Origin of the sequence: Leucothrix pacifica (assembly GCF_003172875.1) — a bacterium.
Taxonomy (GTDB): Bacteria; Pseudomonadota; Gammaproteobacteria; order Thiotrichales; family Thiotrichaceae; genus Leucothrix; species Leucothrix pacifica.
In genome coordinates this window covers 236,758-280,292 of the sequence record NZ_QGKM01000005.1, presented here as the reverse complement: position 1 = coordinate 280,292, position 43,535 = coordinate 236,758, and the positions used below count along the sequence as shown (strand labels likewise).

Genomic DNA, 43,535 nt, shown 5'->3' with positions numbered 1-43,535 from the left:
CCCACCTGACTGGTTGGAACCTACTAAATCAACGAATGGCTATGGTTTTTCAATCGTGGATTTCTAAATTGTCGTGTACAGAGCATTAATAGACATTGCAACTACTCTTACTGCAGGGCCAGGAAGATTAAGCTTGATGAATTTTTCAACGTGTGGCTGCATGCTAATAAGCTGTTGTTGATAGGAAATAAATTTATCTGGATTGGAGTTGAGCGATACTGCTTTACCTACAAGATCTACTATTTTAGACAGCACAGTCCTTTGAACCATACTTATGCTTTCTCCTGCATCTATTTGTCGACTCACTTTACCAATGACGTTAAATTGACCATCATTCAATTTAGCTTTTATTTCTTGAGGAGAGGTGTCTGTCAAATCAATATCTACTATTCCGATAACTTCATTTGTATCTGGGTTTAGCATCAACATTTCTAGTTGTTTTGAATTCAAGTAATCATCTTCTAGAGATTTAATTAAGGCTTCAATCAGCTTGTCATACTTCGGAATTTCTTTCGTAGTGTTTTTATTGAACACGTTCGAGTTTATTCTAGGACCGAAATCTTCCATGAACTGAATAATTAGTGGTTTTAATAGCTTGATGACTTCTAGTATTTGGTAAAAATCTACAGGTTTTAATACAACATCTAAATTGACGAATGTATCTTTAGGAACATTAAGTGGAGTGAGAGTTACTTCATTTAGTTGGTCGTGGGCTTTTAATTCGTCAATTACAGACATATGTAATCCGCCAAGGGTATAGATTCTGGCAGATTTTATGGACTCTTTGTTTGAGTTATTTATTTCACCTTCAACCGACAGTGGTGATATGAGCTCTTGCAAAAACTTAAAGCCTAAAGAGCCTTTGCCTTTTTTGGAGGATGAACCTTCTGTGGTTAGTTCTTCCTCTAGCGTAATGCCTTTGAATAAATATGCCGCAGTGTTTAGCATCATTTTTTCATTTAAAAAGATAGGCTCTAAAAATTTGTCCATAATTTCCTCTTAGTTTACCTTGTATCAAGGTGATCAAACTATCCTGATTGACAATGGGGTTAATGCGCCTCATCCCAATTAATCCCAACCCCAGTATCCACCACCAACGGCACATCCAGCTTAGCTGCCTGAGTCATACGATCCGTAATAATCTCACGCACCATATCAAGTTCATCATCCGCCACCTCAAACACCAATTCATCATGCACCTGCATAATCATTTTCGTGCTGGTTGTGCCTTCACGTAGCCAATCCGCCACAGAAATCATTGCCAGTTTAATGATATCCGCAGCCGTTCCCTGCATCGGTGCATTTATCGCGGTACGCTCGGCATAATTACGCAGCATGGCATTTTTGGCATTGATATTCGGCAGGTATAAGCGACGACCAAATAAAGTCTCAACATAGCCAATTTCTTTAGCCTTTTCGCGGGTGTCTTCCATATACGCCTTCACGCCAGGGTAGCGGGCAAAATACAGGTTCACGTATTCTTGGGCTTCACCACGTGCCACATTCAGTTGTTTAGCCAAACCAAAGGCTGACATGCCGTAGATCAAACCGAAGTTAACCGCTTTTGCTGCACGACGCTGATCAGTCACAACGTCTTCCAATGGCACACCAAAAATCTCTGCAGCCGTGGCTTTGTGAATGTCTTTACCCGCTGAGAAGGCGCTGAGCAGCCCTTCATCACCGGATAAATGCGCCATAATGCGCAGTTCGATTTGCGAGTAATCGGCAGCCAGAATGCTGCGACCTTTTGGCGCGACAAAAGCCTGACGAATACGACGACCTTCACCACTGCGTACCGGAATATTTTGTAAGTTAGGATCAGTCGAAGACAAACGCCCTGTCGCTGCAACAGCCTGCTGATATGAGGTATGAACGCGTCCAGTGGTATCATTAATCATCAACGGCAGTTTGTCGGTGTAAGTCGATTTCAACTTGCTTAAGCCACGATGTTCCAGCAGCAGGCGAGGGACTTCATGCTCCTCAGCCAGTTCCTGTAGCACATCTTCTGCGGTGGATGGTTGGCCTTTGGGTGTTTTACGAATCACTGGCAAGCCAAGTTTTTCCTCATCAAAGAATATCGCCTGAATTTGCTTGGGAGACCCAAGATTGAATTCTTCACCTGCTTGCGTGTAGATCTCGTTTTCCAGTTCAGCCATGCGCGCGGTGATTTCTTTACTTTGCTCGGCCAGCATTTCCGCATCAATCATAACGCCGGTACGCTCGATGTCAGAGAGCACTTTTAGCAATGGCATTTCAATTTCGCGATACAGCTTTTCCTGATTCGGTGCATCGTTGTTTTTCAGCGCTTTGATTTGAGGCGCAAAGAAGCGGTGTAAACGCAACGTCACATCAGCATCTTCAGCCGCATAAGGCGTGGCTTCTTCTATGGTGATTTGGTTAAAAGTCAGCTGTTTTTTGCCTTTGCCCGCGATGTCTTCAAACTTAATGGTTTGATGATTCAGGTGCTTGGAGCACAGCGTATCCATGTCGTGACGATTGGCGACGGAGTCCAGTACATAGGATTCCAGCATGGTGTCGTGAATAATGCCTTTTAGCTCGATATCGTGATTTAGCAGCACAGAGCGGTCATATTTTAGATTTTGACCGACTTTAAGGACGGTTGGATCTTCCAGTAACGGTTTCAGGCGCGCTAGTGTTGCATCAAAATCCAATTGCTGCGGCACATCGATATAGTCATGACCCAAAGGTAAGTAAGCTGCTTCACCGGGTTTTACTGAGAAACACAGACCCACCACGCGTGCATCCATGTAATTCAGGCTGGTAGTTTCACTGTCGAATGACACCAGTTTTGCGGTGCTGATTTTTTCAATCCACTCATCCAGCTGTTCCTCAGTGAGAATACATTGGTAATCGACCTCATCAATCTCTTCCACAACAGGGACGCCACCCTCTGAGGGAGCAGGCTCATCCAATGTAGTGATAATATCGGGATTGCCTTCTTGCAGGCGTGCCAGTCGCGTGCGTAGACCTAATTCGGTATATAGCTCAGCGAGGCGTTCGGTGTTTTCTTTGCTAAAACTTAAAGATTCGCCGGAGCAATTTAAATCAAGATCGCACTTGATGGTGACCAGCTCATAAGACAGGGGCAGGCGAGGGACGGCTTCACGCAAATATTCACCAACTTTGCCTTTGAATTTATCGGCATTAGCGATGATATTGTCGAGGCTGCCGTACTCGTTTAACCACTTTACTGCTGTCTTCGGGCCAACTTTATCCACACCGGGAATATTATCGACTTTATCACCCATCAGCGTCAGGTAATCTTTGATCTGATCGGGGCGCACGCCATATTTGTCGATAACGCCTTGCACGTCGTGAAAGCTGTTCGACATCGTGTTAATCAGGCTAACACGCTCATTCACCAGTTGCGCCATGTCTTTGTCGCCGGTGGAAATGATAACGTCTCCATCATAACCGACAGATAGTGTGCCGATGACGTCATCCGCCTCGACATCCGGAATCACCAACATGGGGTAGCCTTGCGCCAGAATAATCTCGTGCAGTGGCTCTATTTGGTAGCGCAGCTCTTCCGGCATCGGCGGGCGAGTGGCTTTGTAGTCAGGATACAGGTCATTTCTAAAGGTCTTGCCCTTGGCATCGAACACAACGGCCATATGTTCTGGATCATAGGTTTTGCGCAAACTGTCCAACATATTGAGTACGCCGTGAATCGCGTTGGTTTGTCGGCCATCCGGACTGGTGAGTGTATTCGGTAATCCGAAGAATGCACGGAACAGATAGGATGAACCATCAACGAGAACGAGCGGCTTGCGTGAATTTTTATCTGACATGGTTTGTTGGTATGATGTTCGGAAATAATTAAGTGAGTATAAGCGATGTCCACCCAAGTAACAGCCCCTGTTCTACCTGAGATTATTTATCCGGCAACAGCGAAGATTGAATCGCTGCGTCCGGTGTATTCGCCGGAGCAGAAAGCGGATGTGAAAGCGAAGATCAAAAAACTGTTGAAAGAGCAGGATGCCGTGCTGGTTGCTCATTATTATGTGGGTGCAGACTTGCAGGAGTTAGCCGAAGAAACCGGTGGCTATGTATCTGATTCATTGGATATGGCTCGGTTTGGTAATGAACATCCTGCTAAGACATTGGTGGTTGCCGGTGTACGCTTCATGGGTGAAACCGCAAAGATTCTGACGCCAGAAAAGCGCGTGCTGATGCCAACGCTGGAAGCCGAATGCTCATTGGATCTGAGTTGTCCGATTGATGACTTCAATGCTTTTTGCGATGAGCACCCTGATCACACCGTGGTGGTGTATGCCAACACCAGCGCGGCGGTTAAAGCGCGTGCTGATTATGTGGTGACCTCTGGTATAGCTCTGGATCTGGTCTCTTGGTTAGGCGATAAGGGCAAAAAGATTCTGTGGGCACCGGATCGTCACTTAGGCACGTACATTCAACGGGCAACGCAGGTAGAAATGGTGCGTTGGCAGGGGGCGTGTATTGTTCATGATGAATTTAAATCCCGCGCATTGGGTGAGTTAATTGAACAATATCCGGATGCGGCGGTACTAGTACATCCAGAGTCACCGACAGAAGTGATCGAATTGGCCGATGCGGTGGGCTCTACGACACAAATTATTCAGGCTGCAAAAGATTTACCCAATAAGCAATTTATCGTGGCGACGGACAAAGGCATCTTCTACAAGATGAAAAAAGCAGCGCCGGATAAGGAGTTTATTGAAGCGCCGACCCAAGGTGCAGGCGCAACGTGTAAAAGCTGTGCGCACTGTCCGTGGATGGCGATGAACGGGCTGGATAACTTACTGTCTGTACTAGAAAATGGTAATAATGAAATTCATGTCGATGAGGAAGTTCGTGTCAAAGCATTGCGCTCCACACAACGCATGCTGGACTTTGCTCGCGACAGAGCTGCCGGAAAGCTGAGTTAATTCACAAACTCTTTTCGGCGGTCAAAAATAAACAGTGCGATAGCAGTCTGATGGATTCAGGCTGCTTGCAAAATTAATGGAATAATTCGTCATGCGTTTGTTCAAAGAACTTCTTTTGTATTTCTCCTTGTTTGGGATGGTCGGCTTTGCCGCACTTTCTTATTATTTGTTTACGAATAACGGAGCAGCCCTGAACGTTGAGCAAGCACACTCTGGCAATATGACGTCTGTCCAGATCACGCGATCTTCCGCCCAGGATGTTCCCACCGGTCAAGGTAATACTGAGCAGGTGCAGTCCACTCTGATCAGCTCTGCGGCGAGTCAGGAAGGGGCAAATGTGGGCGACACAACAGGCTTTAGACGCGCCAGCAGTATCATGGGTATTAATACTGCCGACATTAAGGAAGACACTTCTGCGGTTCAGTTTATCAATCTGTTCAAATCATCCATTCCCTTTTCTGAGACCTCACCGTGGGGTAGTGGTAAGGATGTGGTTTACGATAAAAATGGCTGGCCGACTGACCTCAAAGGTGGTCAGGCACTAACAAAATTCCTCAATCGTCTTCCGGCTAATACGGTACCTGATGGTTTCTATACCGTGCTGTATGATGGCAAAGGTACAATTCACTACGGTAATGATGCCTCGCTGGTGGCGCACCGTGAAGGTATGGACATCATCGAAATCAAAGCGGGTGACGATGGTATTTTGAATGCGTCATTGGCGATCAAAGAGACAGACCCTGAAGATTACATCAGCAATATCCGTGTGTTGTTGCCGGGTGGGATTTGTGAGGGTAATCCTTATCTCCGGGTTGATGATGAGACGGAGTGTGAACCCGGTCGTTATCAGTCATTTGCAGTTCACCACGAGACGCTTCGCTACAATCCTGACTATCTGAACTTTATCAAAGACTTTCAGGTGATCCGCTTTATGAATATGAGCGGAATGACGCGTAACCCTGTGCAGAAGTGGGAAGATCGTCACAACATGGAAGAGGCAACATGGGGTGGCCGTGAGGGTACTTATTCACGTGGTGCTCCCGCTGAGATCATGGTGGATATCGCTAATCGGGTGAATGCTGATGCGTGGTTCTCCATGCCGTATCAGGCAAATGATGACTATGTGCGTAAGTTTGCAGAGCTGGTTAGTAAGCAATTAAAGCCGGGTCTGAAGGCTTATATTGAATATTCTAATGAAATATGGAATCCAATCTTTGTACATCATGATTATGCGATTAATCAGGGTCTTAAGCTAAAGCTGGATAAAAACAAAAATCGCGCCCGTGAGAAATTCCATTCTTACCGCAGTGTGCAGGTGTTTGATATCTGGGAAGAAGTCTTTGGTGGCACTGACCGTTTAGTGCGGGTGATGGGCGCATGGACCAGTAATCCGAGAATGTCGAATGCGATTCTGAACTACCGTGATGCTTACAAAAAAACCGATGCATTGGCGATTGCACCGTATTTTGGTGCGACGATAAAAGAGATTCAGCGCGCCAAGAACGTTGACGATATTTTTAAAGCAATCAATAACAAGCGTTCCAAGAAAGGTTTTGCAGCGAGTGTGCGTCAAATGAAGCAGCAAGCAAAAGTTGCTGAGGTATTTGGCCTTGATTTGATTGCCTACGAAGGTGGTCAGCATTTGGTTGATTGGAATACCCGCAAAGCGGATGATGGTAACAACGAGCTTCTATACGCGGCTAATCGTGATCGCCGTATGGGTGAGTTATACAAAAAGTACCTCAAAGAGTGGGAAAGAGCGGGCGGTAAGATGTTTGTGCAGTTTAGTGCACCACGTATTTACAGCTGGTACGGCAGCTGGGGAATCAAAGAATATATTTCTCAGTCACGTTCTGAAGCACCAAAATACGATGCAATCTTGAGTTATATGGAAGAAAAGGCCGGGATTAAATCGCCTGATTCTGAAGTTGATGAGATGAATACCGCAACAGCACGTAAAGGGGTGTCACTTAAGAAGCTGACATCACCGGATGAAATTTGGACGCTAAGTGATTTTTGGCCGGTTTATCTGCCAAATAGTGACCCTTCCAAGCCTTCCGAAGTGGGCGCGAAGTGGCAAGCAAACTGGGATGATAAGAACCTGTATCTCAGCATTGCGGTCAACGACCGAAAAGTTGAAAAGGGCGACGGTGTTGAGTTACTGGTGCAGGTTGGGAATTTACGCAATCGTTTGAAGATTATGTACGGCGAGGGTAGCCGAAGTAACACGTTGTTTACTGAGACTGAGCATGGCTACCGCATTACCTCGGTATTGCCTTGGAAAAAACTGGCGGAGTCCCCACCAGAAGCTGGCGAGTCCATCGGTTTTGATATTGCCATTTATGATGTGGATGACGATGACTCTAAGCAGGAGCTTTTCTGGGCTGAGCGTGTGAAAGAAAAAGCCGGTGACCGCAAATTGGTGACTGCCGCGCTAAGTAAGGCGAGTAAGGTTGGACACAAGGAACAGAAAATTGTCAATAAAGTGCCTCAGGTAATGCTCGTTGAGGAGTAAGTAGAGAATCCGGTGAGTGGTTGGGGGCACTCATCGGGTAACTATTGCCAAGTGCAGTGTGCCGCTGTTTTAATCATAGTGTTTCCAATTATAAAAATAAGGTTTCACTATGGAGATGCTCACATTTCCGATTCTGATCGTAACGTTTCTGTTAACGCTTTGGCTGACTAGTCATATTGCCAGACAGTTACATGCGCGCCAGTGGAAAATGCCTTTCATATTAGGTGCTTGGGTGACTGGTCTGATCTTTACATTTGCTTCTTTAGTGTTAGTAGATGTGCTTAATGTAGACCAGCCGATTAAATTAGCACTTCAAATATTGCTACCGGTTTTCTTTACAACACTGGCCTTCGTGCTGTTCACGCAATCCACGCCAGGGAGCGCTTTCACCACGAATGTTGCAGGTGTTTTCATTGGCTTGATTCTGGCTGTCGTCTCGATTGTCATTATTGGTCTGCCAATTGATAAGACGGTGCAGGCTGGTCAGGCAGTATTTAATAATGCGAAATCTTCTGTTACTTCAATGATCACCGGCAAGGAGGCTAAGCCAGCGATGTCTGTTGCAATTAATGAGCCAGAAGTGCAAGAAGAAATCGAACCTGAGCCAGAGCCTGTTTATACAACTAAAGATTTTTTACCCGATTCTGCGCGAATTGCATTGGAAAAAGCGGAGACTAAAGTTTACACTGAACCACACTTTAGGAATATGAGTATATTTAATGCACGCCGTGCCGTTGGTATGCGGATTCGAGCCTCATGGAAAGACGGTAAGGTTTCTCTCGGAAAGCTAGAAGCGGTTCAGGGCGGTGATCTTATTGTCAGCCTAAGAAGAAAAGAAGGTGTAGCGCAAGTTCCCATTGCTATGTCTGGCCTAAAGAAACTGGAAGTTTACAGGTGATAATGACGGTAGCTGATTGATGTTAGTCAGTGATCAGGTCATTACTTAAGCGGTAAGTATGAATAATCGTCAACTCTTACAGGTAGACAATCAGTTTTTCAGTAAACGATTCAGCCATATCGTTTGGGCAACCCAGATTGCTTTTTTGGTAGGTGTGTTCAATGCAATCTTCCTTAGAGGAGGACCAGTATTTGCTGACAATGCATTGGGTGTGCGCTTAGACATCGCCATGTTGTCATCGGCAACAGTACTCACATTTGGTGTGCTGGTTTTGTTGAGGCTCGGCAAAACCGTATTAGCCAGTAGCGCTTATCTCTGGATGCTATTGATCATGATGATAATCGTCAGCTGGGTTGAAGGCGGACTGTATAGCCTGGCTATTCTTTCCTTTCCTTTGATGTTTGTCTTTAGCGCACTCTTTGCCGAATTAAAGCAATTTCTCCTACTGTTTATTACCGCGTCGATTGCACTTGTGTTGTTTGGCTTGAATCACATGTATGACTGGTATCCAGCACCTGCAGACATGATGGTTCACGGAGTTGCGCGAATAGTAGGTGGCCTAGTGATTACAGTGGTCTCGGGCTACGTTGCGTGGTTGCTGGGTCGTGATATCAAACAATCACTCTCCAAATTACAACAAGAAAACCAGCGGGTTGTTGAGTCACAAAAAGTGATTAAACAGTTGGCAGAGACAGATAGCCTTACCGGGTTGTTAAATCGTAATGCCGCCGAAAATACTTATCAGAAACTGTTGTCTGGCTTACAGTACAAAGGCGAAAAAATTGTTTTCTATTTCATTGATTTAGATAACTTTAAAGATATCAATGACTTGTTTGACCACCATGCGGGTGATCGCCTGCTGATTACCATTGCTGATCGTCTTAAAGCACTTATTGGCCCAGAGGATGTCGCGTGTCGTTTAGGTGGCGATGAGTTTGTCGTGATTGTGAAAACGACGGAAGGATGTGATTTTGATGGTTTTGCTAAACAGCTGATTGATGCAATTGCAAAACCGTTTTCATTAGTTGGTACTCAGGTTGGCGTCACTGCTTCAATTGGTATTACAGTCACTAATAACAGGTCGAGCACCTTTGATGACGTCCGTAAGAAAGCGGATATGGCGATGTATAAGGCTAAGCAGTCAGGTAAAAATAAGTATCACTATTACAGTAGTGAGCTTGATGAAGAGTACATGCGAAACCTGAACATCCTGACCGGCCTTAAAGACGCGGTCAGTAATGATTTACTGGATCTGCACTTCCAGCCGAAGGTGAGTTTGAGTTCAGATAAAATCGCGGGTGCGGAAGCACTACTGCGTTGGAGTAGAGGTAACCCTCATTCGATCAGGCCTGATGAGTTTATTCCGATTATCGAGTCTACGGAGTTGATCCACAATATTGGTGCGTGGGTTATTCAAGAGTCATGCAGAGCATGTAAGCAATGGCATGATGCGGGTCATCACATTACGGTTGCAGCGAATGTTTCGGCGCTTCAGCTTACCCGGGCGAACTTTTATGACATTGTGGTTAATGCGCTTGAGGAGTCGGGGCTAGAACCGCATTACCTAGAGATTGAGCTAACAGAGCACTTATTGATTCAGGAGAATAAGTTAGTCAAGCATCAACTCGCCGCGCTGACGTCTCTGGGTGTGAGTCTTTTTATCGATGATTTTGGTACGGGTTATTCCAATATGAATTACTTAACCAGAATCAATGTTGATGCGTTAAAGCTGGATAAGAGTTTTATTTCTCAGATCGCTGATTCAGATGACTATCGGGTGATTGTCACCGCAATTATCAGAATGGCACAAGTACTTGGTATGCAAGTGGTGGCTGAGGGGATTGAGACCGAGGCAGTCAGGAAGCTATTGTGTGGACTTGATTGTGATTATGCTCAGGGGTATTTGTGGTCAAAGCCGGTTGAAAATAAACAGTTTATGGATTTATTGGAAAGTAATCTTGCCCATGATATTTGCCTAACTGCCTAACTGCCTAACTGCCTAACTGCCTAACTGCCTAACTGCCTAACTGCCTAACTGCCTAACTGCCTGCGGCTATTTCAAGGTTTCTCAATGGTCTCTGTGGTTTCTGTGGTTTCTTTTTTAGTTTGCCTGGGATCAGTTGGGACCGGATCATATCCCCAGGTTCCCCAAGGGTGACATTTACCAACGCGTTTCAGTGTCAGCCACAATCCTTTAATCGCACCGAATCGTTCAATTGCTTGAAATGAATAACGAGAGCAAGTGGGTTCATGTCGGCAATTGGCGCCAATCACAGGACTGAGGATTAACTGGTAGCCCCGAATCAACCAAAGCAAGATACGCTTCATTTCCCGTAAAGCGTCTCAGGGTCGATAAGAGGCTCCGAATCCGTCTTGAGTATGTCACCCTCGACAACTCGATAAAAACAAGTACGGCGGCCTGTGTGACATGCTGGGCCGGTTTGATCGACCTCTAGTAACAAGGTATCTGCATCGCAGTCGACACGAAAGTTTTTGAGCAATTGCACTTGTCCAGAGCTTTCACCTTTGCGCCACAACTTGCCACGCGAACGTGACCAGTAACAAACCCGATTATTACGTAACGTCTCGCCAATCGATTCTGCGTTCATCCAAGCCATCATTAGCACTTCACCACTATCATGCTGTTGAGCGATAGCCGGAATTAGTCCGTCTTCATTAAAGGTCAGTGTGTCAATAAATTCACTGATAAATGTGTCGCTGGGGATGGCGTGTTGATTTGATTCGCTGATTGTCATGATGGCCAATTATTCGCTTGGATTAGTGTCGTGTTTGTGGGAAGTCTTTAGAAGAGCAAGATACCACGCTGCTGCCTGTATTTCAGTAGCAACATGGTTTGTCTACAGGCTAGAGCCTGATGGCAGAGTCACTAACCGCGGTATTTAGATAACCTGACCATCCGCCTTACGAGTGTAGTTAGCTTCTTCACAGCGCTTTAGGTAGTCAGCCCAGTACTCTTCGTATTTATCGCCTAAATCACGCAGCAGATTCCAGTCATACAAACCACTGTCATGATTGTCGTCAAATACGATTTTAACCGCGTAATGACCCACTGGCTCCAGGGCTGTGATATTCACATTCTCTTTACCCAGCTGGAGCTTTTCCTGACCCGGGCCATGACCACGTACCTCTGCGGATGGCGAATACACCCGCAGATACTCACAGGGAAGGCTATGCACAACGTCATCCGGCCATGTTAGTTCAAGCAGGCGGGACTTTTGGTGGAGTGCGATATTTGTTGGTGTCATAACAATCTTCCGTAGTAAGTGGGTACGCTATTGTAACTTTAAGCAGGTTGAACTGTGGATATACCTTACAAGATATAGCGGGACAGATCTTCGTCCTTAACAAGTTCGCCGAGTGTCTCATCAACTTTCTGTGCATTGATGACCACAGAAGACTCACAGTCCGGCGCGCGGAACAGTTCATCTTCCAACAGACGCTCTACGATGGTGTGTAAGCGACGTGCACCGATGTTTTCAGTACTCTCGTTCACATCAAACGCGTGCTGGGCTAATCGCTGAATACCATCTTTTGTGAATTCAAGATCCACGCCTTCAGTTTTCAACAAGCCAACATATTGCTCGGTCAACGAAGCATTTGGCTCAACAAGAATTCGCTCAAAGTCTTCAGCCGTTAATGCTTCTAACTCAACACGAATCGGTAGACGACCCTGCAATTCAGGAATCAAGTCAGATGGCTTCGCTAGATGGAATGCACCTGAGGCGACAAACAGAATGTGATCTGTTTTAATAATGCCGTGCTTAGTAGTGACAGCACAGCCTTCAATCAAAGGCAGTAAGTCGCGCTGAACACCTTCACGTGAGACATCGGCACCACCAGATTGACCCTTACGAACCACTTTATCGATTTCATCAAGGAACACGATACCGTTTTGCTCAACATTCTGAATCGCTTTGAGTTTGATTTCCTCATTGTTCAGCATCTTGTGCGCTTCTTCTTCAGCAAGCAACTTCAGCGCATCTTTGATCTTAATCTTGCGCTTCTGTGTTTTACCACTGCCAATGTTAGCGAACATACCTTGCAACTGGCTGGCCATGTCTTCCATGCCCGGAGGAGCCATGATATCTACCTGTGGCGAGGCCTGTGCAACATCAATTTCGATTTCTTTATCATCCAATTTACCTTCGCGCAGTTTCTTGCGGAATTTCTGGCGCGTTGAATTATCTTCGGTGACGGCAGGCTTTTCATCGCCGTCCGTATCAAACCAAGTGTTGTTAGTTTGCTCTGACTTTGGTGCAGGTAGCAAAATATCTAACACACGATCTTCTGCAGCATCTTCAGCACGATATTTGTGCTTCTCGACTTCCTGTTCTCGCGTGAGTTTGACCGCGATGTCTGCGAGGTCACGGATAATCGTATCGACTTCCTTACCCACATAACCCACTTCAGTGAATTTAGTGGCTTCTACCTTGATGAATGGCGCATTGGCTAATTTTGCCAAACGGCGGGCAATTTCTGTTTTACCCACACCGGTAGGGCCGATCATCAGAATATTTTTTGGCGTGACTTCGTGACGTAAATTATCGTCCAGTTGCTGCCTGCGCCAGCGATTTCGTAGCGCAATGGCGACGGCTCGTTTGGCTTGTTGCTGCCCGACAACGTGATTATCGAGTTCTTGCACGATTTCCCGAGGTGTCATTGACATGATGATGTGTCCCTTAAAGTTCTTCGATGGTGCGGTTGTGATTGGTGTAAATGCAGATGTCGGCCGCTATGCCCAGACCTTTTTCTACAATTTCCCGTGCTGATAATTCGGTATTATCTAAAAGAGCGCGTGCTGCTGACTGGGCAAATGGACCGCCGGAACCGATTGCGATTAAGTTATCTTCCGGCTCAATCACATCGCCGTTTCCGGTAATGATGAGTGAGGTTTCACTATCTGCAACGGCCAGTAATGCTTCTAATGTACGCATCGCACGGTCACTTCGCCAATCTTTGGCCAGTTCGATTGCCGCACGAGTCAGATTCCCGTTGTACTCCTGAAGCTTGGCTTCAAAACGCTCAAAGAGAGTAAATGCATCAGCCGTACCACCGGCAAAGCCAGCAATAACCTGATTATTATGCAAACGACGAACCTTACGTGCATTCCCTTTCATGACGGTATTGCCCATTGAGACCTGTCCGTCACCACCGATAACGACCTTGCCATCACGTCTTACTGACAGGATCGTTGTTCCCCGATATTGCTCCACTTGCTTACTCCGCTATAAAAAATGGTTGTAAGCGAATTATGTTGGGGTGATTAGAACGTATTTCAAGCATGTTACAAAATTGGGTATACTGCGCACTTTGCGGAGCGACGGGAGTTTCCATGTTTAAGCGTATTTGCTGGGGAAACTGGATTTTTTTATTCATCGTAGTGGGACTGTTTAGTGTCACGATGCTAAGCGGTTGTGGCCATAAAGGCGACTTATACCTGCCTGACACGACTGAAACTACCAACGACAAGAAGAAAACTAACTAATGGATTATTTTAACTATAAGCAGGGTCAGCTGTACGCTGAGGATGTCTCTGTTAAAGGTATTGCCAATACTTATGACACACCGTGTTATATCTACTCACGTGCCACGTTGGAGCGTCACTGGCATGCGTTTAATAATGCCTTTGGCGATCACGATCATCTGATTTGCTACTCAGTAAAAGCCTGTTCCAATATCGCGATACTGAATTTGTTTGCCAAATTAGGCTCAGGTTTTGACATTGTGTCAGTTGGTGAATTAGAGCGCGTACTGGCTGCGGGCGGTGATCCGGGTAAGGTTGTCTTCTCAGGCGTTGGTAAGCGTGATGATGAAATGCGTCGTGCACTGGAAGTGGGTATTCGCTGTTTTAATATAGAGTCTGAAGCAGAATTAGACCGCCTGAACAGTGTGGCACGTGAAATGGGTAAAGCTGCGGCTATCTCCATTCGTGTGAATCCGGACGTTGATGCTCAAACCCATCCTTACATCTCTACCGGCTTAAAAGAAAATAAATTTGGTATTGATATCAACACAGTGGAAGCGGTTTATCTGCGTGCTGAGAAAATGCCGAACATCAAAGTAGACGGTATTGATTGCCATATTGGTTCGCAGCTGACTGAAGTGGCTCCTTTCATGGACGCGCTGGATCGGGTACTAGACCTTGCGGAGCGATTGAAAGCGCAGGGCGTTGATATTCACCATCTGGATTTAGGTGGTGGTTTAGGTGTGCGCTATCAGGAAGAAACGCCACCATTGCCCGCTGAATACATGCAGGCGATGATGCAAAATGAGCGCCTCAAAGACTATCAAATCATTATCGAACCAGGTCGTGCGATTGCAGCGAATGCAGCGATTTTGGTGTCTCGTGTTGAATACCTAAAACATGGTGAAGACAAGAGTTTTGCGATTGTGGATGCAGCGATGAATGACTTATTGCGTCCGTCTTTGTATCAGGCATGGCAGCGCATTATTCCGGTGACTGAAACGCCGGAAGATGCTGAAACGAAAAACTACGATGTGGTTGGCCCGATTTGTGAGACCGGTGACTTCTTAGGAAAAGACCGCCAATTGAGTCTGGAAGAGGGTGACTTAGTCGCAGTTCGCTCCTCTGGGGCTTACGGCTTTAGCATGGCGTCTAACTACAATACACGTCCACGCGCTTGTGAATTACTGGTCGATGGTGATCAGGTGCATCAGATTCGCCGTCGTGAAACCATTGAGGAATTATTCGCTGGCGAGAGTTTGCTGCCTTAATTCCATCCAGACAGCACCACATGCCCCGTGGTGCTGTCGATATTGCTATTCTGCATTCGTTCACCCCAACAATCTGTTTACATATAACCGGAAGAAACTACGATGAAACTCGAACGCGAAACACTCGAATTAGGCGCGGACATTCGTCATGCTGTGATTTGGCTACATGGTCTGGGTGCGGATGGGCATGATTTTGTACCGATTGTGCCGGAGCTGGGTTTATCGAAAGAGGCTGGAGTGCGATTTATTTTTCCTCATGCGCCATCGCGTCCGGTTACGCTGAACAATGGCTATGTCATGCCAGCGTGGTTTGACATTATTTCTCTGGATCGTACTAAGAATTCAAACTTGGATGATATTTTAATCACGGTAGGTTGGATCAATACACTGATCGATGAGCAGATTGAGCTGGGGATCGAGCCTGAAAATATTATTCTCGCGGGCTTCTCGCAGGGTGGGGTAATTGCACTGCATACTGCGCTGCGCTATCCCAAGCGGTTGGGTGGCCTTATGGTTTTATCGACTTATTTCCCGTTTGCTGAGCAGACGTTGGATGAAATGCCGAAGGGCTATGAGCAGATTCCGGTATTTGCTGCACATGGCACGCATGACCCAGTGATCCCTGCGGTTTGGTGGGAAGAGTATGTGCCTAAGCTGCAGAAGCAAGGTTTTGAGGTTGAAAGCAAAAGCTATGCGATGGAGCACTCGGTGCATCCGCAGGAAATTGCTGATATGGGTCTTTGGTTCAAGGCTTTGTTTGACGCTTGATCAAATACACACGAGCGAACTAATCGTTCATACAAATTGGTGAGTGGAGTCGGAGTCTAACAATGAATAATAATTTTTATTACAGTAGCTTATGAGTGTTTGTCATGATCAATTCAACGAAACTCATAGAACCAAACCACTAAATACAGAAATTTGCCAGCCTCAAGCAGAATCAAGACGTCAACTCGTCCAGCATTTTCTCCAAACTCTCCACCCGTGCTTCAAGTGCTTCGATGCGCTTCATAGCCTCATCCCCTAAGTTTGGGGTAGTTTGACGTGGTGCACTTGCTGCACTCTCAAAGCTAAACGACTCAATATCTACCTCACCACACAGCGTATGTGAATAACGATCTTCACGTCGTCCGGCTCCTTTTGGAATCATCACCAGCAGAGGGTATGTTCGCTCAATCATCCCTTGGACAGTTGCTTCCACTTTGTCGATGCTGTCAAAAGCAATCATTCTCTCTGTGCGTGCTTTAATCTCACTGAGTGTTAATGGCTCACGCAACATCAAAATGCTCAACACAGCGATCTCATCGCGGTTCAAGTTGAGTGCCTTCATTGCGATGTGACTGACTTTATTGGCACGACTACCGTATTCAATCTTGGCTAAGTCCAGTGTGACCAGCTCATTGCAGGTTCGTCCTACTTCACCTTCGGTTAATGCCATCACAGGCTGGCGGTTGGTCTTTTGGTTACAGGCCGTGACCAGTGAATGTATGGTCAATGGATAGCTATTGGGGGTGGCCAGGTGCTTTTCGATTAAGCTGGCAAATACACGGGCTTGTGAAGCTGATAGCTCTGGTGGGCGTGCTTCAGGTGCATCGATTTGAAATTCATTCGTTTCATCAGACATGATTTTCTCCCATTTTTATGCATTTAGATCGTCGCTAAATTAGCCATCTGGTTTAGATTCTAACAGCGATGCGATAGCGGTACTGCTTTTAATGACGACATTTTTATACACCACGGATGTCAGCTCGCTTAATGACTCGGTGCGTTAGAGGACGTTGGCTTTCAAATCAGTTATCTTTAACTATATCTTTGATGGAGGTGGAAGCATGGAAGTGCAAGTAAGAAATATGACGAACCAATTTGTGGTATTGAGCCCTGAAAAAGACGCAACCATAGAGACAGCCGATGCAACGCTCTACCAAAGATTAGGTGAACACTATCAGGACTTTAAAGGCCACGAGCTGATCGCGTCTCATGTGTTTGAGTCGGATTGGGGAATGTGGGAAATGCACCCGCATGGTGATGAGATTGTCACTTTAATTTCCGGAGAGATTACCTTTGTACTGAGGTTGCCTGAGGGCGAGGAGTCCGTAACGCTAATTGAGCCGGCTGACTATGTGGTCGTCCCCAAAGGTGTTTGGCATACAGCCAAAACCTCTGTTAAGAGTAATGTACTTTTCATTACGCCGGGACAAGCCACGCAACACAGCGATGCACCAGAATAAGAGTTTATAAGGCGCTTTCCAGTCCTTTTTTAACCGCAGCTCGCGCTTGAATCGCCCCTGCCCAACGCAGTACGTGGGTATACGAAGCGGTATCTAAAAACTCGGCAGCATCATATAGCTCACCCATCGCTAAACGCCCATACCAAGGCCAGATAGCGATATCTGCAATACTGTAATCACCAGCACACATGTATTCGCGGTTGGCTAAGTGTCGATCCAATACGTCTAGCTGGCGTTTAGTTTCCATGGTGTAGCGATTGATCGGGTACTCCATCGGGTGCGGTGCATATTTGTAGAAGTGACCGAAGCCTCCACCCAGAAATGAGGCGCTACTTTCTTGCCAGAATAACCACGACATACATTCTGTGCGATCTTTAGCGTCTTCCGGTAGCAGGGCATCATATTTCTCAGCCAGATAAAATAAAATGACGCAGGATTCAAAGATAGACTGGGCGGGTGTTTTGGATTGATCCAGCAACACAGGAATCTTCGAGTTAGGGTTGAGCTTGACAAAATCCGAACCAAATTGCTCACCTTCACCAATATCGATGGTGTGCAGATCATAGGCGGCACCGGTTTTACCGAGTGCTAATAACTCTTCCAGCATCACGGTAATTTTGACGCCATTAGGCGTCCCTAGTGAGTAGAGTTGTAAGGGTTGATCACCGATAGGCAGGACTTTTTCATGAGTGGCTCCGGCGATGGGGCGGTTGATATTAGCCCATTTCCCGCCGCTTTCACTATCCCATGTCCAGACAGGGGGGTGGGGTGTAAGTCGTATCGCTCATTGTTCGATCCTCGCGTTTAGATTGGCTGCCAACCATAAAAAAGGGCGGAAAAAATCCGCCCTCGCAAAAATCAACTTTTACAGTCGCAGATTAGATATATAAACAAATATCGGATTCGCCTGCAAATTCAAAGAATGACGCTGCGCCAACATAATCAAGGCCATCCATAAAGTCTTCTTGTTTCATATCAAACAGGTCAACCGTCATCTGACAGGCTAAGAATTTTACGTCAGCTTCTACACACAACTCACGAAGATCAGGCAACGCGACCACGTTCTTTTTCTTCATCGTGTTGCGCATCATATTGCTCATCATTGACTGCATGCCCGGAAGTGCTTGCATCATGACTGGTACAGGGAAGGGCATCGGCATGCCTGGATTACCCAGCGGGCTGACCTGAAGGTTTGAGATGTCTTTTTTCAGAATCTGAAGACCATAGAAAGTGCAGAAAACTTCGACTTCGTAACCTAAAGCCGCAGCCGTTGAAGCCAGAATGAGTGGAGGATATGCCCAGTCCAGGGTTCCTTTTGTAGCGATGATTGCAAGTTTCTTTGACATGACTTCCCCTTGATATCAGGCGCAAGGCGCGCGAAGGTGCAAATAGTGAATATTAGTGGCTGATAATAATAGCAGTCGATACTATAATAGTAGATATCCAGAAGGGAATATTATTTACTCACAGGCTCTGGTTGTGGTCGCTCAAACACCCATTTGTCCTTCGTCGACAGGGCTGAAGAATATTGATAGCCTGCTGTATCGAAGTCCTGAATACCTTCGGGTGACTCAATACGATTTCTGATAATAAAGTCAGCCATCATGCCGCGTGCTTTTTTAGCGTAAAAAGCGATGATGCGGGTATTGCCGTCTTTAGTTTCTTTAAAATCGATATTCAGAATACGACCATTCACCTGTTTTGGTTTCACAGATTTGTAGTATTCATTGGACGCCAGATTAACCAGAACCGCTTCTTGCTGCTTCTCTAGTTCGGCATTCAGGCTATCAGTGATTTGATTGCCCCAAAATTCGTACAGATTAGCACCGCGTGGGTTTTTCAGTTTGGTCTTCATTTCCAGGCGATAAGGCTGGATGAGGTCCATCGGGCGCAATGCGCCATATAGACCAGACAGTATCCGCAGGTGGTCCTGTGCGTAAACCAAGTCATCCTTAGAGAACGTTGCACTATCAATACCGCTGTAAACGTCGCCTTTGAATGCAAATAGTGCAGGGCGGGCGTTGTCGGTATTAAAAGGTGTGTGGAACTGCTGAAAACGCTCGAAATTTAAATTCGCGAGGTTTTCACTGATGCTCATCATGGTTTCGATTTGTGGTGGTGCGTAATCACGCAGCTCATCGATCAAAATCTGTGATTGATCAAGTTGAGCAGGCACCGAGTATTCCGCATCTGGCATCGGAATGTCGAAGTCCTGACCTTTTGAAGGCGAGAGAGTAACAAGCATCAGTGTGTCCTTTTATGAATTATTCAGCCATCAGGGCTTCGTATTTCAGCATCAGCTCGTCCTTGCTTTCAACGCGATCCGGATCGTTTGGAATGCAATCTACCGGGCAAACTTCCACACACTGTGGCTCGTCAAAGTGACCAACACACTCGGTACAACGGTCCGGGTCGATTTCATAGATCTCATCGCCCATAGAGATTGCATCGTTCGGGCATTCCGGCTCACAAACATCGCAGTTAATACATTCGTCAGTAATAATTAATGACATGGCTTTTTCCTGTAACAAATCAATTTGGTGGCAATTCTAACAGCGCTGCGCTGCAAAAAACATTATTCCCTACAAGCTACTGACCAAATACATCCATCTGCCGCTGGGTAAGGCGCTCAAAGGAGGTATCGAGAAAGTAGAGAATACTGTCGGCAACCGGTTGCAACTGCTTGTCTTGATAGTGTTGATAATCAGGTTGAGCGGTAATGTTTTCAAGGGGTTCGGGGCCATTCAATGTGATGATATATTGAATACGCCTGCCGGGGTTTTTCATTTTACGCGCGGCTTTGACTTGTGGGGGTTGGCTGCTGGTATAACTTTCCAATGGTCGGCGTAAGCGTTTTGTATAGATCAGCTGATCATCGTAGTCACCGGCGGTGAGCTTTTCGCTGACTTCTCGTACATAATCTGCGTAAGGTTCGTCATGAAAAATCCGACGATACAGCTCTTGCTGGAAGACTTTAGCCAGTTGTGTCCAGTCGCTGCGAACAGTTTCAAGGCCTTTGAAGACCATTGCTAATTGGTCTTTTTTCCGAACAACACCGGCATAACGTTTTTTGCTGCCAGCTTCGCTGCCTCTGATGGTGGGCATTAAAAACCGTAGATAGTGAGTTTCAAACTCTATTTCCAGATTTGATTCTATATCAAAGCGCTTGCTCAGTTCGTTTTGCCAATACGTATTTAGCTTCTTTGCTAATTGGTGGCCGATGTCATTCGCTTGGTTTTCACTTACTTCCTGATCAAGGTGCACAAAGACCGAGTCAGTATCTCCATAGATAACGCTCAGGCCTTGTTGCTCTATAAACGAAGCACTTTGTTGAATGATCTCATGACCACGTCGGGTAATACTGCTGGCAAGTTGTGGATTAAAGAAGCGACACCCGGAGGAACCGAGTACACCATAAAAAGAGTTCATAATGATTTTGATGGCGTAAGAGAGTGGTGCATTATTGGCTTTTTTAGCCGCGTCTCTGTCTTTCCATAGCTGTGTCACAAGATCAGGCAGTATGTGATGTTCTTTGGAAAAGGCTGCATCCAGAAAGCCGGGGATAGTTTTATCGCTACTTTCTTCATCTAACCCAATTGTCAGTCCGAATGGATCAATTTTAAAGGTGCGAATAATGCTGGGGTACAGGCTCTTGAAGTCGAGAACCAATACATTTTTGTACAGTCCTGGCATTGAATTCATGACATAGCCGCCCGGACTACTGGTAGCATTTTGCATACTACCAATATCAGGGGCGACATAACCTTTGCGGTGTAATTGTGGTAAGTAGAGGTGATCAAAAGCCGCAGTCGAGCCTCCCTGACGATCCATCGCTAAACCGGTCATTCTGGCTCTTTCGATTGAGAAGTTGATCAAATCAGCTTTTTCAAATATGCGTGCGACCAGTTCGCAATCCTGTAAATTGTATCGGGCAAGGGCGAGCGGGTCTTCGAGGTATTGGCGGCGAATTTCTTGTAATTTGTTGCCTTCTGCTGAGATTAGCTTTTCATCGCCTAGCATTTGTTGAGCGACAAAGCCTAACTCAAAGTGCTCAAAATTCCAGAAAGCACCCTTCAGACATGCAATACCGTCCAGCACAATGCGGCCGGGAACGCGTGCGACTGCAATCTGGCCAGAGGTTTGTGGTTCTAACACGGTAGCGGTTTCTTTGCCTCGCCCCAAAGCGAATGGCATTTTAATCTGCTGACACTTCCATTTGATGAAGGCTAAATCAAAACCCGTAACATTCCAGCCGAGAATGAGGTCCGGGTCATAGTCTTTCACCCAGTTAAAAAATTGTTGTAAGGCGACTTCTTCGTTATGACACCATTGTACGTTAAGCGCCGGGTCTTGCCGTGGTGCAACCTGTCTGGGGTGTTTCACCATAAATATTTGGTGTGAGTTGGCAGTGCTTACTGCAATCGAGTAGAGTCGGCCACGCAAGTCATGTGTTTCAATATCTAGTGAGATCCAGCGTAGCTTTGGGGAGTAGTCGCCTTGCTTGATTTGAGGCTGGCGAATTTCCAGATAACCATTCTTTTTTGTAATATTACCGCGTGCCGTGAGTGATGCGGTAATAAAACGCTCCATTAGATAACGCTCTGTGGGCTTTATTTCGGACTCAAATAACTGGGATTTATCGTAGTTAAGATGATCGCGTAAACTGTTTAAGTCGCGCTGCTGGCGGAAATACAGTCCGTCCATCTCATCACTGTCTAAGCTCTTCAGGTTGAGAGGCTTACGTTGGATGTGAGCCGGTAATGACATTTGATTACTGCGGCGAATAAAGCAGACTGCTTGTTCGCTTTCTACAACAAGGCGTAACGGCCCTTGGTCTGTACTGAGCCAAAAACTCAGTTCCAGTCCTTTATTTGTGTCCCGCCATTGTCGGGTCAGGAGAAAACCATCAAGTTGCGTTATCATCTGATAAGTTTATCAGGAATGCGCATTCAGGAGCAGGTATGACCCCGGCAATAAAGCAGGTGGAAAAAGCAGGTATTAGTTTCAAGGTTCATCAATATGAGCATGATCCGGCAGTGCAGGCCTACGGGGGTGAGGCCGCGCAAGCAATGGGGGTAGAGGCCCATCGTGTGTTTAAAACATTGTTATGTGCATTAAATGGTGAACCAAAAAATCTGGCGGTCGCTGTCGTTCCCGTCTCAGGGCAGTTGAATTTAAAAGTCGCGGCGTCGGTGTTAGGCTGCAAGAAAGCATCCATGGCCGATACAAAAATTGCTCAAAATACAACAGGTTATATTTTAGGTGGCATCAGTCCGCTTGGGCAAAAAAAGCGATTACCCACTATCATTGATGAATCAGCTTATGCATTCGATACTATTTTTGTTAGTGCCGGACGTCGTGGGTTAGAAATTGAGTTATCCGCGTATGATTTGATGACGTTATGCAATGCGAAGAGAGTTGTTTGTGCAACAAATACTTAAAAGAGTCTACATAATGTCTTTAATATAAGCATATAGCGAGTGTTTTGATCAGTTAACGAACTTTAGTGAGTCCCCGACTCGATATAGTCATAAGCTAAGCTGTCACTGTCGTTTAAGTGTATAAATAAATAGAGATTATGCCTATTTACTAGACATTTGATGAGCGGTTATGTTTAATGCTCCTTACACTTAAGACTTTAATGTCTGACCCCGATAGTGTAACTCCCTGTTTTATTCGGTAGAAGTGAGTGTCAGTCCCTTCTAAAGTATTGAATATTCAGGATTTTAAAAAATAAGGCCTCCGCTTAATAAGCGAATTAGAGAGTCAGATATGTGTTTACTCCCTCGGGGAGCAATCACAATTACATCGATTCAGGAGATGATACGATGAAAAAATACTATACCCCCAAGAAAGGTTCATGGATGGTTTCTTGCGCGTCTGCAGCACTTGCTATGGTTGTTAGCATTCCTGCCTTTGCAGCATTTCAGCCGTCAAATAGTGCTCACAGAAGCATGCCCTCTGCGACAAGTACTCACCACAATGTGGAGCGTCGCTCAATGGTTACTGGTGCGAATGCCATTGCCAACCGCCCACCTGCTAAGCCTAAAACAAAGCCTAATCCCCAAGCATTACATGCTGCTGCGTTACGAGGTGACCTTGCGACAGTCCAGAAGTTGGTCAAGGAGCGCGTCAATATTCATTATATGAATAGTGATAAAGAAACAGCGTTACACATGGCTGCATCACGTGGACATTTATCAGTCGTTATTTATTTGTTGAATAATGGCGCGAATCTGAATGCGCGTACCACCGGTAATTGGATTCCGTTACATCATGCGGTACGCTTTAATCGTCAAAAAGTCGCGAACTACTTGTTGGCGAAGGGTGCACCAGCGTATTACAAGACATCTGATGGTGTGAACAGTCTGGACATTGCGCTTGCCATGGGTAACCAGCGCATGATCAACCTGGTCAGTCATTACATGTAAGAAGTTCTGCTCTGAACGTTAGCTTCAGGTTATCATCAGCTGTTTTGCTGAGGATAATATGGAGCTGACTCAGGAGCTCAGCCATTTCTGGCTATTGCTATTAGTGATCGTAGCGTTTGTTGCAGGTTATGTTGATGCAATTGCCGGAGGTGGCGGTATGATACTCATCCCCGCATTGCTATTTGCGGGTATCCCGGCGGTCAGCGCTATGGCTGTCAACAAAGTCGTGGCTATTGCTGGTACCTCTCTGGCAGTCATCAAATATGCCTTAGCCAAACAAGTCAGCTGGCATCTTGTGTTTTGGGCTTTACTTCCTTGTTTAATAGCTTCTTTTATTGGTGGAAAAGCCGCGTTATCTCTCAGCGATTCACTGCTGTCGTGGATGATTCTATTGTGTATTCCCGTGGCGTTGTATTTTGTCTTAACCACCCGTAAAACCTCTGCTTCAGGTGCAGCTGTTAAAACGGCGAAGGCAGGTATTATTCTGTCACCTATCGGATTTTATGACGGTTTATTAGGCCCGGGAACAGGCACTTATATGACGATTGCTATGAGGCGTTTTTTGTCAATGGAATACCTCAAAGCCACGGCAACCACTAAACCATTGAATCTTGCTACTAATATTGGTGCAGCGGTGGCTTTTTTGTTAGCGGGCAAAGTTCTCTGGAGCTTAGCGATTCCGATGCTGTTGGCTAATGCAATGGGAGCATGGATAGGCAGTCACTTTGCCGTTAAGAACGGCGATGACTTTATACGTAAAATGCTCGTGGTTGTGCTGGTAGTGATGTTACTCGCGAATGTCATGAAGCAAATCGCGAGTTAAAAATTACACCCGGTGACCGGGGCACTAACTGTCCTTATTGATACAGTGGAATGGGGTTAATCGAGCCCTTCCGTTTAATTTGCACACTACCATCAGCAGATGGATTACCGCCTGCAGCTGATCGTAGTAGGTTGTTTAGCAACGGTGGTACACCTGATTTAGTTTTAGCTACCACATCTGTCTCATATTGCCAGTCGCCATTAATGCTTGCGGTACCACTTAGTTCCAGTGGTGCATCAACAGACTCAACTTGAGCCAGAATGGTGTCATCTTGTGAGCTGATATCTGCGCGGTAGTTGCCGGGTGTCAAACGTACCGGAAAAGTGATGCTGCCCTGAACCCAGTTAAGCACACCATTGATTGAAGGGAACAGTTTTGGTCGAATCTCTGCATTATCAATCAAGCCTTGGAAGGTGCCGGCAAGTCTGGCCATGGGTTGAAAGCGTCCGATTAAACTAGACTCTGCCTCAAATTGCATATCAGTCAGACGGATCGCGCGATCGTAAGCATAAGCAGCCTGGCCTGCAGCAGTCACTTCTGGTCCATCAACAGTTACATCAGAGACTAATGAAAAGCTGGTTAAGCTCTTTAGGGGCAGTACTTTCCAAGTAGTTTTGCCTAGGTCAAAACTATTAACTCTGACATTTGTAGCGGAGCCGTTCCAGATCGTGCCGCTCCCGCCCGAGATCACAATATTTGGTGCGACACGCTGCAAGTGAGGCGCTACAAATGCCGTAGGTGTCAGCCAGATCGCAGTGATTATAAAAGTCAGCAGGCCCAGTAATATTAGCTTGAAGGTTTTCATTGTACCTCCAGCGTCAGGTTGGCATTGGCTTTGCCAACGTCCTTGGTGGGTTTCATGGAGAAGTCTTTCACTGTCAGTCCATACTTTGTTTCTAGGTCAAACAGAAAGCGCATGATGTTATCAGCTTCAGCATCCCGTAAATTTAATCGGACGGTTGTGCTGTTAGGTGCACTCATCTCACCTAGCGTTGAGCGAAGTCTCCAGGTGCGTAGCGCACTATCAACTTTCTGTTGCGGATTGCCCGTGCTGACGGTTTTGCGGTTGCCACCACTGCGCTCGAGTATTTTTATTTCAGCGCTTTGCTGGCGCATGTTTTGTAAAATAGCGCTACGGTCTTCAATTTGTTCCGCCAGCGCTGTGTGCTTGTTCAACATAGGCTGCAGCAGTAATAACCAAATTAACAAAATAGGCACTAGTACCGCTGCGATACTGACCAGTGTTTTCTCTCGCGAGCTGAGCATCATGAACCACTGCTTCATTTTGCCTCCTGAATAAATAGTGTAGACGCTACGCTATCTGTTGTTGTTTTCGAGGAGCCAATTTCAACGCGTAACTGCAGCTTTTCTGCAGTTTGTTTAAACTGGTCAATCATTCCAAGGTTGGGTGTTTCTACCTTTATTTCTAATCTGTTGCGCTTAAATATCAATTCTTTCACGATCATTTTAGGGAATCGTTTGAGTATAGGCGCAATACTGGCAATGGTAGGTAATGGCGAAACACTGGTGTCAATTAAACCACCTTGCAGTAAGGAGAGTCTGCTAGTCATTGAGGCGAGTTGCTGATCCGGATTAGTGAGATTTCCACTCGGAATAGTACCGCGGTAAACTTTACTGATTTCAGCTTCAATTGCGTCCAGTTTGAGTTGTGACTGATGGTTCTGCCAAAAACCCATCCCCAGCCACGTTAATAACAAAAGGCTACCAATTACCGCGACAGGCTTCCATGGCGACCAGTCGATATTCTTTAATGCACTCTCGCCACGGTTGTAGTTTGTTAATAAATTGAGTACTAAGGTAGGTTGAATATCAGCGTATTTGATTGAATGAGGTGGTCGTCCGGCTCGAATCTCAATGTCCTGATCTTGCAACAAGCGAGTAACACGAAGACTGTCACCACTGACATAAAGTGCTTCAGGTGGATGCTCTTCCAGCTCATTAGGCAGAATATAATCCATCACATCAAGATCACATACAAAGCCATCAAAAGTGGATTGACGAATCTGTGCTTCTTCCTCTCCAATATTGACTGACCAGCCATCTTCTTCGATGGGTAGCGCAAATACAGATGGCAGAATATAGTGAACGTTGATGTCGTGAGATTTGAGGAAATCAACCCAGAAGCCCAATCGCTCATGTTTGATTATTGCGGCTTTGACCGTTGAGTCATCTGATTCCCGATAGGCACTAAAGTGAAGGTTGTCGACGTCTTCGGCCAGTGACTCTTCCAGAGCAAAAGGCAATGCCTGCATCATTTGCTTTTTGTTTTTACTGGGAATAGTTGTTTGTGCAAGCGAAACATCAGTATCAGGAACCAATAATACAATCTTATTGCCGCGTTGGTGCTTGCGAATCGTCTCCCAGTCGGTCTCGGTAAAGCTGGCTTCCGTTTTCTTGGGGCTGATGACAGCACCTAAGGGTGTGGCATCCGGCGATGTAATTTTGATGATGAGCAGTTGCATTATTCTTCTGTATCTTCTTCTACGATTTGTTGGTTGCTGAAGTCCCTTGAAACGACGGTAACCTTACCATCGTTTCGATGCATAACACTATTAATATACAGTCGAGCGGTGCCTATGTTGACCTCGCCCTGTAACAGGAAATAGTTAGTCGTTGCCGAGAGGTGTTGCGGATACACCTCTGGCGGAGTGTCTTCAGTTTCTTCCGTTGCGACCTGAACCACCGCGAGATCCATGAAATCATCCATCCCTTGAAACGGATCTTCATCACGAACGGAAATAATGTTTTCTGCAGCCTCTGCGGTAAAGCCGAGAGCCTGAAAAACTTCAAGACTAGCCGTATTCACATTGACCGGTGTGTACTCCGGTAACATGGTGACGTGTGGGCGTAGTAGCTCATAAGCGTCTTTGTCGATATCTTTAAGTAGTCTCAGCTCAGTCTCATTCACCAAAAAACTGTCGGCAGTATTGTAAGGCGGGTCTAATGTTTGGTAGTAATCTGACTCAGCACCAGCTTCCGTGGTATTTGAATCACTATCGATCCAGTCCGTCACGACATCTGCAAAATTAATAGCAGGCCCTAATGTCTCATCGGGATCAATCGTTTTTAATAACGTCTCTGTGCGCAGTTTAGCGATGATATAGCGGTTCTGATCATCTATTATGCGTTTTTCTTCTGCAGATACGGGTGATTGTTCATCCATGCCATTTTGAGTAGGAGAGTTACCTGTTTCTGTATTGGTGTCTATTTCTTCTTCGATAGGCCGCTCTGGTGGATACAGGTTGTTTAGATTTAACTTTGCCTGAAGGTCAAACAGGCGGCCTGTCATGGTGCCTCCGGGAATCGGAATTGGTGGAATCTCGGTTGCCCAAGGCTCCGTTAAATCATCCGTATCCGGCGAGTCCTCAGCATCACGATTCAGAATCGTCCGTGCCCAGTCCTCAAGACCCGTTGCGTAAGGGTATATCTGCTCAAGATTGCCAATGTTCACTGCAAGTCGGGTATGTAATTGCTGGCGAAACATAATGTTTACCGCAATTCCCATTGCAATGCTCATAATGACTAAAGCAATCAGAAGCGCAGCCCCGCGCTGTTTTACCGGGGGCTTTTTCATATATCGCGAGTGGTGAACGCGAGCTTGTTTCATTAGGGCTTAATCGGACTAAGACGTTGGCTGAGGCGCTTCACTTTTTGTTCAGAACCGTTGAGCTTGTACTCATATATCGTCATATAGGCCATAACCGCCTGAACGTAGTTACGCGTTTCCCGGTAAGGAATACTCTCAATCCAGCGTGCAGCCTCTAATGGGTAGTCAGGTCTCCAACGAGGCATACGATGTGGCCCTGCGTTATAAGATGCAGTGGCTAGCGCATAGTTTCCATCGAACTTGTCGAGCAGCGTTTTAAGATACCTGGCACCCAGACGTATGTTTGTTTCAGGGTCAAACGTAGCTGCTTTACTAAGCTTTTTGATACCTAGGCTGCGAGATACCTGTTTGGCCGTTGATGGGATCAACTGCATTAAACCTTGTGCTTTGGCACTCGACACAATATTAGGGTCAAAGGCACTTTCCCGGCGTGCGACGCCATAAATCAGGGCGGGGTGGACTGCTTGCGCCTCTGCTTCCTGACGGATCATCTTTTCATACGCCATCGGGAAGCGTAGTTCGACTTGATTCCAGTCTTTTGTACGAGAGATGGTCAGAATGGCAGTGAAATGGTGATTCCTTTGTTGCGCTAATTTAGCCGCTGCCAGCATCTGAAGTTTATTGCGTTTTTCCAGTGCAAAGAACCACTCGGCACGTGCCTGAGTCTTCATGTCTAACTCGAATAGCTCCAGAGCACGTTGAATTGCTGGCTCCTCAAGTAATCCTGGTATCAAATGATCAAGCTCAGGGCTGCGTTGTTCTAAGATGGTATAAGGTTGTCCCAGATGGTCAGCGGCCAGAAAACCGTAGAATGAGGCATTCTCGCTGAGTTCCTTATAGAGCACTATCGCCTCTTGTGATCGTTTCGCTGCTTCCAGAGCACGTGCTTTCCAATACTTCCAGTTGCTATCTTCTTGTTTATCAGCGGGCATGGCGGCAACAGCGTCCAGTACTGTTTTCCAGTCACCTTCCCGTAGTGCAATACGGACTAACCACTCATTAGCTTCATCGTCGCGATATTCTTCCGGAATGGATGAAAGTGTTACCAGTGAATGAGCTTCATGGTCCAATGCGTCGCGCACAGCAATATAGCGGTTGATTTCAGCCTGCTGAGGAATACTGAATTGATAATTCTTAAGTGCCGATTGAAACTGCGTTTTTGCCTTCGACGTGTCTTTTCGGGCAATACGCTTTATAGCATAAGCAATCACATCACGGCTATGGGCAGTATCATCTCCCAAGACTGCTTTTTTTAGCGCGGTTTCCGGGCGGCTGCGAGCCTGAATCCATATTTTAACTAATGCTTGATCGCGCTTATTGAGTCGTCGGGACAGACTTTTTGCCAAGCTAGTCGCGCCACGGCCCATGGCTAGAGAAATACGTTCCCAGTAGTCTTCAGTGCTCAGTTGCTTGTTGTCTGCTAATAGCTTGAAGAGTGCATCACACTGTTTGGGGCGGTCACGACCGGATAACCAGATACTCTTGCCTTCGACCAAGGCATTTTTTGTGTCGCCTAGTTCGATACGCGCCTGAGTATGAAGGCAGCGTGCTTTGATGCTGTCATTGTCTTCATTGTAGAGCGTGAAGGTTTGTCCCCATTGTCGTTCGTTATTGTATCGCTCCATCAGGCTCTCGCTGAGCTTTTCACTCAGTGGAGAGTCCGCATGCTTCATAAGAAACGCTTCAATGCTTTGAGTCGATGTCCCTTTCAGATTATTAACAATCTGCTGGTACTCAAGATAAGGATAAAGGCTGTAATCTTTCAGTCCGGTGATATCAACCGACTTACCAGCCTTTAATTTTGAATAAACGGATTTAAACTGATCCCGATTCTCTTGCTCCCCAGCGAAAGAATATTGCCCCGCAAACAATATTAAACAGATCAAGCTATAGCGTAATACAGGCATTTAACACCCTAGTTATTATAATAAAGTACGTCACTATCATCTCACTTTGCGCCACAGTGACGCAATCTTTCAAGATTACAAATTGTTCAGAGCATCCAGATAGCGTTCATAGCGGCTTGTCGAGATTTCCCCTTCCTCGACGGCCTGTCGCACACTGCACTGAGGTTCGTGATTATGTGTGCAATTACTAAACCGACAGCTGTTCAGATAAGGTTGAAACTCGATATAGCCATTAGCCAGTTTAATTGGGTCTAGATTATCCGGCATGTAATCACGTACGCCCGGAGAGTCGATTAAATAACCATCATCTGCAAGGTCATAGAGATCAGCTGTAGTGGTGGTGTGCCTGCCTTCGCCTGATTCTGAGATTTCAGCCGTCAAGATAGCGGCTTCCGGCATAATTTTGTTAGCGATCGATGATTTTCCAACACCGGAACGCCCTAATAAAATATTGGTTTTACCGCTCATGGTTTCTTTTAATGCGTCAATACCCGTGCTGTCTTTGGTATTGACATGCAGTACTTTATAACCAATTTTTTCGTAGTCAGCGAGCGCCCGCCAACCCTCTTGTTTAGCATATTGTTCGGCGAGATCTTGCTTATTGATGACAATAGTAGCCTCTGCACCTAACTGCTCTGCTGCGATAATATAGCGATCTACCAAGTCCCAAAAAGGCTCAGGTAGCCAAGCGCTGACGATCAGCAGTTGATCGACATTGGCGGCAATGGTTCTGGGTTTACCACGATAGGTGAGACGGGTGATGGCATTTTTGCGTTTATGGATTTTATCAACCCGCGCGATGCCGGTCGGGTTGCTCTGCCAGTCGACCCAGTCGCCGCAAGCAATATTCTCGAGTTTACGTTTTGGCGCACAGCGAATGGTAGATTTATCATCGCAACGCACCAATAATTCGGCACCAAATCGAGTGATAACCCGACCGGTGCCTTTTGTAACGTCATGAGTTTCGGTACTCATGTGACTTTAATTTTAAGCATGAACTGTTAACAACATCATTGAGCCTCGGCTGGTTCCGGAAACTTATAGTACTGCTCATTTAAATAAGCAACGACGTCATGAATTTCCTCATCGAACCAGTTATTGTTTAAATTTGAATCGCACAGTCTAACTTGAACCTCTAGTGCCTTCAAATTTTTGATTTTTCGGTCTTCGCTCGTAAATGCCTCAGTGCCGTGACATGATAAACAGTCGCGCTTTTCGAAAAGAACTTTACCATTTGTCGCATCTCCGGCAGCAAATACACTGCCCGCAAAGCTTAGTGTGATAGCCGCTAATAATATACGGAACATTTTTTCTCCCAATAAGTTTAATCCAACCGCACTAAGACGCTATCGTTTAGCCAAAGTTTCTGACCTACTGCCTTCTTAAATGGGCGATACGAATAGATGCAGGTGGATGTGAGTCGTAAAACGCGGAATACAAAGGGTCTGGAGTCAATGTTCCCGCATTCTTTTTATATAGACCGACAAGTGCACTGATGAGTTCCTCAGCACTGGACTCTTTTGCTGCGAAAGCATCGGCCTCAAATTCGTGTTTGCGAGACCACCATGACATGATGGGGCCTATAAAAAAAGTAAATACAGGACTAACGAGAAGAAACAGGACGAGCGCCATATAAGTTGACTGGTTTTGAACACCTAGTTGCTGGAAAAACCAATCCTGTTTCATGAGATAGGCAAGGATTGCAAAACCGACCAGCGTCATCGTCATGGAAACCATCATGCCTTTTAATACATGTTTATGTTTGAAGTGGCCGAGTTCATGTGCTAGCACCGCCTCGATTTGAGTCGGTGACAATTGTTTGAGCAGCGTATCAAAAAACACGATGCGCTTAGTCTTGCCAAAGCCTGTGAAGTAAGCATTACCATGACTTGAGCGACGCGAACCATCCATCATGAATACGCCGTTTGAATTGAAGCCGTTTCTTTCAAGTAGCGTTGTAATACGGTCTAGCACTTCGCCTTCTTCAAGTGGTGTAAATTTATTAAAAATAGGCGCGATAAATTTTGGGTAAGCCCACATCATTACAATGGAAAAGGCTGTGATTACGATCCATGCGTAAAGCCACCACAGGGAGCCAGCCGTGTTCATTAGCCAAAGTACTAACATGATTAACGGTATGCCAATCACCATCGAAACCAGAGTATTCTTCACCATATCAACAGCGAAGGTCTTGAAGGTTGATTTGTTGAATCCAAATTTTTCTTCAATTACAAAGGTGCGATACAGTGACGCAGGCAAGTCGATCAGGCTTGAAATGATCAAAAAGCTAATGATTACTGCAGTACCACGACCTAATTCACCTAAGCTGCTGTTAGCCCAGAGATTATCCAGCCATTGCAGGCCGCCACCGAGCGTCCAAATCAGCAAGAGCAGAGTACTTATGATTAACTCTTTGCGTCCAAAACTGCTTTTGGTGGTGGTGTAATCCGCTGCCTTTTGGTGTTCTTCCAGTGTGATGGATTCTGAGAATTCGGCAGGTACAGCAGGACGGTTGTCCATCACATGTTTAGTCTGACGAATAGATAACCAAAGCTGAGTGCCGATGGTCGCGATAATTGCTAATATAAATATCAACGTAAAGATGGGCATTTGTTAAGATACATCCTAAATTCAAATCGAGAAGAAAGTATAAACCATGCATGTAGACAACAATAATTTAATCTGGATCGATCTGGAAATGACTGGTTTAGATACCGTCAATGATCAAATCATCGAAATCGCGACGGTCGTTACTGATAAAGACCTGAACATTCTGGCAGAGGGGCCTGTGATGGCGATTCATCAATCCGATGAAATCATGGCAGGGATGGATGACTGGAACCAAAAGCAACACGGAGGCTCGGGGTTGATTGAGCGCGTTCGTAATAGTGAAATCAGTGAAGCAATAGCTGAAGCAGAGACGGTCGCGTTTCTGAGTCAATATGTTGAAGCTGGCAAGTCGCCAATGTGTGGAAACAGTATCTGTCAGGACCGTCGTTTTATGGCGCGATGCATGCCAAAGCTTGAAGCGTTTTTCCATTACCGCAATTTAGATGTGAGTACTTTAAAAGAGCTGGCAGCTCGTTGGAAGCCTGAAGTGGCTAAGGGCTTTAAAAAGAAAGGGTCTCATTTAGCGATGGATGACATCATCGACTCGATTGAAGAGCTTCGTTACTACCGCAAAGAGATTATGTCGATCTAATGCTGGTATTTTCTGATATTTCACTGCGACGCGGTGGTCGTGAGCTGATTGGTGACAGTAGTTTTAGCATTCATCCCGGACAAAAAGCTGGTCTGACTGGGGCTAACGGCACGGGTAAATCCACGCTGTTTGCCTTAATTATGCAAGAGTTGTCGCTAGAGTCTGGTCAATTTAGCATGCCGCCGAATTGGGTATTGGCACATGTTGCCCAGCACACGCCTGCCAGTGAGCAGACGGCACTGGAGTATGCGTTGGAAGGGGATGCTGAGTTTGCTTCCTTACAAGTGCAGATGAAAACGGCTGAAGGTGAGCACCTTGCTCAGTTACTAGGGCAGCTGGAAGCCATTGACGGTTACACAACCGAAAGTCGCGCAGCTGCTTTATTGCAAGGCTTAGGTTTTAAAAATGAGCAGTTAAGTCATCCGGTCAGTAGTTTTTCTGGTGGTTGGCGAATGCGGCTTAATTTGGCACAGGCATTAATGTGCCGCTCTGATTTGTTGCTGCTGGATGAGCCGACGAACCATTTAGATCTGGATGCAGTGATTTGGTTGCAACAATGGCTGATTCAATATCCCGGTACATTGATCCTAATCTCGCATGACCGTGAGTTTCTGGATGCAGTCACTACCCACATTATTCATGTGGAACACCAAAGGGCGACGCTATATACCGGTAATTATTCCTCATTTGAAAAGCTTAGGGCAGAACGATTGGCTCAGCAGCAAAGCACTTATGAGAAGCAGCAGCGTGAAGTGGCGCACATCCGTAAATATGTGGATCGGTTCCGTGCGCAGGCAACAAAAGCCAGACAAGCGCAAAGTCGTTTAAAAGCACTGGAGCGTATGGAGCTCGTAGCACAAGCCCACATCCATTCTCCCTTTAAATTTAGCTTTTTAGAACCGCGTAAATTACCGGATCGACTGCTAAATATTACCGAGGCATCGATTGGTTATGACGAGACACCAATCATCAGTAATGTCGACTTTCAGCTGATGCCCGGACAGCGTATCGGTTTGATTGGCCCAAATGGTGCTGGTAAATCGACACTGATCAAATGTCTGGCGGGCGAGTTACCCGTGATGGCAGGTGAGTTATGGGAGGCGCAAGACCTGCATATCGGCTATTTTGCACAGCATCAGGTTGAGCAGTTACATGTCGACCAAACGCCCCTACAACACATGCGTCACTTAGATAAAGAAGCCAGAGAGCAGGATCTGCGTAATTATTTGGGAGGCTTTGGTTTTCAGGGTGAGCGAGTGGACGAAGCCGTTGCACCGTTCTCAGGTGGGGAAAAAGCGCGTTTGGTCCTAGCTTTAACGGTTTACCAACGACCTAATCTATTGCTGCTTGATGAGCCGACCAATCATCTTGATTTGGATATGCGGCATGCGTTGAGCATGGCATTGCAGGCATTTGAAGGTGCCATGGTGATTGTTTCGCATGACCGTCATTTGTTGAAGTCGGTCACGGATGAATACGTGATTGTTGATAGTGGAGTGGCTAAGCCTTTTGAGGGTGATCTGGATGATTATTCACAATGGCTAAAAACTCGCGAACAAGCCCGGGCTAATGCAGCGCCAGCTAGTGATGATAAGCCCGTAAATCGTAAGGATATACGCAAGCAGGAAGCCGAGCAGCGCAAGCAGTTACAGCCCTTAAAAAAGGTGATGGATAAGCATGAAAAAGCACTGGATAAATTGGTGGCAAAAGCCGCTGAGCTTGAAAAACAGCTGGCTGACCCCGATATTTACTCGGAAGAGAATAAAGATAAGCTAAAAGCATTGTTGTTAAGCAAACGAGATGTCGATGCAGAGGTTGAACAAACCGAGCTCGCATGGATGGATGCATCAGAGGCATATGAGCAAGCAATGTGTTAAGGTTTTGTCATAGAGTTGCGCGATTATGAGGTTATAATAGCGTGACTATAATAATAGTTTGATATTTATTTAGGAGTTTGAATATGAGTTTTTTGGATGCTGGTACTGGCCAAATCGTTGCCAACGCAGCTGAGAGCGAGCGCGCGGCGTTTATTAAGCGCACGTATCTTCACTTAGGTGGTGCGATCGCGGTTTATGCTGTTGTTGTGACACTATTTTTGCAAACAGGAATTGCACAAGCCTTTATGGGCTTCCTGTCTGGTTCACCATGGATGTGGTTGCTGGTCATGGGCGCTTACATGGGTATTTCTATGCTGGCTGATAACTGGGCGCACTCTGGTGTTTCCCGTGAGCGTCAATACATGGGCTTAGGTCTGTATATTGTCGCGTTTGCCTTCCTATCTACACTACCGATCACCCGCGCTTTGTATATGGATCCTAGTATCCTGTTGCATGCGGCACTGATTACTGCTGCTTTAGTGGGTGGTCTCACGTTCACAGCGTTCTCTACCAAGATTAACTTCTCATTTATGGGTCGTTTCTTAATGATCGGTGGTTTTGTTGCAATGGGTGTGATTGTTGCTGCGATTCTATTCGGCTTCTCATTAGGTCTTTGGTTCTCTGGTGCGATGATCTTATTTGCTGCAGGTTCTGTACTTTACAGCACGTCTAACATCATCCACGAGTACCACACAGAGCAGCACGTAGCGGCTTCATTGTCTCTATTCTCAAGTGTTGGTTTGTTATTCTGGTATGTGATTCAGTTCCTGATGGCATTTACTAGCGGTGACTAATCACTGAAAAATGCTGTGATAGAGGTAGGCTTACTGATGTAGGCCACCACTAAAACTGAATTGAGAGAGCCCTGCCTTCGTGCAGGGCTTTTTTGTAGGTAAGAGACTATCAATATCAATACAGTCAGGTATTGCATTTAGATATTGTTCTTAAGAGCAGGTCGATATAGTGATTGAGGGATGAGTCTTTAGTTGATTATAACACAACATTCTGGCCAGTTTTTGATAATGAGGCTAAGATTGGTAGCGTAACTGCAGCGATTCATTCGCCACGATTCATTCGCCACGATTGGATCAGAATATTGCGCTGGTGATGGTCAATGTTGAATTCGCTGAAATTGCTACTCAGTTACGGTTTAAAATGCCAAACGGCACAGAGCTGGCTACGGTTGTGGATAACCTTTTTATGATCCTAAGAAGAAGGCTGCAATGGCTGCTGCTTGAATCGAATCTTTAAGGAGAGAAGGGAGATGTCTGAGATTGACAACGCAGATTTAGTTCTGCAAGAGTTAAGTGAGTCGGGTGTGCTTCGACTTACGTTGAATGACAATAGTCGTCGCAATGCCCTGTCAGAGGCAATGTTAAAGCGCTTGGGTGATTTAATGGTTTCAACCGCCAATGATCCGGCAGTTCGCGTGATTGTATTGGCAGCTGTTGGCCCGGCATTTTGCGCAGGGCATGATCTAAAAGAAATGACGGCGGGGCGTCAGGCGGATGATGGTGGCCGTGAGTATTTCACCCATGTTATGAAAACTTGTTCCGGTGTGATGCAGAGTATCGTGAATAATCCCAAGCCAGTGATAGCTGAAGTGGCAGGTGTGGCGACTGCTGCAGGCTGTCAGCTAGTAGCAAGTTGTGATCTTGCTTATGCCGCTGAAACAGCCAAATTTGGTACGCCAGGGGTGCATATTGGATTGTTCTGTTCCACACCGATGGTGGCGCTTTCCCGTAACGTTTCAAATAAGCATGCGATGGAAATGTTGTTGACTGGTGATGTGTTATCGCCACAACGTGCTGCTGAAATGGGCCTGATTAATCGCGTTGTTTCTGCTGAAGAACTCAGTAATTTCACGATGCAAACGGCTGAGAAAATGGCGGCTAAGTCGAGTATGACATTGGCGGTTGGTAAGCAGGCATTTTACAAGCAGCGCACCATGAGCCTGGAAGATGCTTATGATTATGCCTCTCAGGTGATGGTCGAGAATATGCTGAAACATGATGCAGAAGAGGGTATTCAGGCATTTATCGAAAAACGCAGCGCGAATTGGCAGGATAAATAGAACGCAGCGGGCTATTTATGTTCGGGCTGTTTAATTTTAGGAGGAAGTGCTCATGGAAAATCCGTATAACACGCATTTAGATAGGAATCCTGCGAATCATCAGCCTTTGACTCCGCTTAGTTTTCTTAGGCGAATGGCGACGGTTTTTCCGGAACACACCGCGATTATTCATGGATCGCTGCGGCGTACTTACAAAGACTTCTATGAGCGTTCGGTTCGTTTAGCTTCCAGTTTGGCGGGGTTAGGAATTGGACGAGGCGATACGGTGTCAGTGATGCTAATGAATACGCCGGCGATGTTGGAGTGCCATTATGGTGTGCCGATGTCTGGCGCTGTATTACACTCTATCAATACGCGCCTGGATGCCAAGGTGATTGCGTTTCAGTTGGATCATGCTGAAGCTAAAGTGGTGGTGGTTGATGCGGAATTGATACCTCTGATGCAGGAAGCCTTAGCGTTAACCGAAGCCACTCCTTATCTGATTGAATACCGCGATCTTGAATGTGGTGGTTTTTCTCCTCAAGTGGCAGCAGACTCTCAGTCTGGAGTGGCATCGGAAACAACACTAACTCCTCAATGCTCTGATTATGAAGAATTTCTGGCAGAGGGTAACCCGCAATTTGATTGGTTAATGCCTCTTGATGAATGGGATGCAATTTCGATTAACTATACCTCGGGTACAACCGGTGATCCCAAGGGTGTGGTTTACCACCATCGTGGTGCATATTTATTGGCGCAAGGTAACGCGCTGATTGCCTCGATGCCAAAGCATTCAATTTACTTGTGGACGCTACCGATGTTTCATTGCAACGGCTGGTGTTTTCCGTGGACGATGTCGGCGGTTGTCGGTACGCATGTATGCCTGAGACAAGTTCGCGATGAGCCGATTTGGCAAGCGCTCGATGAGCACAACGTGACCCATTTATGTGGTGCTCCGATTGTGATGTCCCTGATTAATGATGCTCCGGAGAGCGTGAAACGTGAATTAGGTCGGACAGTCGAGTTCTTCACTGCGGCTGCGCCACCACCAGAATCTCTGTTGGCTGATATGAAAACAGCAGGTTTTGAGGTGACTCATTTGTATGGTCTGACTGAAGTTTATGGTCCTGCCGTGGTCAACGAGTGGCATGATCAGTGGAATGACTTAGATGCAGCGACACAAGCCAAGCTCAAAGCACGCCAAGGTGTGTGCTATACACCGCTTGAAGGCTTGGATGTGATGGATCCGGAAACCATGGTATCTGTTCCTCATGATGGTGAGACGATTGGTGAGGTAATGTTTCGCGGAAATGTCGTCATGAAAGGTTACTTCAAAAATCCTAAAGCTACTAACGAAGCATTTGCTGGAGATTGGTTTCACTCTGGTGACTTGGGCGTAATTCATCCCGATGGTTATATCCAATTAAAAGACCGCTCGAAGGATATTATTATTTCTGGTGGAGAGAATATTTCTTCGATTGAGATTGAGGACGTGTTGTTTAGTCATTCTGCGGTTGCAGTAGCTGCCGTCGTTGCACTGCCTGATGACAAATGGGGTGAAGTGCCTTGTGCGTTTGTCGAGCTCAATAGTGATTGTGAGGCCACTGCGGATGAATTGCAGAGTTGGTGCCGGGAGCGTTTAGCAGGCTTTAAAGTGCCGAAGCAGTTTGTGTTTGAGGCAATCCCGAGAACATCTACCGGAAAAATTCAAAAGTTTGAATTACGGAAAAAGGTGCGAACAGAGTTGTCATAAAAAAGTCGGGACAGGTTTGCCCATATCCCGACTTTGGAAGAGCTGACTAGCAACGATTAGATATCGTAACCACGCTCTTCATGATCCACAATGTCCAGACCTTGTGCTTCTTCATCATCAGAAACACGGACTCCATTGGTGATCATTCCAACCACTTTGAAGATTAAGAAAGTCACGATAGCGGTATAGATGAATGTTGAAACGATACCCACTAGCTGCACACCAACTTGTCCCGCCATGCTCTCGATGCCATCCGCAAAGCCTTGTCCGCTGAATACACCCAGATTTGTTGAAGCGAAAATACCCGCGAGGAATGTACCCAGAATACCGCCCACGCCGTGAACAGGAAAAACATCCAGAGAGTCATCGATTTTGTACTTTTGCTTGATCAACAGCGTCGCGTTAAAACAAACGATACCCGCTAGTAAACCAATGATTAAAGCACCTGCAGGACCGACAAAGCCGGATGCTGGTGTAATCGTTCCAAGTCCGGCAACCATACCTGTGACGGTACCAAGAGCTGTTGGCTTACCGTACTTCTTCCATTCATAGAACATCCAGGTGAGTGCACCAGTTGCTGCTGAAATGTGCGTAACCAGCATTGCCATCGCTGCATCACCGTTAGCTGCAAGCGCAGAGCCACCGTTAAACCCGAACCAGCCTACCCACAGCATACCTGCACCGGTGATGGTCATGGTCATATTATGTGGGGCTGCATTTCCACGAACAAAGCTTTTACGTGGGCCGATCATAATGGCAGTCACCAATGCTGCGACACCAGCAGTGATGTGTACGACCGTACCACCTGCGAAGTCGAGCAGACCCATGTTCTGCAGCCAGCCGCCACCCCATACCCAGTGAGTAATCGGCACATAAACAAACGCCAACCAGATGATGCTGAATAGCAATACTGCGGAGAACTTAATCCGCTCAGCGAATGCACCAATAATCAGTGCAGGTGTAATGATTGCAAATGTCATTTGGAATAGTGCGAACAGTGATTCAGGGATATCACCAGATACAGAGCCTTCCGTTACGCCACTAAATAAAAACTTAGAGAAGTTACCGATAAATGCGCCATCACCACTGAATGCCAGGCTGTAGCCCGCAACTAGCCAGAATACCGAAGCGATTCCGGCAATAGCAAAACACTGCATTAAGATGGAAAGCACGTTACGGCTTTTAACCAAGCCACCATAAAACAATGCTAAGCCTGGTAGTGTCATAAACAGTACTAAGGCTGTTGAGGTGAGGATCCATGCGGTATTTGCGCCATTGACCAATGGCTCATCAGCAAAAGCAAGCGCCGGAAAGAGTAGACCGAGCAGAATGGGCAAGATAATCTTTTTCATTATAGTAAGTATCTCCGGTATTACTTAAAGCGCGTCAGGACCGGTCTCTCCGGTACGAATACGAATAGTTTGTTCGATATTAGTAATGAAGATCTTTCCATCACCGATTTTGCTGGTATTAGCCGCTTTAATAATTGCCTCAACTGCTTCATCGACACGGTCATTGTCCACAGCTGTCTCAATTTTTACTTTAGGTAAGAAGTCCACAACGTATTCAGCGCCACGGTAAAGTTCGGTGTGGCCTTTTTGACGACCAAAGCCTTTAACTTCGGTTACGGTTAGACCGTATATACCAATCTCAGATAGTGATTCTCGAACGTCATCAAGCTTGAACGGCTTGATAATCGCAGTGATTAACTTCATGTGGAAGTCCTCATGTGATTTTGAAAGTAGAATTGTGAATAGTGGTGTCGACCACTATTTTTGGCGGGGGTATGATATCAGATTTTTAATGACTCTTTTGAAGTTACTGATTTATATACATTACGGGCGCCCGGTCAGTGGTAGACAGAGTCGGAATATCCAGCCCTTCGATATTGAATGCTTCCGGAATAGTGTTTGTTGTCAGTAATAAATACAGTTTTTCTGATGCACGCGTCATTGCCATGTGTAATAGGTGCGTATTGGTAATTCTAAGGCTGTGACGCTCACGTTCACTCACCTTATTATCCGCCTCCATGTCGAACAGTTTCTCTAGCCCGGTTATGAAGACGATTTTGCTTTCTATACCGGTGGCAGCTTCTAAGTCACACAATCTCAGGTTCTCAGTGTCCATTGACATACTGCCGGTCAATGTTGTGGCTTTTATATTGAGCGCTTCGCGAATGTCTTGCGCCATAAAGCGCGTGCTCTGCTTGTCTGCATTTAGCACCAAAATATCTCCGGGTTTATAATCTTGCTTGAGGAGCTGATTAATCTCGCTAAACAGACGCGTTTTTTGATCCTCCTGAGTAGGGAAGTGCAAAAGTTGCGGATGATCTTCCGGTTGAATCGGGTCAATATGATTAATGGAGTAGAGTGGATGTTGGGCTTGTTCCATTAGTCGGTGTAGCCATAGGGTATCCACGACCCTTGATATCGCGGGGCTACAACGATAATGATGCTTCAAACGGATAGTTCTGCCTCGAAAATCGAGACCGGTCTCTTTCCACTCCAAACTACGGTTGTAGAAGCCTTGATCAGGGTCTGAAGTTAGGAATAACTGGGATTCATTCGCCAGCGCATGTTTGATGACTTTTATCCAAGATGGTGCGAAATATTGTGCTTCATCAATCAGGATATGTTGAAACGGCTCGAAGGTTTTGCCTTCCTCAAATTCTTTAAGCAGGATTGCCGGAGCGTCTGCCCATAAGTGGCTGTTGCGGTCTTTAAGATGGGTATCGACTTCCACCATTGCTTGCCATATGCGCTTTCTGACCGGGTTTGAAAGGGCTAAGCTTTGCCCTGAGCGTAGAGTAGCCAGATACTCCGCTTCGGTTTCAATCATGCGGTCTTTGATGAAGTTTATTTCTTTGATTAAGCCGAATCTGCTAAGGCCCGTCTCCTCAAAATGCCGTTTGATCATCAGGTCAAAAAGCTCGGTTTCTTGATCTTCGTAGACGAACTGGCGTGTCCCGCCTAGTAGCTTTCGGCACCACTCTAAGAAGGGTAGGCATTGGATGCCATGAGTTTTTTTGCCGATGTTAGTCAGCTGTTGTTTGAGCTCATTGCTGATCGCTTTATTGTGAGTCAGCACCAGAATTTTTGCACGGGGATACTTGTCCACCAGCATCGCGGCACGATTGATCAGTACTGTGCTCTTACCGCTACCTGATGATCCCAGAATTAACCGAAGCGAATAGGGGAGACTACTAGTCGTAATATCCCAGTCACTTGTCATGCTGAGTTCTTGCTCAACATCAGGGAGTAATGTAGCTAATTTGTTTTCTTCAGTCTGCTTTTGTTGTTTGTCTAAGCGTAGTTGCGGGTTAAAGCGGCTGCGAATGATTTTGTTGACCTGTTCTGATGCAGCCATGCCGATATATTTGCTTAGCACTGCCGGTAAAGCACCTTCGAGGGCAATACCACCGATTGCCAGAAGGCCTTGTTCCTTGAGCTGAATCGTCTGCTTTATTTTCAAATTATCCGGTAAAATCAGGAGTATTGGTAGCAAACGACTTGCGTGTTCCTGAAGGAGTTCGGGGAGTAGGGCATTGCGCTCTTGAATAAGCTCGAATACCAAAGGGTGTTGGTGTAGTAGCTGATGATCTACAAAGCTTGTCCCGAATGTTTCTTCGGGTAGAGTTGCTATCAACACTGATCGCTTGTCATGACTGACCCAATACCGGAGACCTGTCACATTGATGTCGGATGATAATTGCTGTCTGGCCACAAATTCTTCAGATAGCTGTTGCACGCTTTCGTGAAGCTCGGGGCCCGGGTAGCTGGCAGTTAGTGAATCTTCTGGTATTATCAGTGCCATATTTTGGTTTGGTCCTCTCGGCATTAGCCGGGATGTTTTATGTTAGTAGCATTTGCTCGCAACCTTTAAGAGTCGCTGCCAAATTTTAACACAAAGGCGATCAAAGGTAGAATTTCAAATTTCCGACCGTGTCATTTGGCACCACAGGGCTAAAGGGTGTAATTTTCATTATGGCTGTTTATGCTATTGGTGATGTTCAGGGGTGTTACGGTGCTTTACAGCGCTTGTTAAAAAAGGTGGATTTTTCACCTGAAAAAGATGTGATCTGGTTTGCGGGTGATTTGGTTTGTCGTGGTAATAAATCACTGGAAACACTACGTTTCATCAAGCGTTTGGGTGACTCGGCTGTTGTTGTGCTAGGTAATCACGATATCAGTTTGATTGCAGCACATTACAAGGTTATTAGGCCACATCCTACCTTGGAAAATATTATGAAGGCCGATGACCGGTATGAGTTAATCGACTGGTTACGGCAAAAGCCATTGCTACATGTGGATGAAGACTTGGGGTATTGCATGGCTCATGCAGGTATTTACCCCCACTGGAATTTGAATCAGGCACAGAAGTTTGCAAGAGAAGTCCAAGTGCCACTTCGGGGTGCTACCGCGCAACGTTGGTTAAAAGAGGTTTACGGGGATGAGCCAAGCCAGTGGAGTGATGGGTTGCAATCTTATGACAGGCATCGTTTTATTCTTAATGCGTTTACGCGAATGAGGGGTTGTA

42 protein-coding genes (1 of these 42 running past the window's edge) are annotated in these 43,535 nt (G+C 46.0%); 18 read left to right on the top strand and 24 right to left on the bottom strand.

Annotated features, from left to right (window positions below; all coding sequences use genetic code 11):
• Positions 1–63 precede the first annotated feature (63 nt).
• Both DKW60_RS03740 and polA read right to left on the bottom strand, forming a co-directional pair.
• On the bottom strand, positions 64–990 hold the full coding sequence (locus tag DKW60_RS03740) for a DUF6414 family protein (protein WP_109836316.1): 927 nt from the start codon (positions 988–990) through the stop codon (positions 64–66).
• Positions 991–1,049: 59 nt separating this feature from the next.
• The gene (gene polA, locus DKW60_RS03735) at positions 1,050–3,812 is read right to left on the bottom strand and encodes a DNA polymerase I (protein WP_109836331.1); all 2,763 of its coding nucleotides are present in this window, start codon (positions 3,810–3,812) and stop codon (positions 1,050–1,052) included.
• A gap of 45 nt (positions 3,813–3,857) precedes the next feature.
• Between polA and nadA the strand changes: the two genes are divergently transcribed.
• The 4 genes from nadA to DKW60_RS03715 all read left to right on the top strand — a co-directional run bounded on the left by nadA (position 3,858) and on the right by DKW60_RS03715 (position 10,328).
• On the top strand, positions 3,858–4,928 hold the full coding sequence (gene nadA, locus DKW60_RS03730) for a quinolinate synthase NadA (protein ID WP_109836315.1): 1,071 nt from the start codon (positions 3,858–3,860) through the stop codon (positions 4,926–4,928).
• A gap of 91 nt (positions 4,929–5,019) precedes the next feature.
• Positions 5,020–7,443, top strand: a complete 2,424-nt coding sequence (locus DKW60_RS03725; RefSeq protein ID WP_109836314.1) for a DOMON domain-containing protein — start codon at positions 5,020–5,022, stop codon at positions 7,441–7,443.
• 109 nt (positions 7,444–7,552) lie between these two features.
• Positions 7,553–8,341 (top strand): hypothetical protein, encoded by a 789-nt coding sequence (locus DKW60_RS03720; protein WP_109836313.1) that lies wholly within the window; start codon positions 7,553–7,555, stop codon positions 8,339–8,341.
• A gap of 58 nt (positions 8,342–8,399) precedes the next feature.
• A complete protein-coding gene (locus DKW60_RS03715) occupies positions 8,400–10,328 on the top strand; it encodes a putative bifunctional diguanylate cyclase/phosphodiesterase (protein ID WP_109836312.1) in 1,929 nt (642 codons plus the stop codon).
• 71 nt (positions 10,329–10,399) lie between these two features.
• Here the strand turns inward: DKW60_RS03715 and yidD are convergent, their stop codons facing one another.
• The 5 genes from yidD to hslV form a co-directional block, all read right to left on the bottom strand.
• The gene (yidD, locus tag DKW60_RS03710) at positions 10,400–10,669 is read right to left on the bottom strand and encodes a membrane protein insertion efficiency factor YidD (protein ID WP_109836311.1); all 270 of its coding nucleotides are present in this window, start codon (positions 10,667–10,669) and stop codon (positions 10,400–10,402) included.
• Positions 10,666–11,097: a phosphoribosyl-AMP cyclohydrolase gene (hisI, locus tag DKW60_RS03705; protein ID WP_109836310.1), complete on the bottom strand. Its 432-nt coding sequence runs from the start codon at positions 11,095–11,097 to the stop codon at positions 10,666–10,668. Before hisI ends, yidD begins: the two co-directional genes overlap by 4 nt.
• A gap of 144 nt (positions 11,098–11,241) precedes the next feature.
• The gene (locus DKW60_RS03700; RefSeq protein WP_109836309.1) at positions 11,242–11,607 is read right to left on the bottom strand and encodes a gamma-butyrobetaine hydroxylase family protein; all 366 of its coding nucleotides are present in this window, start codon (positions 11,605–11,607) and stop codon (positions 11,242–11,244) included.
• Between the two features lie 65 nt (positions 11,608–11,672).
• Positions 11,673–13,022: an ATP-dependent protease ATPase subunit HslU gene (gene hslU / locus DKW60_RS03695; protein ID WP_425451290.1), complete on the bottom strand. Its 1,350-nt coding sequence runs from the start codon at positions 13,020–13,022 to the stop codon at positions 11,673–11,675.
• A 19-nt stretch (positions 13,023–13,041) separates the two neighbouring features.
• Entirely contained in the window at positions 13,042–13,575 is a 534-nt protein-coding gene (gene hslV / locus DKW60_RS03690) for an ATP-dependent protease subunit HslV (protein WP_109836307.1), read from the bottom strand.
• Positions 13,576–13,694: 119 nt separating this feature from the next.
• On the opposite strand from hslV, the gene lptM reads away from it, so the two are divergent.
• The 3 genes from lptM (at position 13,695) to DKW60_RS03675 (ending at position 15,865) form a co-directional block, all read left to right on the top strand.
• Positions 13,695–13,847: an LPS translocon maturation chaperone LptM gene (lptM, locus tag DKW60_RS03685; RefSeq protein ID WP_109836306.1), complete on the top strand. Its 153-nt coding sequence runs from the start codon at positions 13,695–13,697 to the stop codon at positions 13,845–13,847.
• Positions 13,847–15,097, top strand: a complete 1,251-nt coding sequence (gene lysA / locus DKW60_RS03680; RefSeq protein ID WP_109836305.1) for a diaminopimelate decarboxylase — start codon at positions 13,847–13,849, stop codon at positions 15,095–15,097. The genes lptM and lysA overlap by 1 nt, the downstream gene beginning before the upstream one ends.
• 102 nt (positions 15,098–15,199) lie before the next feature.
• On the top strand, positions 15,200–15,865 hold the full coding sequence (locus DKW60_RS03675) for an alpha/beta hydrolase (RefSeq protein ID WP_109836304.1): 666 nt from the start codon (positions 15,200–15,202) through the stop codon (positions 15,863–15,865).
• A gap of 172 nt (positions 15,866–16,037) precedes the next feature.
• Here DKW60_RS03675 and DKW60_RS03670 read toward each other — a convergent pair whose 3' ends face one another.
• Positions 16,038–16,721 carry a YceH family protein gene (locus tag DKW60_RS03670; protein WP_109836303.1) on the bottom strand — a complete coding sequence of 228 codons (684 nt, stop codon included), beginning with the start codon at positions 16,719–16,721 and terminating at the stop codon, positions 16,038–16,040.
• A gap of 205 nt (positions 16,722–16,926) precedes the next feature.
• Between DKW60_RS03670 and DKW60_RS03665 the strand changes: the two genes are divergently transcribed.
• Positions 16,927–17,325, top strand: coding sequence for a cupin domain-containing protein (locus DKW60_RS03665; RefSeq protein WP_109836302.1), 399 nt, complete (start codon positions 16,927–16,929; stop codon positions 17,323–17,325).
• A 4-nt stretch (positions 17,326–17,329) separates the two neighbouring features.
• Here DKW60_RS03665 and yghU read toward each other — a convergent pair whose 3' ends face one another.
• The 5 genes from yghU to DKW60_RS03640 form a co-directional block, all read right to left on the bottom strand.
• A complete protein-coding gene (gene yghU, locus DKW60_RS03660) occupies positions 17,330–18,106 on the bottom strand; it encodes a glutathione-dependent disulfide-bond oxidoreductase (protein ID WP_109836301.1) in 777 nt (258 codons plus the stop codon).
• A 97-nt stretch (positions 18,107–18,203) separates the two neighbouring features.
• The gene (gene dsrE2 / locus DKW60_RS03655) at positions 18,204–18,671 is read right to left on the bottom strand and encodes a sulfur carrier protein DsrE2 (RefSeq protein ID WP_109836300.1); all 468 of its coding nucleotides are present in this window, start codon (positions 18,669–18,671) and stop codon (positions 18,204–18,206) included.
• A 110-nt stretch (positions 18,672–18,781) separates the two neighbouring features.
• Positions 18,782–19,570 carry a peroxide stress protein YaaA gene (gene yaaA, locus DKW60_RS03650; RefSeq protein ID WP_109836299.1) on the bottom strand — a complete coding sequence of 263 codons (789 nt, stop codon included), beginning with the start codon at positions 19,568–19,570 and terminating at the stop codon, positions 18,782–18,784.
• A 19-nt stretch (positions 19,571–19,589) separates the two neighbouring features.
• Positions 19,590–19,838, bottom strand: a complete 249-nt coding sequence (locus DKW60_RS03645; protein ID WP_109836298.1) for a YfhL family 4Fe-4S dicluster ferredoxin — start codon at positions 19,836–19,838, stop codon at positions 19,590–19,592.
• Between the two features lie 76 nt (positions 19,839–19,914).
• Entirely contained in the window at positions 19,915–22,248 is a 2,334-nt protein-coding gene (locus tag DKW60_RS03640; RefSeq protein WP_109836297.1) for a DNA polymerase II, read from the bottom strand.
• A gap of 38 nt (positions 22,249–22,286) precedes the next feature.
• Between DKW60_RS03640 and ybaK the strand changes: the two genes are divergently transcribed.
• The 3 genes from ybaK to DKW60_RS03625 all read left to right on the top strand — a co-directional run bounded on the left by ybaK (position 22,287) and on the right by DKW60_RS03625 (position 24,579).
• On the top strand, positions 22,287–22,766 hold the full coding sequence (gene ybaK / locus DKW60_RS03635; RefSeq protein WP_109836296.1) for a Cys-tRNA(Pro) deacylase: 480 nt from the start codon (positions 22,287–22,289) through the stop codon (positions 22,764–22,766).
• Positions 22,767–23,153: 387 nt separating this feature from the next.
• Positions 23,154–23,756, top strand: coding sequence for an ankyrin repeat domain-containing protein (locus tag DKW60_RS03630; RefSeq protein ID WP_109836295.1), 603 nt, complete (start codon positions 23,154–23,156; stop codon positions 23,754–23,756).
• Between the two features lie 58 nt (positions 23,757–23,814).
• A complete protein-coding gene (locus DKW60_RS03625; protein WP_109836294.1) occupies positions 23,815–24,579 on the top strand; it encodes a sulfite exporter TauE/SafE family protein in 765 nt (254 codons plus the stop codon).
• A 34-nt stretch (positions 24,580–24,613) separates the two neighbouring features.
• Here DKW60_RS03625 and DKW60_RS03620 read toward each other — a convergent pair whose 3' ends face one another.
• The 8 genes from DKW60_RS03620 to DKW60_RS03585 form a co-directional block, all read right to left on the bottom strand.
• Positions 24,614–25,384, bottom strand: a complete 771-nt coding sequence (locus DKW60_RS03620; RefSeq protein ID WP_109836293.1) for a type II secretion system protein N — start codon at positions 25,382–25,384, stop codon at positions 24,614–24,616.
• The gene (gene gspM / locus DKW60_RS03615) at positions 25,381–25,863 is read right to left on the bottom strand and encodes a type II secretion system protein GspM (RefSeq protein WP_109836292.1); all 483 of its coding nucleotides are present in this window, start codon (positions 25,861–25,863) and stop codon (positions 25,381–25,383) included. The genes DKW60_RS03620 and gspM overlap by 4 nt, the downstream gene beginning before the upstream one ends.
• Positions 25,860–27,062 carry a type II secretion system protein GspL gene (gene gspL / locus DKW60_RS03610; RefSeq protein ID WP_109836291.1) on the bottom strand — a complete coding sequence of 401 codons (1,203 nt, stop codon included), beginning with the start codon at positions 27,060–27,062 and terminating at the stop codon, positions 25,860–25,862. The genes gspM and gspL overlap by 4 nt, the downstream gene beginning before the upstream one ends.
• Positions 27,062–28,207: a type II secretion system minor pseudopilin GspK gene (gene gspK, locus DKW60_RS03605; RefSeq protein WP_109836290.1), complete on the bottom strand. Its 1,146-nt coding sequence runs from the start codon at positions 28,205–28,207 to the stop codon at positions 27,062–27,064. Before gspK ends, gspL begins: the two co-directional genes overlap by 1 nt.
• Positions 28,207–30,114, bottom strand: coding sequence for a transglycosylase SLT domain-containing protein (locus DKW60_RS03600; protein ID WP_109836289.1), 1,908 nt, complete (start codon positions 30,112–30,114; stop codon positions 28,207–28,209). Before DKW60_RS03600 ends, gspK begins: the two co-directional genes overlap by 1 nt.
• A 75-nt stretch (positions 30,115–30,189) precedes the next feature.
• Positions 30,190–31,089, bottom strand: coding sequence for a ribosome small subunit-dependent GTPase A (gene rsgA / locus DKW60_RS03595; RefSeq protein ID WP_109836288.1), 900 nt, complete (start codon positions 31,087–31,089; stop codon positions 30,190–30,192).
• 35 nt (positions 31,090–31,124) lie between these two features.
• Positions 31,125–31,421, bottom strand: a complete 297-nt coding sequence (locus DKW60_RS03590) for a hypothetical protein (protein ID WP_109836287.1) — start codon at positions 31,419–31,421, stop codon at positions 31,125–31,127.
• Positions 31,422–31,485: 64 nt separating this feature from the next.
• Positions 31,486–32,724: a M48 family metallopeptidase gene (locus DKW60_RS03585; protein ID WP_109836286.1), complete on the bottom strand. Its 1,239-nt coding sequence runs from the start codon at positions 32,722–32,724 to the stop codon at positions 31,486–31,488.
• Between the two features lie 46 nt (positions 32,725–32,770).
• Between DKW60_RS03585 and orn the strand changes: the two genes are divergently transcribed.
• From orn to DKW60_RS03555, 6 genes are all read left to right on the top strand, one after another.
• Positions 32,771–33,316, top strand: a complete 546-nt coding sequence (orn, locus tag DKW60_RS03580; RefSeq protein WP_109836285.1) for an oligoribonuclease — start codon at positions 32,771–32,773, stop codon at positions 33,314–33,316.
• A complete protein-coding gene (locus DKW60_RS03575) occupies positions 33,316–35,193 on the top strand; it encodes an ATP-binding cassette domain-containing protein (RefSeq protein ID WP_109836284.1) in 1,878 nt (625 codons plus the stop codon). Before orn ends, DKW60_RS03575 begins: the two co-directional genes overlap by 1 nt.
• 83 nt (positions 35,194–35,276) lie before the next feature.
• Positions 35,277–35,987 carry a Bax inhibitor-1/YccA family protein gene (locus DKW60_RS03570; RefSeq protein ID WP_109836283.1) on the top strand — a complete coding sequence of 237 codons (711 nt, stop codon included), beginning with the start codon at positions 35,277–35,279 and terminating at the stop codon, positions 35,985–35,987.
• A 289-nt stretch (positions 35,988–36,276) separates the two neighbouring features.
• Entirely contained in the window at positions 36,277–36,444 is a 168-nt protein-coding gene (locus DKW60_RS24620) for a hypothetical protein (RefSeq protein ID WP_146203423.1), read from the top strand.
• Positions 36,445–36,457: 13 nt separating this feature from the next.
• The gene (locus DKW60_RS03560; RefSeq protein WP_181389574.1) at positions 36,458–37,267 is read left to right on the top strand and encodes an enoyl-CoA hydratase; all 810 of its coding nucleotides are present in this window, start codon (positions 36,458–36,460) and stop codon (positions 37,265–37,267) included.
• A gap of 52 nt (positions 37,268–37,319) precedes the next feature.
• The gene (locus DKW60_RS03555) at positions 37,320–38,999 is read left to right on the top strand and encodes an acyl-CoA synthetase (protein ID WP_109836281.1); all 1,680 of its coding nucleotides are present in this window, start codon (positions 37,320–37,322) and stop codon (positions 38,997–38,999) included.
• Between the two features lie 56 nt (positions 39,000–39,055).
• Here the strand turns inward: DKW60_RS03555 and DKW60_RS03550 are convergent, their stop codons facing one another.
• From DKW60_RS03550 to DKW60_RS03540, 3 genes are all read right to left on the bottom strand, one after another.
• The gene (locus tag DKW60_RS03550) at positions 39,056–40,351 is read right to left on the bottom strand and encodes an ammonium transporter (RefSeq protein WP_109836280.1); all 1,296 of its coding nucleotides are present in this window, start codon (positions 40,349–40,351) and stop codon (positions 39,056–39,058) included.
• Positions 40,352–40,375: 24 nt separating this feature from the next.
• Positions 40,376–40,714 carry a P-II family nitrogen regulator gene (locus DKW60_RS03545; protein WP_109836279.1) on the bottom strand — a complete coding sequence of 113 codons (339 nt, stop codon included), beginning with the start codon at positions 40,712–40,714 and terminating at the stop codon, positions 40,376–40,378.
• 103 nt (positions 40,715–40,817) lie between these two features.
• Positions 40,818–42,812: a UvrD-helicase domain-containing protein gene (locus tag DKW60_RS03540; protein WP_181389573.1), complete on the bottom strand. Its 1,995-nt coding sequence runs from the start codon at positions 42,810–42,812 to the stop codon at positions 40,818–40,820.
• Between the two features lie 170 nt (positions 42,813–42,982).
• Between DKW60_RS03540 and DKW60_RS03535 the strand changes: the two genes are divergently transcribed.
• Positions 42,983–43,535, top strand: partial view of a symmetrical bis(5'-nucleosyl)-tetraphosphatase gene (locus DKW60_RS03535; RefSeq protein WP_109836329.1) — the 5' portion only. Its footprint extends 257 nt past the window's final position; only the first 553 of its 810 coding nucleotides appear in the window; the start codon lies at positions 42,983–42,985; the stop codon falls past the right edge of the window.

Bases quoted from the DNA above. Each gene is read 5' to 3' on its own strand.
- DKW60_RS03740 (WP_109836316.1), bottom strand. From the start codon at position 990: ATGGACAAATTTTTAGAGCCTATCTTTTTAAATGAAAAAATGATGCTA.
- polA (WP_109836331.1), bottom strand. From the start codon at position 3,812: ATGTCAGATAAAAATTCACGCAAGCCGCTCGTTCTCGTTGATGGTTCA.
- nadA (WP_109836315.1), top strand. From the start codon at position 3,858: ATGTCCACCCAAGTAACAGCCCCTGTTCTACCTGAGATTATTTATCCG.
- DKW60_RS03725 (WP_109836314.1), top strand. From the start codon at position 5,020: ATGCGTTTGTTCAAAGAACTTCTTTTGTATTTCTCCTTGTTTGGGATG.
- DKW60_RS03720 (WP_109836313.1), top strand. From the start codon at position 7,553: ATGGAGATGCTCACATTTCCGATTCTGATCGTAACGTTTCTGTTAACG.
- DKW60_RS03715 (WP_109836312.1), top strand. From the start codon at position 8,400: ATGAATAATCGTCAACTCTTACAGGTAGACAATCAGTTTTTCAGTAAA.
- yidD (WP_109836311.1), bottom strand. From the start codon at position 10,669: ATGAAGCGTATCTTGCTTTGGTTGATTCGGGGCTACCAGTTAATCCTC.
- hisI (WP_109836310.1), bottom strand. From the start codon at position 11,097: ATGACAATCAGCGAATCAAATCAACACGCCATCCCCAGCGACACATTT.
- DKW60_RS03700 (WP_109836309.1), bottom strand. From the start codon at position 11,607: ATGACACCAACAAATATCGCACTCCACCAAAAGTCCCGCCTGCTTGAA.
- hslU (WP_425451290.1), bottom strand. From the start codon at position 13,022: ATGACACCTCGGGAAATCGTGCAAGAACTCGATAATCACGTTGTCGGG.
- lptM (WP_109836306.1), top strand. From the start codon at position 13,695: ATGTTTAAGCGTATTTGCTGGGGAAACTGGATTTTTTTATTCATCGTA.
- lysA (WP_109836305.1), top strand. From the start codon at position 13,847: ATGGATTATTTTAACTATAAGCAGGGTCAGCTGTACGCTGAGGATGTC.
- DKW60_RS03675 (WP_109836304.1), top strand. From the start codon at position 15,200: ATGAAACTCGAACGCGAAACACTCGAATTAGGCGCGGACATTCGTCAT.
- DKW60_RS03670 (WP_109836303.1), bottom strand. From the start codon at position 16,721: ATGTCTGATGAAACGAATGAATTTCAAATCGATGCACCTGAAGCACGC.
- DKW60_RS03665 (WP_109836302.1), top strand. From the start codon at position 16,927: ATGGAAGTGCAAGTAAGAAATATGACGAACCAATTTGTGGTATTGAGC.
- dsrE2 (WP_109836300.1), bottom strand. From the start codon at position 18,671: ATGTCAAAGAAACTTGCAATCATCGCTACAAAAGGAACCCTGGACTGG.
- yaaA (WP_109836299.1), bottom strand. From the start codon at position 19,570: ATGCTTGTTACTCTCTCGCCTTCAAAAGGTCAGGACTTCGACATTCCG.
- DKW60_RS03645 (WP_109836298.1), bottom strand. From the start codon at position 19,838: ATGTCATTAATTATTACTGACGAATGTATTAACTGCGATGTTTGTGAG.
- DKW60_RS03640 (WP_109836297.1), bottom strand. From the start codon at position 22,248: ATGATAACGCAACTTGATGGTTTTCTCCTGACCCGACAATGGCGGGAC.
- ybaK (WP_109836296.1), top strand. From the start codon at position 22,287: ATGACCCCGGCAATAAAGCAGGTGGAAAAAGCAGGTATTAGTTTCAAG.
- DKW60_RS03630 (WP_109836295.1), top strand. From the start codon at position 23,154: ATGAAAAAATACTATACCCCCAAGAAAGGTTCATGGATGGTTTCTTGC.
- DKW60_RS03625 (WP_109836294.1), top strand. From the start codon at position 23,815: ATGGAGCTGACTCAGGAGCTCAGCCATTTCTGGCTATTGCTATTAGTG.
- DKW60_RS03620 (WP_109836293.1), bottom strand. From the start codon at position 25,384: ATGAAAACCTTCAAGCTAATATTACTGGGCCTGCTGACTTTTATAATC.
- gspM (WP_109836292.1), bottom strand. From the start codon at position 25,863: ATGAAGCAGTGGTTCATGATGCTCAGCTCGCGAGAGAAAACACTGGTC.
- gspL (WP_109836291.1), bottom strand. From the start codon at position 27,062: ATGCAACTGCTCATCATCAAAATTACATCGCCGGATGCCACACCCTTA.
- gspK (WP_109836290.1), bottom strand. From the start codon at position 28,207: ATGAAACAAGCTCGCGTTCACCACTCGCGATATATGAAAAAGCCCCCG.
- DKW60_RS03600 (WP_109836289.1), bottom strand. From the start codon at position 30,114: ATGCCTGTATTACGCTATAGCTTGATCTGTTTAATATTGTTTGCGGGG.
- rsgA (WP_109836288.1), bottom strand. From the start codon at position 31,089: ATGAGTACCGAAACTCATGACGTTACAAAAGGCACCGGTCGGGTTATC.
- DKW60_RS03590 (WP_109836287.1), bottom strand. From the start codon at position 31,421: ATGTTCCGTATATTATTAGCGGCTATCACACTAAGCTTTGCGGGCAGT.
- DKW60_RS03585 (WP_109836286.1), bottom strand. From the start codon at position 32,724: ATGCCCATCTTTACGTTGATATTTATATTAGCAATTATCGCGACCATC.
- orn (WP_109836285.1), top strand. From the start codon at position 32,771: ATGCATGTAGACAACAATAATTTAATCTGGATCGATCTGGAAATGACT.
- DKW60_RS03575 (WP_109836284.1), top strand. From the start codon at position 33,316: ATGCTGGTATTTTCTGATATTTCACTGCGACGCGGTGGTCGTGAGCTG.
- DKW60_RS03570 (WP_109836283.1), top strand. From the start codon at position 35,277: ATGAGTTTTTTGGATGCTGGTACTGGCCAAATCGTTGCCAACGCAGCT.
- DKW60_RS03560 (WP_181389574.1), top strand. From the start codon at position 36,458: ATGTCTGAGATTGACAACGCAGATTTAGTTCTGCAAGAGTTAAGTGAG.
- DKW60_RS03555 (WP_109836281.1), top strand. From the start codon at position 37,320: ATGGAAAATCCGTATAACACGCATTTAGATAGGAATCCTGCGAATCAT.
- DKW60_RS03550 (WP_109836280.1), bottom strand. From the start codon at position 40,351: ATGAAAAAGATTATCTTGCCCATTCTGCTCGGTCTACTCTTTCCGGCG.
- DKW60_RS03545 (WP_109836279.1), bottom strand. From the start codon at position 40,714: ATGAAGTTAATCACTGCGATTATCAAGCCGTTCAAGCTTGATGACGTT.
- DKW60_RS03540 (WP_181389573.1), bottom strand. From the start codon at position 42,812: ATGGCACTGATAATACCAGAAGATTCACTAACTGCCAGCTACCCGGGC.